At 69.7% G+C, this 54854-nt stretch carries 61 protein-coding genes and 1 riboswitch (1 of these 62 running past the window's edge); of the genes, 33 read left to right on the top strand and 28 right to left on the bottom strand.

The features are described 5' to 3' along the window. The 4 genes from ppdK to murB form a co-directional block, all read left to right on the top strand. On the top strand, positions 1-486 hold the 3' end of the coding sequence (gene ppdK / locus FFK22_RS17415) for a pyruvate, phosphate dikinase (protein ID WP_138892173.1). Its footprint begins 2190 nt before the window's first position; the window shows 486 of its 2676 coding nt (coding positions 2191-2676); the start codon falls outside the window, past its left edge; it ends in the stop codon at positions 484-486. Further along, positions 486-1403, top strand: a complete 918-nt coding sequence (locus tag FFK22_RS17410) for an alpha/beta hydrolase (RefSeq protein WP_138892174.1) — start codon at positions 486-488, stop codon at positions 1401-1403. The genes ppdK and FFK22_RS17410 overlap by 1 nt, the downstream gene beginning before the upstream one ends. After that, positions 1400-2116 carry a DUF1194 domain-containing protein gene (locus tag FFK22_RS17405; protein ID WP_138892175.1) on the top strand — a complete coding sequence of 239 codons (717 nt, stop codon included), beginning with the start codon at positions 1400-1402 and terminating at the stop codon, positions 2114-2116. The genes FFK22_RS17410 and FFK22_RS17405 overlap by 4 nt, the downstream gene beginning before the upstream one ends. A 143-nt stretch (positions 2117-2259) precedes the next feature. Further along, entirely contained in the window at positions 2260-3270 is a 1011-nt protein-coding gene (murB, locus tag FFK22_RS17400; protein ID WP_138892176.1) for a UDP-N-acetylmuramate dehydrogenase, read from the top strand. Between the two features lie 9 nt (positions 3271-3279). On the opposite strand, the gene otnK is transcribed toward murB, so the two are convergent. Genes otnK through FFK22_RS17380 form a run of 4 tightly spaced genes read right to left on the bottom strand, consistent with a single transcriptional unit; the run spans position 3280 to position 7598 of the window. Beyond that, positions 3280-4551, bottom strand: a complete 1272-nt coding sequence (otnK, locus tag FFK22_RS17395; RefSeq protein ID WP_138892177.1) for a 3-oxo-tetronate kinase — start codon at positions 4549-4551, stop codon at positions 3280-3282. Between the two features lie 10 nt (positions 4552-4561). Continuing rightward, a complete protein-coding gene (gene otnI / locus FFK22_RS17390) occupies positions 4562-5344 on the bottom strand; it encodes a 2-oxo-tetronate isomerase (RefSeq protein ID WP_138892178.1) in 783 nt (260 codons plus the stop codon). Positions 5345-5349: 5 nt separating this feature from the next. Next, complete coding sequence (gene ltnD, locus FFK22_RS17385) at positions 5350-6267, bottom strand: L-threonate dehydrogenase (protein WP_138892179.1); 918 nt, start codon at positions 6265-6267, stop codon at positions 5350-5352. Between the two features lie 23 nt (positions 6268-6290). Beyond that, complete coding sequence (locus FFK22_RS17380; RefSeq protein ID WP_138892180.1) at positions 6291-7598, bottom strand: MFS transporter; 1308 nt, start codon at positions 7596-7598, stop codon at positions 6291-6293. Positions 7599-7843: 245 nt separating this feature from the next. On the opposite strand from FFK22_RS17380, the gene FFK22_RS17375 reads away from it, so the two are divergent. The 4 genes from FFK22_RS17375 to FFK22_RS17360 all read left to right on the top strand — a co-directional run bounded on the left by FFK22_RS17375 (position 7844) and on the right by FFK22_RS17360 (position 11428). Next, positions 7844-8848, top strand: a complete 1005-nt coding sequence (locus FFK22_RS17375) for a LacI family DNA-binding transcriptional regulator (protein WP_138892181.1) — start codon at positions 7844-7846, stop codon at positions 8846-8848. Between the two features lie 22 nt (positions 8849-8870). Beyond that, a complete protein-coding gene (locus tag FFK22_RS17370; RefSeq protein ID WP_138892182.1) occupies positions 8871-9539 on the top strand; it encodes an aldolase in 669 nt (222 codons plus the stop codon). A gap of 199 nt (positions 9540-9738) precedes the next feature. Continuing rightward, positions 9739-10722 carry a hypothetical protein gene (locus FFK22_RS17365; RefSeq protein WP_138892183.1) on the top strand — a complete coding sequence of 328 codons (984 nt, stop codon included), beginning with the start codon at positions 9739-9741 and terminating at the stop codon, positions 10720-10722. Between the two features lie 64 nt (positions 10723-10786). Beyond that, entirely contained in the window at positions 10787-11428 is a 642-nt protein-coding gene (locus tag FFK22_RS17360; protein WP_138892184.1) for a DUF2272 domain-containing protein, read from the top strand. Positions 11429-11508: 80 nt separating this feature from the next. Here FFK22_RS17360 and FFK22_RS17355 read toward each other — a convergent pair whose 3' ends face one another. The 3 genes from FFK22_RS17355 to FFK22_RS17345 form a co-directional block, all read right to left on the bottom strand. Beyond that, positions 11509-12078 carry a flavin reductase family protein gene (locus tag FFK22_RS17355; protein WP_138892185.1) on the bottom strand — a complete coding sequence of 190 codons (570 nt, stop codon included), beginning with the start codon at positions 12076-12078 and terminating at the stop codon, positions 11509-11511. Positions 12079-12163: 85 nt separating this feature from the next. Then, positions 12164-12772 (bottom strand): superoxide dismutase, encoded by a 609-nt coding sequence (locus tag FFK22_RS17350; protein WP_138892186.1) that lies wholly within the window; start codon positions 12770-12772, stop codon positions 12164-12166. Beyond that, a complete protein-coding gene (locus tag FFK22_RS17345) occupies positions 12762-13556 on the bottom strand; it encodes a metalloregulator ArsR/SmtB family transcription factor (protein ID WP_221938659.1) in 795 nt (264 codons plus the stop codon). Before FFK22_RS17345 ends, FFK22_RS17350 begins: the two co-directional genes overlap by 11 nt. Positions 13557-13592: 36 nt before the next feature. Between FFK22_RS17345 and FFK22_RS17340 the strand changes: the two genes are divergently transcribed. Together FFK22_RS17340 and FFK22_RS17335 are read left to right on the top strand one after the other, a co-directional pair. Continuing rightward, on the top strand, positions 13593-14030 hold the full coding sequence (locus FFK22_RS17340) for an EamA family transporter (protein WP_138892187.1): 438 nt from the start codon (positions 13593-13595) through the stop codon (positions 14028-14030). Then, a complete protein-coding gene (locus tag FFK22_RS17335) occupies positions 14027-14857 on the top strand; it encodes a GNAT family N-acetyltransferase (RefSeq protein WP_138892188.1) in 831 nt (276 codons plus the stop codon). The genes FFK22_RS17340 and FFK22_RS17335 overlap by 4 nt, the downstream gene beginning before the upstream one ends. A 2-nt stretch (positions 14858-14859) precedes the next feature. On the opposite strand, the gene FFK22_RS17330 is transcribed toward FFK22_RS17335, so the two are convergent. The 3 genes from FFK22_RS17330 to FFK22_RS17320 form a co-directional block, all read right to left on the bottom strand. Then, a complete protein-coding gene (locus tag FFK22_RS17330; RefSeq protein ID WP_138892189.1) occupies positions 14860-16248 on the bottom strand; it encodes a dipeptidase in 1389 nt (462 codons plus the stop codon). A gap of 72 nt (positions 16249-16320) precedes the next feature. Continuing rightward, positions 16321-17139 carry a cytochrome c gene (locus FFK22_RS17325; RefSeq protein ID WP_138892190.1) on the bottom strand — a complete coding sequence of 273 codons (819 nt, stop codon included), beginning with the start codon at positions 17137-17139 and terminating at the stop codon, positions 16321-16323. A gap of 83 nt (positions 17140-17222) precedes the next feature. Then, the gene (locus FFK22_RS17320; RefSeq protein ID WP_138892191.1) at positions 17223-18104 is read right to left on the bottom strand and encodes a folate-binding protein YgfZ; all 882 of its coding nucleotides are present in this window, start codon (positions 18102-18104) and stop codon (positions 17223-17225) included. A 129-nt stretch (positions 18105-18233) separates the two neighbouring features. On the opposite strand from FFK22_RS17320, the gene FFK22_RS17315 reads away from it, so the two are divergent. From FFK22_RS17315 to FFK22_RS17300, 4 genes are read left to right on the top strand one after another with little or no spacing between them, the layout of a single operon-like run. Then, on the top strand, positions 18234-18677 hold the full coding sequence (locus FFK22_RS17315) for an EF-hand domain-containing protein (RefSeq protein WP_138892192.1): 444 nt from the start codon (positions 18234-18236) through the stop codon (positions 18675-18677). A gap of 3 nt (positions 18678-18680) precedes the next feature. Further along, a complete protein-coding gene (locus tag FFK22_RS17310) occupies positions 18681-19241 on the top strand; it encodes an RNA polymerase sigma factor (RefSeq protein ID WP_138892193.1) in 561 nt (186 codons plus the stop codon). Position 19242: 1 nt separating this feature from the next. Further along, the gene (locus FFK22_RS17305; protein WP_138892194.1) at positions 19243-19653 is read left to right on the top strand and encodes a hypothetical protein; all 411 of its coding nucleotides are present in this window, start codon (positions 19243-19245) and stop codon (positions 19651-19653) included. Then, positions 19650-20075, top strand: coding sequence for a periplasmic heavy metal sensor (locus FFK22_RS17300; protein ID WP_186002520.1), 426 nt, complete (start codon positions 19650-19652; stop codon positions 20073-20075). Before FFK22_RS17305 ends, FFK22_RS17300 begins: the two co-directional genes overlap by 4 nt. Before the next feature lie 7 nt (positions 20076-20082). Here FFK22_RS17300 and FFK22_RS17295 read toward each other — a convergent pair whose 3' ends face one another. Together FFK22_RS17295 and FFK22_RS43890 are read right to left on the bottom strand one after the other, a co-directional pair. After that, complete coding sequence (locus tag FFK22_RS17295) at positions 20083-21096, bottom strand: DUF4424 domain-containing protein (RefSeq protein WP_221938658.1); 1014 nt, start codon at positions 21094-21096, stop codon at positions 20083-20085. Next, positions 21093-21539: a hypothetical protein gene (locus FFK22_RS43890; RefSeq protein ID WP_221938657.1), complete on the bottom strand. Its 447-nt coding sequence runs from the start codon at positions 21537-21539 to the stop codon at positions 21093-21095. Before FFK22_RS43890 ends, FFK22_RS17295 begins: the two co-directional genes overlap by 4 nt. Before the next feature lie 505 nt (positions 21540-22044). Between FFK22_RS43890 and dksA the strand changes: the two genes are divergently transcribed. Both dksA and FFK22_RS43045 read left to right on the top strand, forming a co-directional pair. After that, the gene (gene dksA, locus FFK22_RS17290) at positions 22045-22455 is read left to right on the top strand and encodes an RNA polymerase-binding protein DksA (protein ID WP_306770123.1); all 411 of its coding nucleotides are present in this window, start codon (positions 22045-22047) and stop codon (positions 22453-22455) included. 168 nt (positions 22456-22623) lie between these two features. Continuing rightward, the gene (locus FFK22_RS43045; RefSeq protein WP_186002519.1) at positions 22624-23343 is read left to right on the top strand and encodes a hypothetical protein; all 720 of its coding nucleotides are present in this window, start codon (positions 22624-22626) and stop codon (positions 23341-23343) included. Positions 23344-23402: 59 nt separating this feature from the next. On the opposite strand, the gene FFK22_RS17275 is transcribed toward FFK22_RS43045, so the two are convergent. Next, on the bottom strand, positions 23403-24269 hold the full coding sequence (locus tag FFK22_RS17275; protein WP_138892200.1) for a GyrI-like domain-containing protein: 867 nt from the start codon (positions 24267-24269) through the stop codon (positions 23403-23405). A 476-nt stretch (positions 24270-24745) separates the two neighbouring features. Between FFK22_RS17275 and recA the strand changes: the two genes are divergently transcribed. From recA to FFK22_RS17245, 6 genes are all read left to right on the top strand, one after another. Next, positions 24746-25786, top strand: a complete 1041-nt coding sequence (gene recA / locus FFK22_RS17270) for a recombinase RecA (RefSeq protein WP_373683750.1) — start codon at positions 24746-24748, stop codon at positions 25784-25786. A 74-nt stretch (positions 25787-25860) separates the two neighbouring features. Continuing rightward, on the top strand, positions 25861-27207 hold the full coding sequence (gene gltX / locus FFK22_RS17265) for a glutamate--tRNA ligase (protein WP_138892025.1): 1347 nt from the start codon (positions 25861-25863) through the stop codon (positions 27205-27207). Positions 27208-27290: 83 nt separating this feature from the next. Beyond that, a complete protein-coding gene (locus FFK22_RS17260; protein ID WP_138892026.1) occupies positions 27291-28100 on the top strand; it encodes an NYN domain-containing protein in 810 nt (269 codons plus the stop codon). A 101-nt stretch (positions 28101-28201) separates the two neighbouring features. Next, positions 28202-29584, top strand: a complete 1383-nt coding sequence (gene cysS / locus FFK22_RS17255; protein WP_138892027.1) for a cysteine--tRNA ligase — start codon at positions 28202-28204, stop codon at positions 29582-29584. A 7-nt stretch (positions 29585-29591) separates the two neighbouring features. Further along, a complete protein-coding gene (cimA, locus tag FFK22_RS17250; protein ID WP_138892028.1) occupies positions 29592-31187 on the top strand; it encodes a citramalate synthase in 1596 nt (531 codons plus the stop codon). Beyond that, entirely contained in the window at positions 31187-31963 is a 777-nt protein-coding gene (locus tag FFK22_RS17245; RefSeq protein WP_138892029.1) for an RNA methyltransferase, read from the top strand. The genes cimA and FFK22_RS17245 overlap by 1 nt, the downstream gene beginning before the upstream one ends. Positions 31964-32129: 166 nt before the next feature. Here the strand turns inward: FFK22_RS17245 and FFK22_RS17240 are convergent, their stop codons facing one another. From FFK22_RS17240 to FFK22_RS43040, 6 genes are all read right to left on the bottom strand, one after another. Then, a complete protein-coding gene (locus tag FFK22_RS17240; RefSeq protein ID WP_138892030.1) occupies positions 32130-32777 on the bottom strand; it encodes an alpha/beta family hydrolase in 648 nt (215 codons plus the stop codon). 8 nt (positions 32778-32785) lie between these two features. Further along, on the bottom strand, positions 32786-33253 hold the full coding sequence (locus tag FFK22_RS17235; RefSeq protein WP_138892031.1) for an SRPBCC family protein: 468 nt from the start codon (positions 33251-33253) through the stop codon (positions 32786-32788). Between the two features lie 58 nt (positions 33254-33311). Further along, positions 33312-33683: a hypothetical protein gene (locus FFK22_RS17230; RefSeq protein ID WP_138892032.1), complete on the bottom strand. Its 372-nt coding sequence runs from the start codon at positions 33681-33683 to the stop codon at positions 33312-33314. Positions 33684-33719: 36 nt separating this feature from the next. Next, positions 33720-34202 (bottom strand): Fur family transcriptional regulator, encoded by a 483-nt coding sequence (locus FFK22_RS17225; RefSeq protein WP_186002518.1) that lies wholly within the window; start codon positions 34200-34202, stop codon positions 33720-33722. 10 nt (positions 34203-34212) lie between these two features. Beyond that, complete coding sequence (locus tag FFK22_RS17220; protein ID WP_138892034.1) at positions 34213-34899, bottom strand: PadR family transcriptional regulator; 687 nt, start codon at positions 34897-34899, stop codon at positions 34213-34215. A gap of 169 nt (positions 34900-35068) precedes the next feature. After that, the gene (locus FFK22_RS43040) at positions 35069-35311 is read right to left on the bottom strand and encodes a hypothetical protein (RefSeq protein WP_186002522.1); all 243 of its coding nucleotides are present in this window, start codon (positions 35309-35311) and stop codon (positions 35069-35071) included. Here FFK22_RS43040 and FFK22_RS17215 point away from each other — a divergent pair. Then, on the top strand, positions 35264-37252 hold the full coding sequence (locus FFK22_RS17215; protein WP_138892035.1) for a LodA/GoxA family CTQ-dependent oxidase: 1989 nt from the start codon (positions 35264-35266) through the stop codon (positions 37250-37252). The two genes, FFK22_RS43040 and FFK22_RS17215, sit on opposite strands and share 48 nt — an antisense overlap. Then, on the top strand, positions 37249-38337 hold the full coding sequence (locus FFK22_RS17210) for an NAD(P)/FAD-dependent oxidoreductase (protein ID WP_138892036.1): 1089 nt from the start codon (positions 37249-37251) through the stop codon (positions 38335-38337). Before FFK22_RS17215 ends, FFK22_RS17210 begins: the two co-directional genes overlap by 4 nt. A 65-nt stretch (positions 38338-38402) precedes the next feature. Here the strand turns inward: FFK22_RS17210 and FFK22_RS17205 are convergent, their stop codons facing one another. Beyond that, positions 38403-40268, bottom strand: coding sequence for a hypothetical protein (locus tag FFK22_RS17205; RefSeq protein WP_138892037.1), 1866 nt, complete (start codon positions 40266-40268; stop codon positions 38403-38405). Positions 40269-40430: 162 nt separating this feature from the next. On the opposite strand from FFK22_RS17205, the gene FFK22_RS17200 reads away from it, so the two are divergent. The 6 genes from FFK22_RS17200 to rpsD all read left to right on the top strand — a co-directional run bounded on the left by FFK22_RS17200 (position 40431) and on the right by rpsD (position 45397). Beyond that, positions 40431-40697: a restriction endonuclease gene (locus tag FFK22_RS17200; protein ID WP_138892038.1), complete on the top strand. Its 267-nt coding sequence runs from the start codon at positions 40431-40433 to the stop codon at positions 40695-40697. Between the two features lie 85 nt (positions 40698-40782). After that, complete coding sequence (locus tag FFK22_RS17195; RefSeq protein WP_138892039.1) at positions 40783-41505, top strand: hypothetical protein; 723 nt, start codon at positions 40783-40785, stop codon at positions 41503-41505. Between the two features lie 47 nt (positions 41506-41552). Continuing rightward, positions 41553-41772, top strand: a riboswitch (cobalamin riboswitch). Between the two features lie 33 nt (positions 41773-41805). Next, positions 41806-42843, top strand: coding sequence for an ABC transporter substrate-binding protein (locus FFK22_RS43885; RefSeq protein ID WP_221938656.1), 1038 nt, complete (start codon positions 41806-41808; stop codon positions 42841-42843). Then, positions 42840-43874: an iron ABC transporter permease gene (locus FFK22_RS17185; protein WP_306770122.1), complete on the top strand. Its 1035-nt coding sequence runs from the start codon at positions 42840-42842 to the stop codon at positions 43872-43874. Before FFK22_RS43885 ends, FFK22_RS17185 begins: the two co-directional genes overlap by 4 nt. Then, positions 43871-44635, top strand: a complete 765-nt coding sequence (locus FFK22_RS17180; RefSeq protein ID WP_138892040.1) for an ABC transporter ATP-binding protein — start codon at positions 43871-43873, stop codon at positions 44633-44635. The genes FFK22_RS17185 and FFK22_RS17180 overlap by 4 nt, the downstream gene beginning before the upstream one ends. Before the next feature lie 147 nt (positions 44636-44782). Further along, positions 44783-45397: a 30S ribosomal protein S4 gene (rpsD, locus tag FFK22_RS17175; protein ID WP_138892041.1), complete on the top strand. Its 615-nt coding sequence runs from the start codon at positions 44783-44785 to the stop codon at positions 45395-45397. A 70-nt stretch (positions 45398-45467) separates the two neighbouring features. Here rpsD and rarD read toward each other — a convergent pair whose 3' ends face one another. Together rarD and FFK22_RS17165 are read right to left on the bottom strand one after the other, a co-directional pair. Further along, positions 45468-46403, bottom strand: coding sequence for an EamA family transporter RarD (rarD, locus tag FFK22_RS17170; RefSeq protein ID WP_138892042.1), 936 nt, complete (start codon positions 46401-46403; stop codon positions 45468-45470). Between the two features lie 2 nt (positions 46404-46405). Continuing rightward, positions 46406-47692: an MFS transporter gene (locus tag FFK22_RS17165; RefSeq protein WP_221938655.1), complete on the bottom strand. Its 1287-nt coding sequence runs from the start codon at positions 47690-47692 to the stop codon at positions 46406-46408. A gap of 304 nt (positions 47693-47996) precedes the next feature. On the opposite strand from FFK22_RS17165, the gene FFK22_RS44785 reads away from it, so the two are divergent. Both FFK22_RS44785 and FFK22_RS17160 read left to right on the top strand, forming a co-directional pair. Next, complete coding sequence (locus FFK22_RS44785) at positions 47997-48227, top strand: hypothetical protein (RefSeq protein ID WP_186002516.1); 231 nt, start codon at positions 47997-47999, stop codon at positions 48225-48227. Further along, on the top strand, positions 48140-49519 hold the full coding sequence (locus tag FFK22_RS17160; RefSeq protein WP_186002515.1) for a calcium-binding protein: 1380 nt from the start codon (positions 48140-48142) through the stop codon (positions 49517-49519). Before FFK22_RS44785 ends, FFK22_RS17160 begins: the two co-directional genes overlap by 88 nt. Before the next feature lie 74 nt (positions 49520-49593). On the opposite strand, the gene grxD is transcribed toward FFK22_RS17160, so the two are convergent. From grxD to FFK22_RS17135, 5 genes are all read right to left on the bottom strand, one after another. After that, entirely contained in the window at positions 49594-49932 is a 339-nt protein-coding gene (gene grxD, locus FFK22_RS17155; protein WP_138892045.1) for a Grx4 family monothiol glutaredoxin, read from the bottom strand. A gap of 21 nt (positions 49933-49953) precedes the next feature. Further along, entirely contained in the window at positions 49954-50190 is a 237-nt protein-coding gene (locus FFK22_RS17150; protein ID WP_138892046.1) for a BolA family protein, read from the bottom strand. A gap of 1 nt (position 50191) precedes the next feature. Further along, positions 50192-52417 carry a phosphoribosylformylglycinamidine synthase subunit PurL gene (gene purL / locus FFK22_RS17145; protein WP_138892047.1) on the bottom strand — a complete coding sequence of 742 codons (2226 nt, stop codon included), beginning with the start codon at positions 52415-52417 and terminating at the stop codon, positions 50192-50194. After that, complete coding sequence (gene purQ, locus FFK22_RS17140) at positions 52414-53094, bottom strand: phosphoribosylformylglycinamidine synthase subunit PurQ (RefSeq protein ID WP_138892048.1); 681 nt, start codon at positions 53092-53094, stop codon at positions 52414-52416. Before purQ ends, purL begins: the two co-directional genes overlap by 4 nt. Positions 53095-53255: 161 nt before the next feature. Further along, complete coding sequence (locus FFK22_RS17135) at positions 53256-53474, bottom strand: hypothetical protein (RefSeq protein WP_138892049.1); 219 nt, start codon at positions 53472-53474, stop codon at positions 53256-53258. 132 nt (positions 53475-53606) lie between these two features. Here FFK22_RS17135 and FFK22_RS17130 point away from each other — a divergent pair, with 132 nt between their 5' ends. After that, positions 53607-54542 (top strand): transcriptional regulator GcvA, encoded by a 936-nt coding sequence (locus tag FFK22_RS17130; RefSeq protein WP_138892050.1) that lies wholly within the window; start codon positions 53607-53609, stop codon positions 54540-54542. A 21-nt stretch (positions 54543-54563) separates the two neighbouring features. On the opposite strand, the gene FFK22_RS17125 is transcribed toward FFK22_RS17130, so the two are convergent. Continuing rightward, the coding region (locus tag FFK22_RS17125; RefSeq protein WP_186002514.1) for a dienelactone hydrolase family protein at positions 54564-54854 on the bottom strand (291 nt) is incomplete at its 5' end.

Here is a 54854-nt window from a genome sequence, read left to right as displayed (position 1 = left end):
AAGGCCGCGATCGTGGCGGTGGCCGCGGCGGTGGAACAGGAGAAGGGGATCAAGCTCGACTTCCTGGTCGGCACCATGATCGAGCTGCCGCGCGCCGCGCTCAGGGCGCATGAGCTGGCGGAGACGGCGGAGTTCTTCTCCTTCGGCACCAACGACCTGACCCAGACGACCTTCGGCATCAGCCGCGACGATGCCGGAACCTTCCTGCCGGACTACACCCGCGCCGGCATCCTGGAGCAGGATCCCTTCGTCACCCTCGACCGCGACGGCGTGGGCGAGCTGGTGTCGCTGGCGGCGGAGCGCGGCCGCAAGACCCGCTCGGGCATCAAGCTCGGCATCTGCGGCGAGCATGGCGGCGACCCGGCCTCGATCCATTTCTGCGAATCGGTCGGGCTCGACTACGTCTCCTGCTCGCCCTACCGGGTGCCGATCGCCCGCCTGGCCGCGGCGCAGGCGGCGCTGAAGGCCGAGGTCAAGGCCGAGTAGTGGACCTGGCCGCCGCGCCCCGCACGGATGTCCTGACGACGCCGGACGGGGCGCGGCTGCGCTGGGGCGCGTGGCCGGAGCCGGAGGGGCGGGTGCGCGGCACCGTGCTGATCATGAACGGCCGCAGCGAGTTCATCGAGAAGTACCGTGAGACCGCGGGCGAGCTGATCGCCCGCGGTTTTCGCGTCTTCGGCTTCGACTGGCGCGGCCAGGGCCTGTCGTCCCGCACTCCCACGGGCGACGAGACCGGCCACTACGACAGCTTCGACCCGCTGGTGCGCGACGCCGCTCTCCTGATCGACCAGGTGGTGCGGTCGGCAGGGGAGGGGCCGCTGGTCCTGCTCGGCCATTCCATGGGCGGGCACCTGGCGCTGCGCCTGCTGGCAGACCGGCCGGACCTGGCGGCAGGCGCAATCCTGACCGCGCCGATGGTCGTGCCGATCGCCGTGCCCGCGATGCAGCGGGTCGCTCGCCTGCTGTCGCCGGTGGCGGCGTCGTTCGGCCGCGGCCGCCGCTACGCCCCGGGCGAGGGCGGCTATGACGCGCAGCGCCTGCTCGACCCGCGGCGGCTGTTGTCCAGCGACCCGGTGCGCAACCGCATCCAGGCCGACTGGTTCCGCGACCATCCGGATTACCGCGTCTCCGGCATCACCTGGGGCTGGCTCGCCGCCGCCTTCCGGTCCTCCGCCGCGATCCTGCGGCAGGCGCCGTCCATCCGGGCGCCGGTGCTGATGCTGCTGGCCGGGCAGGAACGGCTGGTCGACAACGCGGCGTCCCGGCGGGTCGCCCGATTGCTGCCGCAGTGCCGGGTCAGCGTCTATCCGGACGCCCGGCACGAGATCCTGATGGAACGCGACGACATCCGCAGCGCCTTCTGGCGCGACACCGACGATTTCCTGGCGACGCTGGCACCATGAGGCGGCGACGCTTCGCGGGCTGGCTCGCCGGCGTGCTGCTGGCCCGGCCGCTGCTGGCCGCGGCCCAGAGCCCGGCGCCCGAGCCGCAGCCCCCGGCGGCCCCTGCGCTGGAGCCGGTCGATCTCGAGCTCGTGCTGCTGGTCGACGCCTCGGCCAGCATCACCACCGGCGCGCTCGACTTCCAGCTGCGCGGCCACGCCGCCGCCTTCCGCGACGAGAAGGTCAAGGCGGCGATCGCCGCCGGCCCGCGCGGCGGCATCGCGGTGACGCTGGCGCGCTTCGACGGTCCGCGCAGCCTGAAGGTGTTGCTGCCCTGGCGCCGCCTGGCCGGCGCCGCCGATGCCGATTCCTTCGCCGAGGCGGTGCTGGCGGCGCCGGCCGGGCAGGAGGCCGGGTCGACCGCGATCGGCAGCGCCGTGCTCGACGCGCTCGAGTTGTTCAAGGCCAGCGGCTTCGACAGCCCGCGCCAGACCATCGACATCGTCTCGAACGGCTTCTCCAACGCCGGGATCGATCCGACGCTGGCTCGCGATGCGGCGGAGGCGGCCCATGTGACGGTCAACGCGCTGGTCATCCTCGACGAATACGACTGGCTCGAAGGCTATTACCGGCAGCAGGTGATCGGCGGCATCGGCGCCTTCGTCCGCACCGCCGAGGGGCGGGACAGCTTCATCCAGGCGCTGATCGCCAAGCTGATCGACGAGATCGTATAGACTCTTCCGAACGACTTTCTTCTTGTCATTGCCGGGCTTGACCCGGCAATCCAGAGGGTCTCGACATTGTCTGTCATGCCCGGGTCAAGCCCGGGCATGACAGACTGGAGAGGGCCTCCTTCCGAAGCCGCCACGCTTGCCTGATGTACCAGATCCTGACCGACCACCCGCTGCAATCCGCCAACAGCTTCGGCATCGCCGCGCGCAGCCGCTTCGCCGTGGAGATTCGCGACGAGGCCGAGCTGCCGGCGGTGCTGGCGGATCCGCGCTTCGCCGGCCTGCCGCGCCGGCTGCTGGGCGGCGGCAGCAATGTGGTGCTGACCGGCGATTTCGACGGGCTGACGCTGCTGATGCGCATCCCCGGCCGGCGGCTGGCGGGGGAGAGCGCGGAGGCCGTGCTGATCGAGGCGGGGGCCGGGGAGGTCTGGCACGACCTGGTGGCCTGGACCATCGCCCAGGGCCGGCCGGGGCTGGAGAACCTGGCGCTGATCCCGGGCACCGCCGGGGCGGCGCCGATCCAGAACATCGGCGCCTATGGCGTGGAGCTGGAGGAGCGGTTCGAGAGCTTGCGCGCCTTCGACACTACGACCGGCGGCTTCGTCACGCTCGACCGCGCCGCCTGCCGCTTCAGCTACCGCGACAGCCTGTTCAAGCGCGAGCCGGAGCGCTGGATCGTCACCGCCGTCACCCTGCGCCTGCCACGGCCCTGGACGCCGGTGACGGCCTATCCCGACCTGGCCCGGGTCTTCGCCGACCGGTCCGATGTCACGGCGGCGGAGATCTTCGACGCGGTCGTCGCGGTGCGGCGGCAGAAGCTGCCCGACCCGGCGGTGATCGGCAATGCCGGCAGCTTCTTCAAGAACCCGATCGTGCCGGGTGCCCAGTATGACGATCTGGCTGCGTCCTTCCCCGGCATCGTCGGCTATCCGCAGCCGGACGGCAGGGTGAAGCTGGCCGCCGGCTGGCTGATCGACCGCTGCGGCTGGAAGGGGCGGGCAGTCGGCCGCGCCGCGGTGCATGACCGGCAGGCCCTGGTCCTGGTCAATCGCGGCGGCGCCACGGGGGCGGAGATCCTCGACCTGGCCCGGCAGATCCAGAGCGACGTCCGCGCCACCTACGGCGTGGCGCTGGAGCCGGAGCCGGTGATTCTCTGAGCCGTCGCCCTACGGCATCGCCCTCAGCGCATCGGTGAAGAAGTCGGGGCCGCCGAAATTGCCGGATTTCAGGGCCAGCACCATCGGCGGCTCGCGGCCGACCGCATGGAGCACCGGCACGCCCGGGGCGATCTCGGCGCCGATGCGGAAGGCGGGCAGTGCCAGGGCATCGACCACGGCGCCGGAGGTCTCGCCGCCCGCCACCACCAGGCGGCGGATTCCGGCCTCGACCAGGCCGAGGGCGATCCGCGCCGTCGCCTGCTCGATCGCATGGCCGGCGGCGTCGCGGCCGAGCTTCCGCTGCACCGCCGCTACCTGCTCCGGCGGCGCGCTGCTGGCGATCAGCACCGGCCCCTCGGCGCGATGCCGCTCGGCCCAGGCGAGGGCTCGCCCGACCTCGCCGGGATCGCCGGCCAGCGCCTCCGGGTCGAGGCGCAGCACGGGCATGCTCCGCTCCGCCGCCGCGATCTGACCCAAAGTCGCCTGCGAGCAGCTGCCGGCCAGGATCGCGGCCGGTCCGCCGATCGGAGCCGGCGCGTGGTCCGCACCGGTGCCCGTGATCCGGCCGGCGGCGACCAATGCGCGGGCGATGCCGAGGCCAAGGCCGGAGGCCCCGGTCGACACCGGCTGGTCCAGCGCCACCACGCCCAGCGTCTCCAGATGCCGGTCCAGCACCGCGTCGGCGATGATCGCGCCGGCACCCTCTGCCGCGCGCTGCCCGACCGCATTGCGCACGGCCTGCGGCCCGGCCTCCACCACGGCCAGGGGCAGCAGGGCGACTGGCGCCTTGCTTTGCCGGCCCAGCACGCGGACCAGGTTCGAATCCCGCATCGGGTTCAGCGGATGGTCCTTCAGCGGGCTTTCATGCAGCGGCACGGTGCCGACGAAGAGATGGCCGAGATAGACCGTCCGGCCGGTCTCCGGGAAGGCGGGGGTGACCAGTGCCGGGCCGGCGCCGATTTCGGCTCGCAGCGCATCGGTCACCGGGCCGATGTTGCCGGCATCGGTCGAATCGAAGGTCGAGCAGATCTTGAACAGCACATGGCCGGCGCCGCGGCCGCGCAGCCAACGGTCGGCGGCCAGGCTGCGCTCGACCGCTTCGGCGGCCGGGATCGACCGGCTCTTCAGCGCCACCACCACGGCGTCGACCGCCGGCAGCTCCAGGTCGTCGCGCGGCACGCCGATGGTCTGGACCGTGCGCAGCCCGGCCTTGGACAGGGTGTTCGCCAGGTCGGAGGCGCCGGTGTAGTCGTCGGCCACGCAGCCGAGCACGAGGGTCATCGCTTCCTCCTCACACTTCGCGGCTGGCATAGGGCGCGAACCAGCCCAGCCCTTCGAGCGTGCCGGCGCGGGGCCGGTACTCGCAGCCGATGAAGCCGGCATAGCCCAGCCGTTCCAACTCCTGGAACAGGAACGGGTAGTTCAGCTCCTCGACATCCGGCTCGTGCCGGCCGGGGACGCTGGCGATCTGGACATGGGCGGTGATCGGCAGCAGCGAGCGCAGCGCCATGGTCACGTCGCCATGCAGGATCTGCCGGTGGTAGCAGTCGAATTGCAGCTTCAGGTTGGGCAGGCCCAGCTCGCCAATCAGCACCGCGGCGCGGTCGAAGCTGCCCAGGAAATAGCCCGGCATGTCACGGGTGTTCAGCGGCTCCAGCAGCACGTCTACGCCCTTGGCCGCGAAGGCCTCGGCGGCGAACCGGGTGGCGTCGCGCCAGGCTGCCTGCGCCCGCGGGTCGGCCGGGTCGGCATTGCCGCTCATCATATGGACGCGGCCGACGCCGGTGGCCTCGGCATAGACGAGGGCGGTGGCGACCGACGCGCGGAACTCGTCCGCCCGCTCGGGCAGGGCGGCCAGGCCGCGCTCGCCCCTGGCCCAGTCGCCGGGCGGCAGGTTGAACAGCGCCTGGGTCAGGCCGTTGCGCGACAGCCTTTCGGCGATCGCCTCGGGCGGATGCTCATAGGGGAACAGGTATTCGACCGCGGTGAAGCCCGCCCCGGCCGCCGCGTCGAAGCGGTCGAGGAAGTCCCACTCGGTGAACATCATGCTGAGATTGGCGGCGAAGCGCGGCATCGATCCTATCCCTCCTTCTTCGCGCCGGGCAGGTCGAGGCCGGCGATCTGGGCGTAGAGCCGGGCGACCGAGGCGTCGTCGTCCCGGCCCATGCCTGCGGCGGCGGTCATCAGGAACATCTGCAGGGCCGCGCCGGCCACCGGCACCGGGAACTTCCCGCTGCGCGCCATGTCCATGACGATACCGAGATCCTTGGTGAAGATGTCGACCGCGCTGCGCGGCGCATAGTCGCCGTCCAGCACATGCGGAATCCGGTTCTCGAACATCCAGGAATTGCCGGCCGAGGCGGTGATCACCTCATAGACCTTGCGGATGTCCAGCCCCTGGCGGGCGGCGAAGGCGATCGCCTCGCAGGCAGCGGCGATGTGCACCCCGGCCAGCAGCTGGTTCACCATCTTGAAGGCGGCACCGGTGCCCGGCGCGTCGCCGAGCTCGTACAGCTTCGCCGCCATGGCGTCGAGCGCCGGCCGGGCGGCGGCAAAGGCGGCGGCGCTGCCGGACGCAAGGATGGTCAGCGCTCCCTCCGCCGCGCGCTGGGCGCCGCCGCTGATCGGGGCGTCGAGATAGTGCCGGCCGGTCGCCTCCAGCCGCTCGGCCATGCTGCGCGCCGCCTCCGGCGCCATGGTGGCGGACGAGACGAACACGGCTCCCTCCGGCATCGCCGCGGCGCAGCCGGCCTCGCCGAACAGCACCGACTCGGTCTGGGCCGCGTTGACCACGACCGAGACCACGATATCGGCACCCACGGCGGCCTCGGCCGGGGTGGCAGCTCCGGTGCCGCCCACGTCGACCAGGCGCTCGACCGCGGCGGTGGAGAGATCGCAGCCGGCGACCTCGAAGCCGGCCCGGCGCAGCGACAGGGCCATGCCCAGCCCCATCGAGCCCAGCCCGATCACGGCGGCGCGGCCAATCGGTTTCGTCATTGTCGAGTCTCCCAGTCCGGATCCTAGCGGTTGACGAGCTTCGCGGGGGTGGTCAGGACGGCGGCGGCGCCCAGCACCAGCATCACCGCCAGCATATACATGCCGAATTCGGTGCTGCCGGTCAGGTCCTTCAACAGGCCGATGGCGTAGGGGCTGACGAAGCCGGCCAGGTTGCCGATCGAATTGATCATGGCGATGCCGGCCGCGGCGGCGGCGCCGTGTAGGAAGGCGGTGGGCAGCGACCAGAACAGCGGCGCGCAGGTCAGGACGCCGGCCGCGGCCAGCGACAGGAAAGCGATCGCGACCGCAGTGTCGGTGGCGGTCGCCGCGACGACGAAGCCGATCGCGCCCATGACCGCCGGGATCACCAGGTGCCAGCGGCGCTCGCGCCGCCGGTCGGCGCTCTGGCCGAACAGGATCATGGCGACGACGGCACAGAGGAAGGGGATGGCGCTGATCAGGCCGATGTTGAGGTTGCCGGTGACGCCGGTCGCCTTGACCAGGGTCGGCATCCAGAAGGTCAGCCCGTACTGGCCGCTGACGAAGGCGAAGTAGATGAAGCAGGACAGCCAGACCCGGCCGTCGCGGAACACGGCGCCGAGCGAGGCGGGGCTGTCCTTACCCTTGGCATCGGCTGCGATCTCGCGCTCGATCACCGCCTTCTCCTCCTCGGTCAGCCACTTGGCCTCGCGGACGCTGTTGTCGAGCACCAGCAGCACGGCGACGCCGATCAGCACCGCCGGGACCGCCTCGATCAGGAACATCCACTGCCAGCCGGCCAGTCCGTGCGTCTCGTGGAAGGCGTCCATGATCCAGCCCGACAGCGGGTTGCCGAAGATGCCGGAGACCGGGATCGCGGCCATGAACACGGCGATGATCCTGGCCCGGCGATGCGACGGGTACCAGGTGGTCAGATAGAGGATGATGCCGGGGTAGAAGCCGGCCTCGGCCAGGCCCAGCAGGAAGCGCAGGGCATAGAACCACGGCGCCGAGGGCACGAACATGAAGGCGGCGGAGACGATGCCCCAGGTGATCATGATCCGGGCGATCCAGACCCGGGCGCCGACCCGGTGCAGGATGATGTTGCTCGGCACCTCGAACAGGAAATAGCCGACGAAGAAAATGCCCGCGCCCAGGCCGAACACCGCCTCGCTGAAGCCGAGGTCCTGCGACATCTGCAGCTTGGCGAAGCCGACATTCACGCGGTCGAGATAGGCGACCACGTAGCACAGCATCAGGAACGGCACGATGCGCCAGAACACCTTGCGGTAGACCCGCTTCTCGATCGTACCCGCCGCCTCGCGCGGCAACGGCATGGCTTCGACGCTCATCCTTCCTCCCTCGGTTCGTCCGTGATGGACAATTGACACCGGTATCATTCATGTTTCGCAGCCTATCCAGCCAAAGGCTTGGATCTCGCGGCGTCAGAATGATATCGGTATCAATAGTCATGGGCGAAGCTAACGACGGCGTCAAGGGCGAGGCTGCGAGGTGGCCGGGGCCGGGCGGTGCGAGGGCTTCCGCTCGGCCCCGGGATGCGGGGATGATGGGGGCCGAGTCGACGCAGAGGGTCCTGATGGCGCGCACGAGAAGGCCCGATCCCAGGGGCATCACGCTGGCGGATGTCGCGCGCGCCGCCGGGGTCAGCAAGATCACCGCGTCGCGGGTGCTGCGCGGCGGACCGGTGGCCGGGGAGACGCGCGAGCGGGTGCTGGAGGTGGTGCGGCGCCTCGGCTATGTGCCCAACCGCCTGGCCGGCACCCTATCCTCCGCCGGCTCGAACCTGGTCGGGGTGATCATCCCGTCGCTCGCCAACATCGTCTTTCCCGACGTGCTGCGCGGGGCGGAGGACGTGCTCGACGCCGCGGGGTACCGGCCGGTCGTCGGCGTCACCGACTATGACCCGGAGCGGGAGGAGGGGCTGATCGAGGCGATGCTGGCCTGGCGCCCGGCCGGGCTGATCGTCACCGGGCTGGAGCACACCGACCGCGGCCGGGCCATGCTCGCCAATGCCGGGATCCGGGTGGCCGAGCTGATGGATCTCGACGGCACCGGCCTCGACATCGTCGTCGGCCTGTCGAACCGCGCCGTCGGCCGGGCCAGCGCCCGGCACCTGATCGAGCGCGGCTACCGGCGCCTGGCCTATGTCGGCCACGATCTCGGCCATGACCGGCGCGCGGCCAAGCGGTTCGAGGGCTTCCGCGAGGCGCTGTCGGAAAGCGCCGCGGCCCTGGTCGCGACCGAGATCCTGCCCGGCCGGTCCTCCGCCGCCTCGGGGCGGGAGGGGCTGGCCCGCATCCTCGACGGTGGCGACCGGGTCGACGCGGTCTATTTCTCCAACGACGACATGGCGATGGGCGGCTGCTTCCTGTGCCTCGCCCGCGGCATCGCCGTGCCGGATCGGGTGGCGCTGTTCGGCTTCAACGGGCTCGACCTGGCCCAGGCGCTGCCGCAGCCGCTCTCGACCATCCGCTCACCGCGGGTGGAGATGGGGGAGGTCGGGGCAAAGCTGGTCTGCGGCCGCGAGCCGCCGACCGTCGTCGATCTCGGCTTCGAGCTCATCACCGGCGCCACCGCCTGACCGCTTTCGGAAGGACCGACCCATGGACGAGACCAGGCTGCGCGGGGACATCTGCCGCTTCGGCCGCTCGCTGTTCGAGCGCGGGCTGACCCCCGGCTCCTCCGGCAATATCAGCCTGCGGCTGGAGGATGGCGGCTGGCTGGTGACGCCGACCAACGCCTCGCTCGGCTTCCTCGACCCGGCGCGGCTGTCCCGCCTCGACGCCGAGGGTCGGCTCTTGTCCGGCGACAAGCCGACCAAGGAGATCCCGCTGCACGGCGCGCTGTACGAGACGCGCGGCTCGGCCCGCGCCATCGTGCATCTGCATTCGACCCATTCCGTCGCGGTGTCGATGCTGCCGGGCATCGACCCGAAGGCGGTGCTGCCGCCGCTGACCGCCTATTACCTGATGCGGGTCGGGGCGACGGCTCTGGTGCCCTATTACCGCCCGGGCGACCCGGCGGTGGCCGACGCCATCCGCGGCCTGGCCGGCCGATATTCATCCGTGCTGTTGGCCAATCATGGCCCGGTGGTGGCGGGGGAGAGCCTGGAGGCCGCGGTCTACGCGACGGAGGAGCTGGAGGAGACGGCGAAGCTGCACCTGCTGCTGCGCGGCGTGAACCCGCGCCTGCTGTCGCCGGGCCAGATCTCGGAGCTGAAGGACGCGTTCAAGCTCGACCTGCCCGGGGATGACCACGGGCACGAGCATTGATGACGGGATGGGTCCGCGGCCGGCACGGAAGATCAGGGCATGGCTCGGCGCTTCTCTGTGTGTTATCATTGTTAAATTGTGATCGTATTCTCTTTCGAACGCTTAGATCTATAATTGTTGATAATACATATGCCGTTCAGGAATGAATTCGGAGGTGTATGCCGTTGTCGCTAAATGATTATTCTGTGGAGGACTATAGATGGGCGCTGAGATTTCAATGGGCAATTGGTCTGAAGCGGTGTTTTCCCAGTTTCTTGAGCAAGGGGGATGGAGCGGGGCAGCCGACGACAATATCACCAAAGAGGTGTTGTCGGCAGATCTGGTGAAAGCCATCATCACCAACTATCGCGATAAGCCCACGGAACTCTGGGCACGGACCGATCTGGGCCTGTTCGCCCTCGCCATGGGGGTCGCCGAATGGGGCATCGCCGACCCGTCTGGCTTGCCGCCTGACCCGGCTGACAAAGGCTGGGCCAGCGATGCGGGGGAAGATTCAGGCAAGCACTTGATGAGCTACGCGATCGGCGGGGTTGGGATCTCCCATGCCGATGTGGGGGATCTCCAGAAGTTCATGCGCTATGTCGCCGATTCTGGTTTGGTGCCGCAGGAGCACCGCGCTGATCTGCTGCGCTTGGCCGACGACGTCCAGTATCGGAAGCCGGGTGTCGTCTACGACGAGCTTCGCGCTGCAGGTGTCTGCGCTGCCGAAAAATTCCAGACTGACCTGAGCGGAGAGCCATTCGACCACTTCGATGTTCCTCCTAAAAAGTCTTACTGCACGAAGTATGCCAATTCGGCCCTGCAGGCGCGGGATTGGCGCATCTTTCGCACCTGGATGCGCGCTGCGCTTCGGACCAGGACAGCGCAGGAATGGCTCGTCGGGCTCTGGATGCGGGACTACTGGTACAAGTCGCTCGACCGCGTTCCAGAGGGCGACGGCTGGATCGAGGAGGCGCTGGTCAACGTCCGCGTCCGAAACTCGGCGCGAGCGGTAGCCAATAAGGCCGTCACGCGGCCGGCGTCGACGCCGACGGAAAGGGTGCAGCGCGAGCTCGATGCCTACGGCGAGTGGAAGCCCAGCACACTCCTTCGCCGCTGCCGGATCATGTTGCGGCCTGTCGTTCTGTATCGACACTTTGCCGGCGAACAGCCGCTGAAAGGCGTCCTCTGCCCGAAGGCATAGCGTCCGGGGGCGCTGGACGATCCTGCGGTCACTCCTGAATTTAGCCTGCTATTGGAGGGTGACGATGGCCGATTTTCAGGCCGAGTTGGTCAAAGCCGCGGAAACCGAGTTGGTTCGATTCGGCGGACGGCACGAGACCGATGACGATGTACACGACATTCTGAAACAGTATTGGACCGAGGGTGCGGAATTCGAGCCGAAGGAAGCCGAGAAGGCCATAGCCAAACGGACCGCCTGGTCGGCCGCCTTCATTTCATTCGTGGTGAAGAAGGCGCTCAGCGCCTCCGGCTCAGCGGCGTCCTTCCCGTTTAGCGCCTCGCATTCGGTCTACGTCGGAGCCGCCATCAGAAACATGCTGGCGAAGAAGCCGCCGGCAGTTTTCTATGGCTTGCCACCGGACGGGGACGGCGCCGAGAAGCCCGTATTCGGGAATATTTTTGGCTCGACACGCGTGCTTCACATCGACGACTTTGCAGATGCCCTGGATGCCGCTCGCAAGCAGCATACTTACTTCAGCCATTTCGATGTCGTGACCAGCGTAGCGAACGGCACGCTTACCTGCATCGGCGGCAATGTGAGCCAGAGTGTCACCCGGAAGACCGTGACATTGAAGGATGGATTCCTTCCGAAGAGGCCATTCAAATTTGACGATGCCGGCAATGTCATATCCGGCCCCTATATTTGCATCATAAAGTTCCGGGAATAGCTGCGACCGATTCCCGAGCTCGGTTTGGTATTCGCCAGCCGGCCCGATGGCGCGAATCGGGCCGGTGATCCCTAAAGCGGTCAGTCCTCGTCCGCCCCCGGCGTCGCGGCTCGGCGCGCGGCGACGCCGGCGTAGCGGCGCAGGCTCCACAGCAGGGGGGATGCGTCGCGGGTCTCGACCTCGGTGACCAGGCCGACGAACAGGATGTGGGTCGACACCTCGGTCAGGCCAATCAGGTGGCAGTCGATCACAGCGACCGCACCCTCGAGCTTCGGCCGGCCTGACGGCCAGGCGGACCAGATGCCGCGGGTGAAGCGCTCGGAGCGGGCGATCGGCAGCTTGCCGGCGAAGGCGTCGGCGACCTCATCCTGATGCTCGGCCAGCATGGCGACGGAGAAGCCTTCGGTGGCCTCGATCACGCTGGCGATGGCGCTGCTGCGGTCGATCGAGACCAGCATGGTCGGCGGCTCGGCCGCCAGCGACATCACCGCCGTGGCCGTGCGGCCGTGCCGGGTGCCGTCGGGCTCCGTCGCCGCCACCACGCAGATGGTCGCCGTCAGGCGCGTCAGCGCCTCGACGAAACGATCGCGGGGCACCGCCGGCGGGTGTCGCGGGTCCGGGTTGTAACGAAGCGAGGTACGCGCGACCAAGATCTGTCCCTGAGGGCCGTCGGAAAAGGGGCGCCCGCCAGCCCGATTCCCTTGAAGGAAACCTGACTGGCGGGCGGGGTCGGCGTCAGGCGGCCTTGAGCTGGGCCTCGGCGAACTCGTAATTGGCGAGCTTGTCGAGGAAGTTCTGGGCGTAGTCCGGACGACGGTTGCGGAAGTCCAGATAGTAGCTGTGCTCCCACACGTCGAGGCCGAGCAGCACCTTGCCCTCGCCGGTGGCGAGCGGGTTGGAGCCGTTCGGGGTCTTGGTGATCTTCAGCTTGCCGTCCTTGCCGACCACGAGCCAGGCCCAGCCGGAGCCGAACTGGCCGATCGCGGCCGCCTTGAAGGCGTCCTTGAAGGCCTGCACGCCGCCGAGATCCTCGGTGATCTTCTTTTCCAGCGCGCCCGGGATGGCGCCGCCCTTCGGCGACAGGTTCTGCCAGAACAGGATGTGATTCCAATGCTGGCCGGCATTGTTGAACACCGGGGCCAGGTTGTCCTTGCCATAGGCGAAGGCGACGATCTCCTCGAGCGACTTGCCCTTCAGCGAGTCATCCTTCTCGACGAAACCGTTCAGCGCCGTGACATAGGCCTGGTGGTGCTTGCCGTGATGCAGCTCCAGCGTCTCCTGGCACATGCCGCGCTCGGCGAGGGCGTTCTGCGAGTAGGGCAGCTGGGGAAGTTCAAACGCCATGGTGGTGCTCACTTTCTGATCGGCTTGGGTGTGGAAGGATGCGGTAGGCGCAACGGCGCGCCCCCGCCTGGATGTGCTCCGTGCGCTCCACCCGGGCCTCCGGCCCGAGCACGCGGCGGAACAAGTCGAGCTCGGAGCGGCAGAAGCCCTGGCAGGCGGCCGCCGCGGCGCAGATCGGACAATGATTCTCGACCAGAAGGAAGCCGTTTTCGTCTTCCTCCCACCCAGCCATGTAGCCCTCGCGGGTGCGAAGGCCAGCCAGGGCCGCGATCCGGTCGCGCAGCGTCGCCGTGCCCGCCACCGCGTCGGTATAGCGGGAAAAGGTCTCGGCCTCGCGCGCGGCGATCAGCTGGTCGAGGGCCGCCTCGCCCAGCTCGCGCCGGACGCCGGCAATCAGCCCGGCCACCATCTCGGCATGGCCGTCGGGGAACCGGGCATGGCCGGCAGCGGTGAGGGACCAGAGCTGGAGCGGCCGGCCGACCCCGGCGCGCTGCGGCGCCGACTCCACCAGCCCGGCTTCGGCCAGCTTGACCAGCTGCTGCCGCGCCGCCTCCCCGGTGGTGCCGAGCGCGGCGCCGAGCGCCGCGGCGCTCTGGCCGCCGCGCGTCTTCAGCAGCAGGAGCAGCCGCTCCGCCGCCGTCGCCGGCTCCCGGGAAGAACTGTTATCAAAGTCCATACTTTGAAAATAGCGACCCCACACCATGGCTGCAAGCATCACGCGCCCATCGCCGCATGGCAGGCGCATCGCCGCGGCCCCTTCCGTTGCGCTCGGGATCGGAGCCAAGGTGGCGCGGTGCTCCTGAAAGCCGAGTCGACCCGCATGAAATCCGACCTCCTTTCCTCCTGGCAGCTCTGGGCGCTGCTCTCCGCCATCTTCGCCGCCCTGACCGCGATCTTCGCCAAGATCGGCATCGAGGCGATCAATTCCGATCTCGCCACCTTCATCCGCACCGTCGTCATCCTGCTGGCGATCGGTGGCATCGTCGCCGCCACCGGGCAGTTCCAGCCGGCCTCCTCGATCTCCGGCCGGACCTGGATCTTCCTGGTGCTGTCCGGCTTGGCGACCGGGGCCTCGTGGCTCTGCTACTTCCGGGCGCTCAAGCTCGGCCAGGCGGGGCAGGTGGCGCCGATCGACAAGCTCAGCGTCGTGCTGGTGGCGGTGTTCGGCGCGATCGTGCTGGGCGAGACGCTGTCGGGCGTCGCCTGGCTCGGCGTGGCGCTGATCGGCGGCGGCGCCGTGCTGGTGGCGATCGGATGACGCCGATCTGCCGAAGGATGCGGCCGGAGGAGGCCGAGGCGCTGGTGGTGCTGATGGCCGCGGCTTTCGGCAATCCGCGCTTCGGGCCGACCATCGCCCGGCTGTCGCGCATGCCCAACGCCGCGATCCATGTCCTGGAGGCCGACGGCGCGTTGCGCGCCGGGGCGGCGATGGTCGATTATGGCCGGGTCGCCTATCTCGGGGTCGTCGGCACCGACCCGGCGATGCAGGGGCGCGGCTTCGGCCGCCGCATCGTCGAGACGGCGCTGGCGCCGGTGCCGGCCGACCGCATCATCCTGCTCGATGCTTCGCCCTCCGGCGCGCCGCTGTATGAGACGCTCGGCTTCGTCGATGTCGACGCCTCGGTGGTGCTGGAGGCGAAAGGGCCGGTGGAGGCGCCGCCGGTGCCCGGCCTGGCGCCGATGGCGGAAGCCGACCTGCCGGCGGTCGCGGCCTATGATGCGGCGGTATTTGGTGCCGACCGCACCACCGGGCTCACGGCGCTGTTCCGCGAGCACCCCGCCGGCATGGTTTGCCGCCACGACGGGCGGGTGGCCGGCTACGGGCTGCGCCACCCCGACCGGATCGGCCCGGTCCTGGCCGAGGACCAGGACACCGCTGCGGCCCTGGTCGCGGCGCTATCCGTCCTCGGGCCGGCGGGACCGATGACGATCACCGTGCCCTCCAGCCATGCCGCCATGCTCGACCATCTGCACCGAAGCGGGGTGCCTGAGCTGCGACGGCTGCGCCACATGCGCCGCGGCGGCGACCGCCACCCGAGCGACCGGGGACGCATCGCCGCCATGGCCAGCTTTCACCTCGGGTAGGCTTACTTCTCCGCCAGCGCCGCCAGGATCCGCGCCCAGGAGCGGATACCCTTGTGGAAGCTGGTCAGGTCGTATTTCTCGTTCGGGCTGTGCACCCGGTCGTCCTCCAGCGCGAAGCCGACCAGCAGCGAATCCATGTCGAGCAGGCGCTTGAACGACCCGACCACCGGGATCGAGCCGCCGCAGCCGGCCAGCGCCGCCGGGCGGCCCCATTCCTGCTGCAGCGCGGCCCGGGCGCGGGTGAGGGCCGGGCTGTCGATCGCCAGCGCCAGCGCCGGGCTGCCCTTCTCGGAATGGAACTCCGCCGTGCAATCCGCCGGCAGGCGGGCGCGGACGAAGGCGTAGAAGGCGTCGCGGATCTTGACCGGATCCTGGTCGCCGACCAGCCGGAACGACACCTTGGCCGAAGCCTTGGAGGCGATCACGGTCTTGCTGCCCTCGCCGGTGTAGCCGCCCCAGATGCCGTTGACGTCGCAGGTCGGCCGCGCCCACAGCCGCTCCAGCGCCGTGCGGTCGCGCTCCCCGGCCGGCACCGACAGGCCGATCTGGCTGAGGAAGGCGGCTTCGTCGAAGCCCATCGACTGCCACTGCGCCTTCAGCTGGGTCGGGGTCTCGGGCACGCCGTCATAGAAGCCGGGAACGGCGATGCGGCCGTCCTCGTCATGCAGGGCCGCGAGGATCCGGGTCAGGACATGGATCGGGTTGCGGGCCGAGCCGCCATACATGCCGGAATGCAGGTCGCGGTTTGCCGCGGTGATCGTCACCTGCTCATACACCATGCCGCGCAGGCTGGTGGTGATCGCCGGGGTCTTCGGGTCCCACATGCCGGTGTCGCAGACCAGCGCGATGTCCTTCGACAGCTCCTGGCGGTTGGCCTCCAGGAACGGGTTCAGGCTGGGGCTGCCGGATTCTTCCTCGCCCTCGCAGAACACGGTGATCGGCAGGGGCAGGGAGCCGGTGACCGCCTTCCAGGCGCGGCAGGCCTCGAGGAAGGTCAGCAGCTGGCCCTTGTCGTCCGAGGCGCCGCGGGCGTGGATGCGCTTGACCCCGTCGGCGCCGGTCTCGATCCGCGGCTCGAAGGGCGGGTGGTCCCACAGGTCCAGCGGATCGACCGGCTGCACGTCGTAATGGCCGTAGAACAGCACCGACGGGCCGGCCCCGGCGCCGGGGGCGTGGCCGACCACCATCGGATGGCCCGGGGTCGGCCGGACCTCGGCGGCGAAGCCGATCTCGCCCAGGCTGGCGGCCAGCCACTCGGCGGCGGCGCGGCACTCCTCCTTGTAGGCGGGGTCGGTCGAGATGCTGGGCTGGCGCAGGAACGCCATCAGCCGGTCGAGGCTGGAATCGAGGCCGGCGTCGATCGCCGACAGGACCTGGTCGAGCGTGCTCACGGGGAGAATCCTCTGGAATCGTTGCTCCGACCCTAAAGCAGATCCGGCCCGGCGGAAACGGGGAGGGGCTCTCTACTTCTTCCGCCCGGCCATGTGGTGAAGATAGGCGATGACCTGCTCGATCTCGCGGTCGCTCATCTGCTCCGGCGTGAAGCCCTGCATCTTGCGATCCGGCCAGTCACGCACCGAGGCCGGGTCGCGGATCAGCGCGTGCAGCGCCGCCGGCGCCAGATATTCGGTCGGGTTCATCGGCCGGTTCAGGTCGGGCCCGACATCGGCCGATCCGGCGCCGTTCAGCTTGTGGCAGACCAGGCACTGGGTGACGAACAGCGTCTGGCCGCTGCGGATCGGGTCGGCCGCCGTCAGGGCCGAATCGACCGCCAGCTCCGGCCAGCGCGCGGCGGGGGAGGGCTGGGTCGCCAGCTTGGCCATCTGGTAAGGCCATTGCTCGCTGCGCACCGTCGCCGCCTGGTCGCCGGTCCACACCAGGTAGAAAGTGCCGGCGCTGACCGTCTTCTCCGGCAGGGTCGGCCAGGGGGCGTCCGCCGGCTCGATCGCCACCCAGGCGATCACCAGCTTCGGGTCGGTGCTGAGGATCTGGTCGGCCGGCAGCTGCGCCGCGTAACCGTCCGTCGCGATCGCCTCGATCACGGTGTCGGGTGGCGGCGTCAGGCCGGCGATCAGACCTGCCACCGGCACGGCGCGATAGGTCATGGCGCGGCCATAGATGGCGTCCTTCGTCACCTCGATGGTGGCGACGTCGGGCCGGGCCAGAAGCTGGTCGCGGGTGAAATGGCGGGTCTCGCCGCCGATGGTCAGGTCGAGCGCCGGCTCGGCAGCACCGGCGGCGGCGGCCCACAGCAGCAGGCCGATGACAGCAAGGATGCGCATGATGGACTCTCCCTCGCGGCGATAATGCGCCGCGTTCGGGATAGGAAACCATGCGGCCGGGGTGAGTCGCCAGCGCGTAGAGGTCAGGCGGCCTTTCCGGCAGGTGCCGTCGGCCGGACCGGCGTCTCGCCGGCCAGCAGCGGCCCGGCATCGCCTTCCAGCGCCTCCAGCCGCAGCAGCGCCAGGCCGATGCCGTCGCGGCTCGACCGCATCTCACCGGCTTCGCGGCCGTCGCGCAGGATCAAGGTGCCGGGCTCGGGCGCCGGGCCGTCCAGCAGCACCGGCGCCAGCCGCTTCTTCAGCAGGCCGCGGTAGCGGGTGCGGGCGGTCAGCTCCTGGCCCATGTAGCAGCCCTTGTCCCAGGCGATGGCGTTCAGCGAATCGTAATTCGCCTCCAGCAGCACGGTCTTCTCCGGCACCAGGTCGCGGCTGCCGTCGGGCACGCCCAGGGTCAGGCGCAGCCGGTCCCAGGCCTCCGGGCCGGTCTCGGTGAGGCCAAGGCCCTCCAGCGTGGCTTTCGCCGTCGCCTTCGGCAGCAGCGCCCGGGCGCCGAGCGCCGCCGTGCGGGCGTCGACATGGGCGATGCCGTCGGCCAGGGGCCGTGCGGCGCCGGGTTCGCCCGCCAGGCCCAGGGCGGCGTTGCCGGGCTCGCCGAGGATCGCCGCCACCGCCCAGTCGGCGCTGACGTCGGCCAGCTCGACCTTGGAGCGCAGCTTGTACATCCGCAGCCGCCGGAACAGGTCGGCGCCGCGCCCGGCCTCGCAGTCGATCAGCCAGGCATCACCCAGCGCGACCACATGGAAATCGTGCAGATACTTGCCCTGCGGCGTCAAAAACGCGGCGAAGACGGCGCGGTCCGGCGCCACCTTCCGCATGTCGTTGGAGACCAAGCCCTGCAGGAAGGCGGCCCTGTCCTCGCCGGTCAGGCGCAGGACGTCGCGGTCCAGGAAGGTGAAGTCGGCCATGGCATCGCCCGGTTGCGGAACGGCATCTACCCCAAGAGGTGGGCCAAGTTCCGGGGTCGCGCAAGCGCCTGCGAGTCTGGGTTGCGACGGAAGCGGCGGGCTGCGTCGTGAAGGGAACACAAGGCACCGATGGCGGTGCGCAATGTCGAGAGCATCATGAAGACGAAGTGGATTGTCGGTTCGGTTTTGCTCGCCCTCGTCGCCGGCACGGCCATGGCGGTCGCGCAGGATGGTGCGCCGGGCGGCGGTTGGCGCGGCGGCTTCTTCCGCCAGCTCGACACCAACAAGGACGGCAAGATCGAGCGGACGGAAGTCCTGGCCTGGGCCGAGGCGCGGTTCAAGGCGCTCGACACGGCGGGTGACGGGGCGCTGACCAAGGAGCAGTATGTCGACGCCATGATCGCGAAAATCCGTCCCCGCCTGGAACAGCGCTTCGACAAGCTCGATGCCGATAAGGATGGGAAGGTGACTGCGGCCGAGTTCGAGGCGCCGGCTCTGGCCCGCTTCGACCGCCGCGACACCGGCAAGACGGGTGTTCTTTCGATCGATGACCTCAAGAACCACAGCAACTGAAGCGTGGCCGAGAGCGACGATGCCTTGGTGGCGGCTGTGGCGGCGGGAGACGCCGCCGCCTGCCGCCGCCTGGTCGACCGGCATCTCGGACGCCTGCTGGCCTTCGCCCAGCGCATGCTGGGCAGCCGCGCCGATGCCGAGGACGTGGCCCAGGACGCGTTCCTGGCGCTGTGGAAGGAGGCCGGGCGCTGGCGGCCGGACGGCAGCGCCACGGTTTCTACCTGGCTCACCCGCGTCACCTACAACCGGTCGATCGACCGGCTGCGGCGGCAGCCTTCGGTCGCACTCGACGCGGTGCCCGAGCCGCCGGACCCCGCTGCCGGCGCCGAGACCGGGCTGCAGCGCGCCCGGGTCTCGCGCCGGGTCGCCGAGGCTCTGGCCCAGCTGCCAGAGCGGCAACGCGCGGCGATCCTGCTCAGCCATTACGAGGGCCAGGGCAATCGCGAGATCGGCGAGGCCCTCGGGGTCGGGGTCGAGGCGGTGGAATCGCTCCTGGCGCGCGGCCGGCGCGCCCTCCGCCAGGCCCTGGCGGCGGAACGGGCCGATCTGATGGGAGAGGTGTGACATGGCCGAGATGACGCTCGATCGGTTCCTCGATCTGCTTGACCGGCACGGTCCGGTGATCGACCGATGGCCCGCCTCCGATCAGGACGGTGCGGAGGCGCTGCTGGCAACCTCGGCCGAGGCGCGATCCGCCATGGCCGATGCCCGGGCGGTGGCGACCATTCTCAACGATCTGCGGGTGGCTCCGCCTTCGGCGGCGATGCTCGGCCGCATCCTCGACACGGCTCCACGGCCGCGCCGCTGGATTTCGGAGATCCTGTCCTGGCGGCCGGCGGTCGCCTTCGCCGCGGCTCTGGTGGTTGGGATCTATCTCGGCGCCATGGTGCCGACGGTGCAGGCCAATGACGACGACTGGTCGACCCTCGGCTACGCCCTGACCGACGACGCGTCGCCCTTCGGAGGAACGCCGTGACTGCACGCTCCTGGCGCTGGGCCCTCGTCGCCTCGCTGGCGCTCAACCTCCTGCTGCTCGGCGTGCTCGGCACCTGGCTGTGGCGCTCGGATTCGCGATCCGGCCCGTCGGCACTGTCCGAGGCCGTCGCGACCCTGCCGGAGCCCGACCGCACCACGTTGGCGCAACTGCTCGAGCAGCGCCGGGCCCAGAGCAAGGCGATCGGGGACGAGCTTCGCCAGCAGCGCGCGGCGGTGAACGAAGCGTTGTCGGCCGAGCCCTATGATCCCGACAAGGTGGCGGCGGCGCTGGCGGCGATGAGCGACGAATTCAAGGAACTGCGCGGCGTGGTGCAGGGCACGATTCTGGAGATCATGCCCAAGCTGTCGGCCGAGCAGCGGCGGAAGATGCTGGAACGGCGCGACGCGCTCTGGCGGCTGTAGGCGACCTCTATTGGGGCGGGATCGGCCGCAGGATCAGCACGGCGAGCTCCGCGCTGGGGGTAAAGTCGGTTTTCCGCACCTCGAATTGGGTCGGCGAGATCTTCTTCACCCCCTCGGCGCAGAAGCTGACCAGGTTCCGGGCGTCGCCCTTGTCGACCACCAGCCGGAAGTCCTTGATTGGCGCCGCCCAGTTGGCTCCGGTCGTCAGGATGTAGGAGACCCGCTGCTCGCTGAACGGCATGCCGTCCTGGCCGGCCTTGGCCTTCGCCCGGTCGACCGCTGCAAGGAAGCTCCGGTCGATGCAGTAGGTCCGCAGGTCGTCCGCGTATTCCGGCGTGCCGGGGGCATAGGGCGATCCGATCACCGAGCCGACGCTCGATCCGGTCCCGGGCGTGTAGCGGTGCTCGATCACCACCTCGCGCCCGGCCGGGAAGGTCTGCTGGAAGTGGTAGGTGGTCTTCAGCGTCCACATCGGGACGACATGCTGCTCCCACCCTTTGCCGGAATCGTACTCGTTGACGGCGGCGAGGCCGAGCCCGATCAGCTCCTCTCGCTGCCCCTTCGGCAGCGTGGTCAGGTCGTCGTAATCGGCATCGGGATATAGCGGCACGCCCAGCTTGCGCAGCAGCGCCGTCTGGTCGACGCCGTTGCCGAAGGCCTTGTTCTCGACCTCGGTCGCCACCGGCTTGCCGTCGGCCTTGGTCGAGAAATCGAGGAAGTTCTCGTTGCCGGGATGCGGCACGGCGGTCATCCCGTCGATGAAGTCGAGCGTGACGTCCGGCATCGGGAAGGCGACGGTCACCGTCCGGTCCTGTGCCGCGCGGTTGAAGAATCGGTAGGTGACCCGGATCTCGTTCGCCGAGACATACAGGTCCTCGGACCGCATCTCGATGTCCGCCGTCTTGGTCAGCACCAGGCCACCGGCGGCGAGCTGCGCGGTCGTGTCATTGGCCTGCGTCGCCGCGAGCGGTACGAGAAGGGCGGCCAGGCCGATCGAAAGGGCGGTGAAGGCGGTGGTCACGATCGGCTCCGGAGTCGAGTTTCGCCGTACTGTCGCGCGCCGGATCTGGCTTTTCCAGGGCACATTCCTGTGGGAGCAGGGGCGGGGCCGTCGGACCGGACCGTCGCTGGCTCCACCATCGGTGCCACGGCGCACCCCGCTCCGGACCGGAACCTCCGATCCAGTCTCTGCGCCAGCACCGCCAGCGAGGACACCGCCCGGCGATCGATGGTCATCACCGCGATCATGCCGGTCCAACGGTCCATGGTCTGGCCGGCAGGAACGTATTCGGACAGGATCATTTCCGGCGTCGCACCGCGATTGGCCAGGATCCATCCCGGAGGGATGGGAGCCTGAAGCATCTCGGCCATCCGGTCCTCCTGGGCCATGCCCGACGGCGGGGGCGGCTCCGTCTTCGGGACCCAGCCGGCCGCAGCGCCGGCCGGCAGGATCGGCAGCAGCATCCTGCGGCGCCGACCCGCTGGGCAACGCGTCGTAGGCCGCCTGCGACCGTCCGGTTCCAGCTTCATTGCCTCTCCCCGCCTGAGGGTGTCATTCGGCACAGAAGACGGTGGGATTGGGGCTGAATTGCACTGATGGAGGGATCAATGGGAGGCGCTTGGGCGCAGTCCTTTCGCCATGCGCATGGCCGGTCGGATCTCCGCCACACTCTGATCCCCTTGCGTTCCCGCCCCGTTCGGCGCTATCAGGGCGCCGCATGCCGCAATGTGCCGACCGGTCCGTATCCGGTGGGCCGCTGCGGCACCCCGATGCTGCGAAGCGAAGCGGCGTCCGGGGGCGACGGTTCTTGTGCAGTCGTTAAAAGTCCAACAAAATCAGCAGGTTGCAAATTACGGCCTGCGCATCGTTTCGATTGTTTCCGGTCCAGCCTCTCCCTATACTCCGCGCCGCCCAGGCTCGGACGAAGGCCGGCACGTCAGACAGTGAGTGGTTGTTGCGATGACAGCGATGCTTCTGCCCCCGGATTATCGGCCGTCGGATGATGAAGACTTCATGAATCCGATGATGCTGGAGTATTTCCGGCGCAAGCTTCTGAAGTGGCGGGCCGACCTTCTCGCCGAATCCAACGCGACCCTGAGCAGCCTGCAGGATGGCGGTATCCAGGAGCCGGATCTGACCGATCGGGCCTCCGCGGAGACCGATCGTTCGCTCGAGCTCAGGATCCGCGACCGCGAGCGCAAGCTCCTGTCCAAGATCGACTCCGCAATGCGGCGGATCGAGGACGGCTCCTACGGCTTCTGCGAGGAGACGGGCGAGCCGATCGGCGTCAAGCGGCTGGAGGCACGGCCGACCGTGACCCTCAGCCTCGAGGCGCAGGAGCGCCACGAGCGGCTGGAACGCACCCACCGCGACGATTGACCGAATACGGCGCCGAGAGGCGCCGTTCTGGTCTATGGTCTCGGCCGAAAGGCGTGTTCTCGTCAGCCGCCCGGTCCCATCTTCGATGGAAGGCGTTGTTCGCATCTCCGCCTCGCTGCGTGTCCGTGCTAGGGTGACGCCGAGGGGCTTTCAGATCGAGGGTATTCGATGCTTCGTGGCGCTGCGCTTTTCGCCGCCGTTCTCGCCATCTCGGGCTGCGGGATCGATCCGGTGACGCCGAAGGAGACCCGCGTCGACTACGCGGGTTTCATCAACAGTGCGGATCAGGCCGCCATCTACGCCAACTCGCAATGCGCCCAGATCAACCGCCTGGCCGTGTTCAAGGTCGAGGATGTGGTCGACGGCCGCAAGGGGGCGACCTTCCAGTGCCTGCCGGTGCCGAACTGCTATCCGGCCGAAGCAGCAGCGCCGGGGCAGCCGGTCGCGCTGGCTCCCGCGGTTCCGGTCGCGATGATGCCAACCACCTCGGCCGCGCCGGGGCAGCCTTACACCGTTCCGCCCGCAGCGGCGGCGCGGCTGCCGGGCCCGATCGTGGCGATGGCCCCGGTATCCTCGGCGCGCGATCGCCGGGCCGCGCGCCGTGCGAAGGGGGCGTCGATCGAGGATCAGTCGGACGACACCTACATCCCGTTCGCCGCGGTCCCGGTGGCCGCCGGACCGCAGCCGCAGCGCGTGCCGTCGTTTGAGACGATCAACGTGCCGACCGGCCCGAACCCGGTCTCGGCCGAAGCTCCGGGCCCGATGGCTGCAGGGTCCTACGCCGTTGCGGCGGCGCCGAGCTGGCGGCGGGCGGTGACCTGCAAGCCCAACGCCACGCTGCCGCTGGCGGTGGACCGGCTGCCGACCGGCGACTACTATCCGTTCTGAAGTCTGATCGGACCAGCGTGGAAGGCCGGATCATCCCCCGATCCGGCCTTCGGCGTTCGTCAGCCGCGTCCCTCCGGAACCGCCCGGATCGGCAGGTGGATGTCGGTGATCAGATCCGCGGCGGGCGTGCTGCGCGGGTCGTTGATGTACTCCTCGAAGATCGGCGCTTCCGCCGGCTCGGCGCCGCTGGTCGGCAGCCAGGTCCGGTACAGCCAGGCATAGGACCGCTCCAGCTCGGCATAGGGGCCGGTGTGGCGCAGCACGGCATGCGGCCCGCCGGCGACGGTGCGGAGGACGACCTCGCCCTCGCCGGCGACGCCCTCCGGCACCTCCAGGCAGGCGTCGGACCGGAGCTCGGCGGGCGGCACCGCGGCCGGATCGTCGTAATAGAGGCCCAGGCTGCGGACGCCGGGGCGCAGCAGCTGGCGGGCGCGGGCCCAGGACATCAGGATGTCGAAGCTGCGGCCGACCTCCATATAGGGGCCGATATGGCGGACGGCGGCGACTCGGATCGGCGCCAGCGTGCGATAGGTCACGTCGGGCATGGCTGTCTTTCCTTCGGGTGAGTCGACGGGGAACGATCGACGCGTGTCGCGATAGGCGCCCGGCGGACGGCCGTAGCGCCCGGCGAAGGCCCGGCTGAAGGCGGCGGTGCTGCCATAGCCGGCCTTGCGGGCGATGCGGGCCACCGCTGTCTCGCTCTCCAGCAGGGTGCCGGCGGCGCGGTGCAGGCGCAACCGGCGCACCGTGTCCGCCACCGTCTCGCCCAGCAGGTACCGGTAGGCCCGGTGGAAGTGGTAGGGCGAGAAGCAGGCCACCTCGGCCAGCCGGTCCAGGTCGATCGGATCGTCGAGATGGGCGGCGATGTGGTCGATCACCCGCTGGATGCGGGCGAGGTGGCGGTCGAGCGTGGCGTCCTTGGGCATCGGTTCGTTCTCCCGGGCTAAGCCCGCATTTCTCAAACCCCTTGTGCCCTGCGCCAACGTCCCAGGCCGGCAGGGCAGGAGAGCGGCGCAGCGCGATGTGGGCACATCGGGCAAGCCGCTCGACGCACCCTGCCGGCCTGGGACGTTGGCCCGGAGGGTCGCCTTGCGGCGGCCGCCTGCGGGCGCGGGCCGCTCGACCGTAGTGCCGCTACGCTTTTCGCGTCCCGCCCCCGCATCCGTCTCGCCGCAAGGCGACGCAGGGCGCAAGGGGTTTGAGAAATGCGGGCTATTGTTAGCCCGAAGCGGATTGATCCTGCTTGCGAAGCAGCGGCCGCGGAAGGGGCCACGTGCCTGGGCTCTTGCCTGGTGTGAACAAAACGTGTACAAGAGCTGCATTGACGCGGCGTATGGCGCCATGCAACTGGAAGGGACTGGTGATGTCGACCCCGACTCTCCGCGTTGTGGAAAGAGCCCCGATGGACAAGACCAAGGCGCTGGAAGCCGCCCTGACCCAGATCGAACGTGCCTTCGGCAAGGGGTCGGTGATGAAGCTCGGGGCGCGGCCCCAGGTCGAGGCGGAGGTGGTTTCGACCGGGTCGCTCGGCCTCGACATCGCGCTCGGCATCGGCGGCCTGCCGAAGGGCCGGATCATCGAGATCTACGGGCCGGAAAGCTCCGGCAAGACCACGCTGGCGCTGCATGCCGTGGCCGAGGCGCAGAAGGCCGGCGGCACCTGCGCCTATATCGACGCCGAGCATGCGCTCGACCCGACCTATGCCCGCAAGCTCGGCGTCAACATCGACGATCTGCTGATCTCGCAGCCGGATGCCGGCGAACAGGCGCTGGAGATCACCGACACGCTGGTCCGCTCCGGCGCGATCGACGTGATCATCATCGATTCGGTGGCGGCGCTGGTGCCGCGGGCCGAGCTCGAGGGCGAGATGGGCGACAACCAGCCCGGCCTGCAGGCCCGGCTGATGAGCCAGGCGATGCGCAAGCTCACCGGCTCGATCTCAAAGTCCAACAGCCTGGTCGTATTCATCAACCAGATCCGGCTGAAGATCGGCGTGATGTTCGGCAATCCGGAGACGACGACGGGCGGCAACGCGCTGAAGTTCTACTCCTCGATCAGGCTCGACATCCGCCGCATCGGCGCGATCAAGGACCGCGAGACCGTCACCGGCAACCAGACCCGGGTCAAGGTGGTGAAGAACAAGATGGCGCCGCCGTTCCGCGCCGTCGAATTCGACATCATGTATGGCGAGGGCATCTCGAAGACCGGCGAGCTGCTCGACCTCGGCGTCCAGGCCGGGGTGGTGGAGAAGTCGGGCGCCTGGTTCTCCTATGACGGCCAGCGCATCGGCCAGGGCCGCGAGAACGCCAAGGTCTTCCTGCGCGACAACCCCGAAGTGGCGAAATCGGTCGAGGGCAAGATCCGGGCCAATGCCGGGCTGGTCTCCGACCGCATGATGACCGCCGGCGGCGGGCCGGAGAGTGGCGGCGACGGCGAGGAGTGATCGCCGCCCGCAAGGGAAAGGCCCGGGTTTCCGGGCCTTTTCCGTTGCCGGCCGGATCGTGCTATGTCCCGCCCATGACCGCCCCGACCATCACCCGCTTCGCCCCCAGCCCGACCGGCCTGTTGCATGTCGGCAATGTCCGCACCGCACTGGTCTGCTGGCTCGCAGCCCGCGCCACGGGCGGGCGCTTCCTGCTGCGGCTCGACGACACCGACACCGAGCGCGGCAGCGCCGAATTCGCTGCGGCGATCGAGCAGGACCTGCGATGGCTCGGCCTCGGCTGGGACGGCTTCGCCCGCCAGTCCGACCGCACCGACCGCTACCAGGCGGCGCAGGACCGGCTGAAGGCGGCCGGCCGGCTCTATCCCTGCTACGAGTCGGCGGAGGAACTGGAGCTCAAGCGCAAGAGCCTGCTGGCCCGCGGCCTGCCGCCGCTCTACGACCGCGCCGCGCTGGCCCTGACCGACGCCGACCGCGCCCGGCTCGAGGTGGAAGGGCACCGGCCGCATTGGCGCTTCAGGATGACGGATGCGCCGGTCGAATGGGACGACAAGGTCCGCGGCCGGGTGCATTTCAACGGCCGCGACATCTCCGACCCGGTGCTGGTGCGCGAGGACGGGCGGGCGCTCTATCACATCGGCTCGGTGGTCGACGACATCGACATGGACATCACCCTGGTGGTGCGCGGCGAGGACCATGTCGCCAACACCGCCATGCACATCCAGTTGGCCGAGGCGCTGGGCGCCGCGCCGCCGGCCTATGCCCATCTGTCGCTGATCGCCGATGCCGAGGGCCACGGCCTGTCCAAGCGCCTGGGCAGCCTGTCGCTGCGCAGCCTGCGCGAACAGGGGATCGAGCCGCTGGCGGTGACGAGCCTGCTGGCCAAGCTCGGCACCTCCGACCCGATCGAGCCGCGGCTCTCGCTTGACGATCTCGTCGCCGAGTTCGAGTTCGCCAAGTTCTCCCGCACCATCCCGCGCTTCGACTCGGCCGAGCTGGAGCGGCTCAACAGCCGCATCCTGCATGAGACGCCCTTTGCGGCGGTGCGCGACCGGCTGGCGGCGCTCGGCCTCGGCGCCGTCGACGAGGCCGCCTGGGCGGTGCTGCGCCCGAACCTGCAGCGGCTCGAGGACGCGGCCGAATGGTGGCGGGTGATCACCGGGCCGGTGACTCCGGTGGCCGCCGATGACGCCCTGCTGGCCGCCGCGGCCGGGCTGCTGCCGCCCGAACCCTGGAACGACGCCACCTGGGGCGCATGGACGGCGGCGGTGCGCGACAGCACCGGCATCAAGGGCAAGCCGCTGTTCCTGACCCTGCGCCTGGCCTTGACCGGCCTGGACCACGGCCCGGAGCTGCGCGGCCTTCTGCCGCGGATCGGGCGGGAGCGGGCGCTGGCCCGCCTGTCCGGCCGTGTGGCCTGAACGCCCCATCATCCTAAAACTTGCTTAAAACTTGACCCTCCCCCTCTTGGCGCCGACCCGCAGTCGGGAGTAAGAAGCCCGATATGACCGACGATACTCTGCCTGCCCAGGACACCCCGGCGCTGCCGGTGGCCGCGGTCTTCCTCGACGTCGCGTCGCTCCCCCGCGACGAGCCGGAGGACCTTGCCCGCATCCTCGCTGCGCTCGGGACTGTCTGCCGCCCGGCCCGCCGCATCGCCTATGCCGACTGGGCCGCGCTGTCCGACCTGCGCAGTGTCGCCCACCGCCATGGTTTCGACCAGGTGCAGACCACCGAGGCCGAGCCCGGCCGCGACGCGGCGTCGCTGCGCCTGGTGGTCGACGCCATGGAGCTGGGGCTGCTGGAGCGCAGCATCGACGCCGTGGTGCTGGTGACGGGCAGCGCCGCCTTGCTGCCGCTGGTGCGCAGCCTGCGCCGCCACGGCAAGCGGGTGATCGCCATCGGCCCCGCGCGACGCATGGACCCGGTGTTCCAGTCGGAATGCGACCGTTTCGTCGACTGCGCCACGCTCGGCCGCGCGGCTGCTCCCGCTCGGGCCGAGGTTCGCCCGGCTGCATCGGCGCCGGTCGCCCGTCCGGCCGCCCCGGCGCTTCGCTCCGAGCCGGCACCGGCTCCGCGGCCGGCGGAACCGGCACCGCGCCTGCGTGTCAGGCCGCCGGCCGAACCCGCCCGCGCGGCCCGGCTGGGGCCTGCGGTGGCGGAACCGCCGCGCCCGTCGGCCGCCGCTCGCGCCCATCGCCCATCCCTGACCGCGCAGTTCGACGAGCCGGAGACCGCCCCCGCCGGTCCGCCGCTGATGGCCGGCACCCCGGTGGTGCCGCAGCGCAAGGGCTGGTTCGGCAAGCGTCGCTGATCGGGCTGCCCTGCGGCCTGCGCCCTTGGACGCCGGGCGCCTGATCTGGTAATCGTCGCGGTCCCGACCGAACCGGCGGGCCCGACCCAGGATTGCGACTCGTGGCGCTCACTCTGCACAACACGCTCACCCGGACGAAGGAAACCTTCGTCCCGATCGACCCGAGCCATGTGCGGATGTATGTCTGCGGCCCGACGGTCTATGACTACGCCCATATCGGCAACGCCCGCCCGATCGTCGTCTTCGACGTGCTGTACCGGCTGCTGCGGACGCTGTATCCGCGGGTGACCTATGCCCGCAACATCACCGACATCGAAGACAAGATCATCGAGCGGGCGAAGGCCAATGGGGAGTCGATCGGCGACCTGACCCGGCGCACCGGCGAGGTCTTCGCCGCGGACATGGCGGCGCTGGGCGCCCTGCTGCCCGACGTCCAGCCGCGCGCCACCGAGCACATCCCGCAGATGGTCGAGATGATCGGCACGCTGGTCGGCAAGGGCAACGCCTATGCCGCCGAGGGGCATGTGCTGTTCAACGTGCCGTCGATGCCGGATTACGGCCAACTGTCGCGCCGCAACCGCGACGAGCAGATCGACGGCGCCCGGGTCGACGTCGCGCCCTATAAGCGCGATCCGGCGGATTTCGTGCTGTGGAAGCCGTCGACCGACGACCAGCCGGGCTGGGACAGCCCCTGGGGCCGCGGCCGGCCGGGCTGGCACATCGAATGCTCGGCTATGGCCGCCGCCCATCTCGGCACCGTCTTCGACATCCATGCCGGCGGCATCGACCTCGTCTTCCCGCATCACGAGAACGAGATCGCGCAGAGCCGCTGTGCCCATGGGACGCCGGTGATGGCGAACACCTGGCTGCACAACGGCTTCCTGCAGGTCGAAGGCCAGAAGATGTCGAAGTCGCTCGGCAACTTCTATACGCCGCATGAGCTGCTGGAGGAGTTCCCGGGCGAGGCGCTGCGCTATGCCCTGCTGTCGGGCCATTACCGCCAGCCCTTCGACTTCACAAAGGAAGGGGTGCGCCAGGCGCGGGCGGCGCTCGATCGGTTCTATGGCGCGCTGCGCGCCGTCGGCGCCGTCGCGGCCGAGCCGGGGGAAGCGCCGCAGGCGGTCCTGGCGGCGCTGGAGGACGACCTCAACACGCCGCAGGCCCTGGCGGCGCTGCACGAGATCGTGAGCGAGCTGAACAAGGCCACCGACCCCGCCGAGCAGGCCCGGCACAAGGCCGGGTTGCTGGCGGGTGGAGCGCTGCTGGGCCTCCTGGGCCAGGCGCCCGAAGACTGGTTCCGCTGGCACCCGAAGGCGGCCTCGGGGCTGACCGACGCCGAGATCGAGGCGCTGGTGGCCGCCCGTCGCGCGGCACGGGCGGCGAAGAACTTCGCCGAGGCCGACCGCCTCCGCGACCAGCTGGTGGCCGCCGGCATTGCGCTCGAGGACAAGCCGGACCGCACCCTGTGGCGCCGCGAGTGGTAGGACGACGATGAGCGAGCGGATCTGGCTGTTCGACACCACCCTGCGCGACGGGGCGCAGACCCAGGGCGTGGACTTCTCGGTGGCCGACAAGATCGCCATCGCCAGGAAGCTCGACGCGCTCGGCATCGACTATGTCGAGGGCGGCTGGCCGGGCGCCAACCCGACTGACGACGCGCTGTTCCGCGACCCGCCGAAGCTGGCCAGGGCCCGCTTCACCGCCTTCGGCATGACCCGCCGGCCGGGCCGCAGCGCCGCCAACGACCCCGGCCTGGCGGCGCTGCTGAACAGCGACGTCCAGGCGATCTCCCTCGTCGGCAAGACCTGGGACTTCCATGTCGACATCGCCCTCGGCATCCCGCGCGAGGAGAATCTCGAGCTGATCCGCGACAGCGTCGCCGAGGTGGTCGGCCGCGGCCGCGAGGTCGGCTTCGATTGCGAGCATTTCTTCGACGGCTGGAAGGCCAATCCGGACTATGCCCTGGCCTGCGCCAAGGCGGCCTATGAGGCCGGGGCGCGCTGGGTGGTGCTGTGCGACACCAATGGCGGTGCCCTGCCGCATGAGGTGACGGAGATCGTCACCGCCGTCGCCCGGCACATCCCGGGCGACCGGCTGGGCATCCACGCTCATGACGACACCGGCAACGCCGTCGCCAACAGCCTGGCGGCGGTACGGGCCGGGGCGCGCCAGATCCAGGGCACGCTGAACGGCCTGGGCGAGCGCTGCGGCAACGCCAACCTCGTCACCCTGATCCCGACCCTGGTGCTGAAGATGGGCTACGAGACCGGGGTGACCGAGGCCGGCCTGGCCTCGCTGACCGATCTCAGCCACTGGTTCGACGAGCGGCTGGACCGCGTGCCGCAATCCGGCGCGCCCTATGTCGGCGGCCGCGCCTTCGCCCATAAGGGCGGGCTGCATGTCTCCGCCATCGCCAAGGACCCGCGCTCCTACGAGCATGTGGCGCCGGAGCGGGTGGGCAACCGCCGGCACCTCGTCGTCTCCGACCAGGCCGGCCGGGCGAACATCCTGGCGCGCTTCGCCGAGATCGGCGTCGCCATCGACCCGAAGGACCGCAATGTCGACCGGCTGGTCGACCTGGTGAAGCAGCGCGAGTTCGAGGGCTATTCCTACGACACCGCCGCCGCCAGCTTCGAGCTCTTGGCCCGGCGCATGCTGGGGCAGGTGCCGGCCTATTTCGCCATGGACCGGTTCACCGTGGTTGATGAGCGGCGCTTCAATGCCCGCGGCGAGGTGGTGCAGGAATCCGAGGCCACGGTGCTGGTGCGGGTCGGCGGGACGTCCCTGCACGAAGTCTCCTTCGGCAACGGCCCGGTCAACGCGCTCGACAACGCCATGCGCAAGGCGCTGGAGCCGATCTATCCCGGCCTCAAGCCGCTGCGCCTGGTCGACTTCAAGGTCCGCATCCTGCGCTCGAACGAAGGCACGGGCGCCATGCCGCGCGTGATGATCGAGACCGAGGATGCCGACGGCACGCGCTGGTCGACGATCGGCGTCTCGACCAATGTCATCGACGCCTCCTTCGAGGCGCTGGGCGACAGCTTTACCTATGCGCTGCTGCGGGCCGGCGCCGCGGCCCCCGTCTGATGGCCGGCACCGACCAGACCCGCGACTCGCTGCTGGGCGGCCCGGCGATCATCCTGATCGAGCCGCAGATGGGCGAGAACATCGGCACCGCCGCCCGGGCGATGCTGAATTGCGGCCTGGCTGACCTGCGCCTGGTGCGGCCGCGCGACGGCTGGCCCAACCCGAAGGCGGTGCCGACCGCCTCCGGCGCCGACGCCGTGATCGACCATGTCCGGGTGTTCGAGCGGACCGAGGACGCGATCGCCGGTCTCGGCGCCGTCTACGCCACCACGGCGCGGCTGCGCGACCAGCTGAAGCCGGTGGTGACGCCGCGCCGGGCGGCCGCCGAGATGCGGGCATACCATGCCGCGGGCACCGGCTGCGGCATCCTGTTCGGGCCGGAGCGCACCGGCATGACCAATGACGACGTCGCCCTGGCCGATGCCGTGATCAACGTGCCGCTGAACCCGGCCTTCTCCTCGCTGAACCTGGCCCAGGCGGTGCTGCTGGTGTCCTATGAATGGTTCACCGCCGGCGACGCGACGCCGGAGCGGCGGCTGGACTATGAGGAGGACGCGCCGCCGGCGACCAAGGACCAGCTGGTCAACATGTTCGAGCATCTCGAGGAGGCGCTGGACGCCGGCAACTTCTTCCGGGTGCCGGAGAAGCGGCCGAGCATGCAGCGCAACATCCGCGCCTTCCTGCAGCGCGCCCAGCTGTCGGAGCAGGAGGTGCGGACCCTGCACGGCATGATCGTCGCCCTGTCCGGCCGGCGGAAGGGATCGGGCGACGAATAACGCCGCTTCAAACAATAAGTGAATCAACAATAGTGTCATCCTCGGGCTTGACCCGAGGATCCAGGGGCTTTCATGAGCCGCCCTCGGTGGCCCCTGGATTGCCGGGTCAAACCCGGCAATGACAAATATGGGGTTCGCCTTTATTTGGACCGAGCATTTTCCAAGCTCATCCCACTGACCTGATGATCCGATCCGCCCAGTCCGACACGGCAGCAGCCACCGTCTTCAGATGGTCGGCGGCGGTGAAACCGGAGACGCTCTTGCGCGGCTTCAGGTCGTGGTCGCCATCCTCCAGCCACAGCAGCTCGATCCGGTCGGACAGGGCGTAGCCGGCGACCTCGTCGCGGGTGCCGAACGCGTCGCGCGTGCCCTGGCAGATCAGGGTCGGCGTCGCCAGCCCGGCGAGATGCGCGGTGCGCAGCTGCGCCGGCTTGCCCGGCGAGTGGAACGGATAGCCGAGGCACAGCAGCCCGGTGATACGGCCGGCCGCGTGCAGCTCGTCCGCGGCCATCGAGGCCACGCGGCCGCCCATCGACTTGCCGCCGATGATCAGCGGCCTGGTGGCGCCGAGGGCGTCGACCGCCGCCCGGTACTCCGGGATCACGGTCTCGGCCCGCGGCGGCGGCTTGCGCTGCCCCTGGCGCCGCGCCGCCATGTAGCCGAACTCGAACCGCGCCACCCGGAACCCGGCCCCTGCCAGCGCCACAGCCGCCGCGGTCATCGCGGCCGAATCCATCGGCGCGCCGGCGCCATGCGCCAGCAGGATGGTGGTGCGGGCCTCCGCCGGCCCGTCGATGAGGAAGTCGACCGCCATCGGCCCTTTCACTCCGTGAAGGCGGCCAGATTGGCCAGGGTCGACCCCATGCCCTCCTGGTGATCCTCGGGCCGGATCCCGTCGGGGACGTTCTCGCAGCGGATGGACACCTCGGTGCCGCCCGGGACGGCGGCCAGGGCGGTGGTGATCGTCATGGCGCCGGCGAAGGCGGGATCGTCGGAGTCGAACTCGACCACCTCCACCACCCGCCGGTCCAGGACCAACTCCAGGAACCGTCCCTCGACCACATCGGCGTGCTCGGAGGTCTTGCCGCGCAGCTCAGGCCCGGTGTCGATATAGGTCAGGGACATGCGGTAGCGGCCGCCTTCGCGGCCGTCGAAGGCCAGCATCTCGCCTTTCATGCCCTCGGGCGGACGCCACGCCACGAGCGCCTCCGGGTCCATCAGCGCCCGATAGATGGCGTGCGGCGACGCCATGATGATCCTCGATGCGGAATCGACCCGACCGGCTGCCATGGCATCCTCCTCTTCGCGACGCCACCGTACATCGCCCGGCGGAGCAACGCGAAGCGGCTCAGGCCAACAGGGACGCGAGGGCCGTCAGCCCGATCCCGGTCAGGAACGGCCAGCCGATATGGCGGCCGCGGCTGGAGAGGGCAGTGAACGCGCCGATGGCGGTGAAGATCGCGCCGGTCCCGACCGCTGCCCACCAGCGCACCGCAGTCGGATCCAGGACCAGCACGGCCAGGATCAGGGCGATGACTATCCAGGCCACGCTGGTGATGTGCCAGGCGAAGCGGAGCACGAAGCGGGCGAGGGGGCTCTTCAGGATGCCGTCATGGCGGGCCAGAACCGGGCTGATCAGCCGTCGCTCTCCCACCACGGAATGAACGACGGCGGTGACCACCAGCAGCAGCGCCGCCGCGAGAAGCAGAGCATCCGACATCAGGCTTCCTCCGTCGAGGCCGGGCCAGGCGCGGCGTCAGGAACCGATCCGGAGCCGGGCGGGCGCCGGCCAGGCCGGGCCGGCCGGCGCCGCGTCGGCCAGCGGCGCATCGGGATGCAGCTTCTCGACCTCGAGCTCGAACCGGGCGCGGACCAGGCGGTAGCCGAACTGGCGCAGAATGTCGGCCAGGGCGGCGCGCAGCTGGATGTCGCCCAGCGTCAGCGTCTCCACCCGCGGCGCCGGTTGGGCGGTCGGGCCGATGGCCAGGCGCTGCGGGGCCTCGTCGCGCCAGCCGGCGATGCCGGTCCGGCGCAGCGCCGCCAGGAAGCGGTAGACGGTGGCCAGGCTGATCCGCGGGTCCAGCCGGCGCGCCCGACCCAGGATCTCCTGGGCGTCGAGCGCGCGATCGGCCTCGGCCAGCACCGCCAGCAGGATGCGGCGCGGCCGGGTCGGCCGCAGCCCGGCGTCGCGCAACCGGGCCAGGGCCGGGGCGGGGCAGGGAAGGAGGGCGGGGCTCATGCCGCCGCCCTCAGCCGCGCCGGATCTCGGCCGCCGCCCGGGCCAGGATCTCGACGATCCGGGTCTCGGCATCCGGGTCGGCGCCAGCCTCGAGCTTCTGCGTCGCCGCCTCGCGCAGATTGTCCAACGCCGCGATCACCAGCGACGGCAGCCGGCTGGACCGATCGCGCTCGCGGTCCCGCTCGCCGCCCATCATCTTGTTGATCCAGGCGATCTTCTCGCCGGCCGCAGCCAGCCGGCCCAGCACGGCGTCGACGATGCCGCGGTTGGCGTCGAGATAGGCGCGGCCCTCATCGGTGATGGTGTAGAGCTTCTTGCTGCCCTCGGCCACGACCGTGACGTAGCCGGCTTCCTCGAGATAGGTCAGGGTCGGGTAGACCGTGCCCGGGCTCGGGCTGTACCAGCCGCCGGTCTTCTCCTCGATCAGCTTGATGATCTCGTAGCCGTGGCGCGGCTGCTGCTCGATCAGCGCCAGGGCCAGCAGGCGCAGGTCGCCCTGGGCCAGCATCCGGCCGGCGCGCATCAGGTCGCCCCCGCCGCCGAAGCCTCCCCCGAAGCCGCGGCCGCCGAAGCCGCCGCCATGGCCCCACATCCGGCCGCCGCGGCCCCGGCCGCCGGCCCACATCTCGTCGCCGCCGCCACAATCGCCGCGGTGGCCGTGTTCGTCGCGATGACCGCGATGATGTCTTCCGAACATCGAACTCACTCCATGATTTTCGATATATCGTAAGATATGGCGAATTTGGATCGGTTTCAAGATATATCTTAAGATGCGTCTTGGCTGACCGGACGCAGGCATGGAACTGCCGTCATTGCCGGGCAGGAGGACGGCTTCGAGGTGGCGTGCCGATGCGAAGGCTCGAGGATCACGGCACGCCTTTGGTCGGGGCGAAGGGGGCGACGCCATAGGTCTCAGATGTAAGTTGCAAGGCAAGAGCGCCGTGATAGCATCGCCATGTCTTGCCGCATTGAAATGGCAATTGAATAAAATGCCGGATTAATCCGGCGATCAAGCTCAATTGTAGTATTGCGCCATACTCGAATTCTGAGAGGAGAGGAATATGAGCCCCTCTGATCGCGACGACGCGATTGTGCGTGCGGCCATCCATCCCGGGATCGGCATTTCCCGGATCGGCGACAGCAAGTCGGATTTCTTTATCGGGCCGGAGGTGGTCGATCCGCCGCCATCGAAAGCGCCGCCGCCATCTTTCTATCGCGACGCGACCGGGGCGATCAAACGCCAGGCCGCCCGTTTTCGGCTCTACGGCTACAATGCCGCGGGGCAGGTGGTGCGCGAGCTGACGTCGGACAGCGCCGATATCACCTGGACGGTTCACCTCGTGAACCGTAAGGCGCAGTGGTTTCAATTCCAGTATGCGCTCGACATCCCCGAGGCCGTGAACGCGCCCGACAACGCCTTCCCGCTGCGGAACCCCAAGGTCCAGGACCGCACGAAGCTCGCGATCGATCCCGGTCCCCGCAGCATTTCCGGGCGCTCGGTCTCAGGCGGGCCCGACCATGCGTTCGATACCGGAACCTTCCAGGCCGCCGGCCCGCAGCCCGTCACGGTCCCGCTCGGGGAGATCCGGACCGACGAGCACGGGCGTCTCCTCGTGCTCGGCGGCACCGGCAATTCCGGCTCTCCGACGGGGGCGCCGGTCTATGACCCGGCCGTACCGACCAGCTTCAACAACGCCGACGACTGGTACGACGACACGTCCGACGGCCCGGTCACGGCCAAGGTGTCGGTCGACGGCGTGGAGCTTCCGGTCGAGCCCGCCTGGGTGGTCGTGGCGCCGCCGAACTACGCGCCGGACGTGGTGAGCTGGCGGACCATGTACGACCTCCTGGCCGATGTTTTCGTCCAGGCCGGCCAGCTGAATGCACCGGAGACGCCGTCGTTCAGCCGCGACATCCTGCCGATCCTGAACCGGCTGTCGCGGCTGGGATGGGTCAACAAGGGCTTCGCCGCCTATTTCGGCAAGGGCGGGCCGATGGATTTCGACAATCCGGAGTTCGTCGCCAAGCTGGTGCGCAAGCCGAGATTGCCGCACGAGGCGGATCCCTATGCGGAGCTCCGCCGCGCGATCTACCATTGTTTCCGTCCCCCGCAGCCGAGCGTCTCCGAGCCGGTGGACTGGCCGCATGTCTGGCCATGGATCTACGGGGATGCCTTCGGCAGCTTTCCCGACAACGGCCCGGGCAACATGCTGCCCATGACCGGGCTGCAGGACGCCCTGCTCCGGTCCTGGGTGGAAGGCCGGTTCGTCGCCGACTGGCCCGCGGCCGTACCGCCGTTTGCCTCGCTCGAGGAGGTGCCGTTGGCGGAGCAGCCGCAGATGCTGGACCAGGCGGCGCTGCACTACTGCCTCGCCGACACCTTCCATCCGGGCTGCGAGATGACCTGGCCGATGCGCCACGCCACGCTCTACGCGAAACCCTTCCGCATCCGCCATCGTGCGGCCGGTGCGCCGGAGCCGCACGACGGCACGACCCTGACGCCGATCAAGGCCCAACGCGTCGACGGGCCCCTCTACGCCCAGAGCCCCGGCGACATCACGCGCTGGATGGCGCTTCCCTGGCAGGGCGACACGGCGTTCTGCCGGTCGGGATACGACCCGGACTTCGACCCCTATGTGCCGACATTCTGGGCGGCGCGCGTGCCCAACCAGGTGCTGACGGAGGAAGACTACCGCAAGGTCGTCGATCCGTCGCTGGAGCGGGAGGAGCGGATCGCCGCCTATAGTCAGCGGCGGGCCTGGCTTCGGGCGATCCAGGTGCCCGATCCGGTGACCACGATGATGCAGATGATCAAGCATTTCGGTGAGCTCGGCATCGTCGAGGTCAGGCCGGGCGTGAAGAACGATCCCGACATTCCGGAATATCTCTATGTCGAGACGCTCGCCGCCGGGCGCATCCGGGAGGCGGCGCAGCAGGCGACCGCACTGCTGGCAACAGCCGGGCGGCCGCTCACGAACGTCGAGAAGGCCGGTTGGGCGAGCCGCGAACAGCTCGATGCGTTCCGGGCGGTCCGCGTTCGCCGGCGATGACGCCGCGGGGGGCCGGGCGCTGGGACGTTCTCGTCGCCGGCGCCGGCCCGGCCGGTGCGACCGCCGCGCGCGTCCTGGCGCGCAGCGGTCTCTCCGTGCTGATGGTGGATCGCCTGGTGAAGGCGACGCCCAAGATCGGCGAGACCCTGCCCGGGGCGGCCCTCCGGCTGCTGGGCCGTCTCGGCCTTGATGGCATCGTGGCGGCGCTCCAAGGATCTCGAGCGCCTCATTGGCCGGTCGGCGGATCGCTCGTCGCGTGGGGCTCGGACGTCCTGGTGCCGACCGACGCGCTGAGAGACCCAGCGGGGCGCGGGCTGCGCCTCGACCGGCGGAGGTTCGACGCGGATCTCAGGGCCGCGGGCATTGCCGCCGGCGCCGTGCATCGGCTGGCCGACGTCGTCGCGGTCGCCCGAGCCGGCGAGGAATGGATCGTCGAACTCGACGACGGGGGTATGGCCCGAGCGGCGTGGATCATCGACGCGACCGGGCGGCGCGCCCGCATCGCCCGGCTGCTCGGCTGCGCCCGGCGGCGTGCCGCCCCATTGGTCGCTCTCTATAAGACCGGGTTGCCCAAGCGGAACGCCGATCTCGATCGGACCGTCATCGAAGCACGGCCGGACGGCTGGATCTATGCGGGACGGCTCGGCACGGGCCGCTGGGCGTTCGGTTTTCACACGGAGCCTCGGGAGGCGGCCCGCCTGAGGTCGAGCTCCGGCGAGCAGATCCTCGCGGACGCTCCCGGGCTCGAGGCGTTGCTTGGCTCCGTGCGTTTCGACGCCGACGTGGTGGCGCTCGATGCCAGGGGCGGCATGCTCGACACGCCATGCGGCGCGGGTTGGATCTCGTGCGGCGACGCGGCGCTCTCCTTCGACCCGATTGCCGGCCAGGGCCTGTTCAACGCACTTCGCTCCGGGATGGCCGCCGCCGAAGTGGTCGCCGGGGCGATGGCAGGTCGTGCGGAGCCGGGCCGCTATATCGATGAGATGGCGCAGGCCGCCCGGATCTATGCCACCCGCCGCCGCGAACTCTATCGAGCCGAGCGGCGATGGGCCGCTCGGCGCTTCTGGCAGGGGCAGGCGGCCTGACTCTTGGCCGCCGCGCCATGAGTGAACGCAATGTTCGACTGTTCCTCGCCGGTTTTCGCGAGTGCCTATGCGATCCGGTTGTAGCGCAGATAGACCTCGTACCGGCTGTCCTCGTCGTCGGCGACATACTCCCGGAACTCGCGATAGGTCAGCGCGGTCTTGTCCAGCGGCGTCACCACCACTTCGAGATCCTGCGGCGATTGGTGCGTGGTGATCCCGCCCGTGGGCACATCGACATTGGTCAGTTCCGCCAGCTCGATCACCGAGAAGCCAATGGCGTCGTCCATGATCAGGTCCGCCGGTGCCCAGCGCGCAATGACCGCGATGATGGCAATGCCGATCACCGCGGCGATGGCGATCGCGATCGCGCCCTTGATGAAGCCGAGGGCCTTGATCGCTGCGCCCGCCCCGGCCGTCAGCGCCTCTTTCAGCTTGTCCCAGGCCCGGCTCAGATAGTCGACGAAGGCGTCCTGGAAGTCGTTCAGCTGCTCGCGGAACGCCCGCTCGCTGTCGACCTCGAAGCCGACCACGCTCATCGCCATCCCGAGTGCGGGCAGGGCCTGGATGAAGACGGGTTGGTCGATCGTCCGGTTCTCGCCCGAATCGACATCGCCGAAGCGCTTGGTCAGCTTCTGCAGCGAGCCGGTCGACCCGTCCGCCAGCAGCTCCGCTGCCAGGAAGGTGAGCGCCACCTCGTCCGAACCGAAGGATTGCGGCGACGTCTCCTCCCGGGCGCGCATCCGCTCGGCGACGATCTGGAACCGCGCCGTTGCCGGCGGCACGATGTTGATGAACTCGCTGTTGGACAGCACCGTCGGCCCGAAGATCGGGAACCCGGTGGTGTTCGGCATCGCCAGCTGCAGCTCATAGATCCCCGGCGGCAGGTCGTCCGGCACGACGAAGCTCGCCTGGTCCTTCACGCGGCAGTCGCGGATGAGCACGGTCTGCCCGCCGACGACCTCGTTCAGCGGCGTGGTCAGGTCGCCGAAGACATGCGCATCCACCTCCGCAGCGCCGGCCCCGACCCGTGCCTTCAGCCGCACCTTCATGTCGATATTCATGAAGTTGACGCCGCTCAGCATCACGCTGTCGCCATTGGCGATGTCGGGCACCCGGGCGCAGACCTCGTCGGGCAATTGGTTGCCGGGGCAGTTGCCGGTCTGGACGCTGCAATTCTGCCGGATGACTCCGTCGGAGCCGAGGATGAGCGTGCAACTCTGCTGGATTTCCCCCGGCAGCCGGTCGCCCAGCGGAATCGGCGGCCGGTGCGATGAGGTGCGCAGGTCATTGACCCGGCAGATCTGAAGCTGCGCCTCGAAAAATTCGCCTCCTGGATCGAAGAACCGATTTCGGCCCGGTCGCTCCTCCAGCGCGGTGACGTCCCCGAACGCGGCTTCGGCGGCCCGCAGCGTGATCTCCCGGACCACCGCCGCGGTCAGCGTGGCCGTATCCACCGGCTTGGCGGGATCGGCGAGGATCGAGGGATCGAGCCCGGCGTCGCGCAGATCCGCAGGCGTCGTCTCATAGCTGTCGACGGCGCAGGCCAGAACGCCCCGGACCGACGGCGACATGGCAGCGAAGACCGGAAACACCGCGGCTTCGAAATCGTTGGCCGCGCTCGCCCCCGCCAGGTGCCGCCGTGCCGTCTGGAAGAACGACGCGGCCAACGCGCTGGGGACGGAGCTGCGGGAGCGCAGCCGCTCGAGCTTGGTGGCGCGGCTCTGCTTCGGCTTGCAGCCGAGCCCGAGCGGGATGCAGGCACCCTCGGTCCGCGGTGGCGGGCAGTCACGCGGGCATTCGGGCTCCGTCGGCGTCTTGTCCTCCGCGCAGCACGCGTGGATATGGACGTCACCCTTGCTCTCGATATGAATATCGACCCGACAATGCGCGGTGCCGTCAGGATCCTTCGATCCGCGCGTATCTTGCGTCATTTCAGCCTCCTAGGCAGTCATCGAACGTGCGACGGACTTGTCGGAGGACTGACTCCCGAGACTTGCGTCTGCTTGCTCCGGCGCCGGCACGGGCCGGCGCGAGATCGATTTTTTCTAAAACTAGCAAGAAATTGTAATTAATAATCTAACAGGCGAATGAAAATGTCAACATGCTGGGACAGCCGGCCCGACGTCCAGGCCTTCGTCGGCAGCCTCGTCGGTCGTGGCGCGACCAAGGGCGTCTTCGTCACGACCTCCGGCTTCAGCCAGCAGGCGAAGGACTTCGTCCAGCATCTGGCGCAGCGCGTGATCCTGATCGACGGCCAGCGTCTCGCCGACCTGATGATCGAGCACAATGTCGGAGTCCGCATCAGCCGGGCGGTCGAGTTCAAGCGGTTGGACGAGGATTTCTTCACCGAGGACGAGTGACGCCGGCCAGGCAGCACCCCCCCGGATACGAGCGAACGCAGAGTCCATATTGCTTTAGCTTGCGACTATGTTCATGATATGTTCTATGGACAAGACGCAAACCGATCAGGATGCGGGCGAGACCCAGCCCTCCGATGCCGACCTGAACTGGACGGGATGGGTGCTGGAGAAGCTGCGCGAGGTGGTCGACATGGACATCCGAGCCAAGCGGATGGCCCTGCAGCAGCAAACGGTGACGCCCGCAGGGCGGGAGGAGGCGCCGGATTTCGCGCTGATGCAGTCGCGCCTGTCCCGTTCGATACGCCTGTCGATCGCCATGGCCGAGCGGGTCCGCGGCGAACATCTGCATCGCAGAGGCAAGGCCAAGGAGTCGGGGGCGCAAGAGCGCCGCCGCCGGCGGCGGGAGCAGGCGGTGCGGGCGGTGGTCGAGGCGGTCACCGCCGCCGAAACGGCGGACCTCGCCGGGGCCGGCCAGACCGCCGATCCCGAAGCGACCGAACGCCTGCGGGCCGAGGTGTGGGAGAGGCTGGCCGAGGACGAGGTGCTGGACGTCCGCATCGATACGCTGACGCCCGACGAATTCGTGCGGGAGATCTGCCGCTGGCTGGGCCGGCGGCTGGACCCGAGCCGGCTGCCGCAGGGCTGGGACGACGTCCTCGAGGCCGATGACAATGCCGGCTCGTCCGGCGCGGAACCGGAAGGCATCGTCGCGACCGAGGCCGAGGCCGGGGACGATTGGCCTGAACAGCCGGACACGCTCGAAGACGGAGGCCCGCCGCCCAAGGCCCCGCAGCCGGACAGCAGCTGAGCTTGTCCGGGATCTCCGCCCCCGATTGACCGGCTCTCGGCGTCGCTGATACACATCGCGGCGACGGTTCCCATCCGGGATCAAAAGGGAACACGGTGGCGCTCCTCCAGGGGCGGAATCCGTGGCTGCCCCCGCAACTGTCAGCGGATCGCCGAGCGTCCTCGCGGCCCCTCCAGGGCCATGCCACTGCCCGCGGCGCGGGTGGGAAGGCAGGCGCGAAGCCATGATCCGCGAGCCAGGAGACCTGCCGTCGCAGCGCAATCCGTTTTCCGGGCGGGGTGGCCCGGGCAGGAGGCTTCCGTGGCGGCAATCCGATCCTTCCCTTCGCGTGTCCTGGCCCTGGCCGGGCTGGCGGCGCTTCTCGCCCTGTCGCCGGCGGCTTCGGCCGAGCCGACGCAGTATCCGCTGACGATCCGCAACTGCGGCGTCGACGTCACCTTCGCCAAAGCGCCGCAGCGCGCCGTGTCGATCGGGCAGAGCAGCACCGAGATCCTGCTGTCGCTCGGCCTGGCCGACCGCATCACCGGCACCGCCGTCTGGTTCGGCCCGGTGCTGAAGGCGTACGAGGCGGCGAACGCCAGGATCCCGCGCCTGGCCGACAACGACCCCAGCTTCGAATCGGTGGTCGGGCAGGAGCCGGAGCTGGTGACGGCCCAGTTCGAGTGGCATGTCGGGCCGCAGGGGTCGGTCGGCACCCGCGAGCAGTTCGCCGCCCTCGGCATCCCGACCTACATCTCGCCGGCCGACTGCGTCGCCAAGGACAATTCCGGCGGCGGCGACGGCGTGCGCAAGCAGCTGTTCAGCATGGATCTCGTCTATCAGGAGATCCGGGACCTGGCGCGGATCTTCGACGTCGCCGACCGCGGCGAGGCGCTGGTCGCCGGCCTGCAGCAGCGCGAGGCCGCCGCCATCGCCTCTGTGGCGGAACTCCAGGCCGGCAACGTGCCGGTGGTGTTCTGGTTCTCCAGCAAGGAGGTCGACGGCGAAGCCTTCGTCGCCGGGAAGAACGGCGTGCCGGCCTACATCCTGCAGCAGCTCGGCGCCCGCAACGTCATCACCACGGAGGAGGAGTGGCCACTGGTGAGCTGGGAGCGCATCGCCGCCGCCGATCCCGCGATCATCGTCATGGCCGAGATGAGCCGCCGCCGCTACCCGGCCGACGACACCGCGGTGAAGCAGAACTTCCTCGCCACCGACCCGGTGACCAGCCGGCTGGAGGCGGTGCGGGACAAGCGCATCGTGGTGATGGACGTGCAGGCGATGCAGCCCTCGATCCGCGCCGTCGACGGCATCGAGGCGCTGGCCCACGGCATCAAGAGCTTCGGGCTCGGGGGGTGAGGCCGCTCCTCGGCGATGGCTGGGGCGGCCGCGCGCTGCTGGCCGTGCTGTCCCTGGCGGCGCTGGTCGCGGCCATCGCCCTGGCCGCCTCGATCGGCGAGATGGCGATCCCGCTGGCCACCACGGGGCAGGCGCTGGCCAACCGGCTGTTCGGCGCCGGCTTCGCGCTCAGCCCGATCCAGGAAGGCGTCGTCTGGGACTACCGGCTCAGCCGCGCTTTGGTCGCGGCCTGCTGCGGCGCGGCGCTGGCCCTGTCCGGCGCGATCCTGCAGGCGCTGCTGCGCAACCCGCTGGCCGAGCCCTATGTCCTCGGCATCTCCGCCGGGGCCTCGACCGGCGCCGTGGCGGTGATGATCGCCGGCTTCGGCGGCGGCGCGGTCTCGCTGTCCGGCGGCGCCTTCATCGGCGCCGTCCTCGCCTTCGCCCTGGTGTCGCTGCTGGCGGCGGGGGGCGGCGGCGGCACCGACCGCATCATTCTGGCCGGCATCGCCGGGTCGCAGCTGTTCAACGCGGTGACCTCGACCATCGTCACCACCTCGGCCAACGCCGAACAGGCGCGCGGCGTGATGTTCTGGCTGCTCGGCAGCCTCGGCGGGGTGCGCTGGCCGGACGTGCAGGTCGCGGCGCCGGTCGCGGCGATCGGCTTCGTCCTCTGCCTCCTGCACGCCCGCGCGCTCGACGCCTTCACCTTCGGGGCGGACGCCGCCGCCTCGCTCGGCATCGCCGTGACCCGGGTGCGCGTGGTGCTGTTCGCGGCGACCGCGGCGATGACGGCGGCCATGGTCAGCATCGTCGGGTCGGTCGGCTTCGTCGGCCTGGTCATTCCCCACGCGGCGCGCTTCCTGGTCGGGCCCGGCCATGCCCGGCTGCTGCCGGCCACGGCGATGATCGGGGCGATCTTCATGGTGCTGGCCGATATCGTCTCGCGCGTCATCATCCCGCAGCAGATCCTGCCGATCGGCGTGGTCACGGCGCTGTTCGGCGCCCCGGCCTTCGCCGTGCTGCTGTATCGGGCGAGGCGGGCGGCATGACCATCGCCACACACGATGTGCGCTGGGCCGCCGGCGGCCGGATGATCGTCGACGGCGTCACGCTGCAGGCGGCGCCCGGCCGGATGCTGGGCCTGCTGGGCCCGAACGGCGCCGGCAAGTCCACCCTGCTGCGCCTGATCTGCCGCCTGCGGCGGGTGGAGAGCGGCGTGATCACGCTGGGCGGGGCTGACATTGCGGATCTGCCCCGCGCGGCCATCGCCCGCCGCGTCGCCCTGGTCGAGCAGCAGGCGGCGACCGATGCCCAGGTGACGGTGCTCGACGTGGTGCGGCTCGGCCGCACGCCGCATCGCGGCCCGCTGTCGCCCTGGACCGACCGCGACGACGCGGCGGTGCAGGACGCGCTGAGCCGGGTCGGGCTGGAGGGCCGGCGCGCCCAGCCCTGGCACACGCTCTCCGGCGGCGAGCGGCAGCGGGTGCAGATCGCGCGCGCCCTGGCCCAGACGCCGACCGAGCTCTTGCTGGACGAGCCGACCAATCATCTCGACGTGCAGCACCAGCTCGAGATCCTGGCGCTGGTCGGCAGGCTGCCGGCGACCAGCATCGTCGCCCTGCACGACCTCAACCTGGCCGCCATGTTCTGCGACGCCGTGGCTTTGCTGCGGGACGGGCGGGTGGTCTGCGCCGGCGCGCCGGAGGAGATCCTGACCCAGGCGCGGATCCGCGAGGTGTTCGGCGTCCGCGCCCATGTCGAGCGGTCGCCGCATCATGGCCGGCCCCATATCCACTATCTTCCGGGCTGAACATGGCTTCAGGCTTGACATCCGGGCCGGAATGGCGTTCTTCACCGCTTCCATTCCTGGGAACGTGGGTCCGGCGCATGAGCCGGCGCCCCGCCTTGCCTTTGGCAGGGCCTACCGGGACAACATGAGAGAAAAGGGATCGCGCGCGTGAGCAAGCGCCTGAATTCGAAGCACAAGATCGACCGCCGTCTCGGCGTCAACCTCTGGGGCCGTCCGAAGAGCCCGCTGAACAACCGCGAATACGGCCCGGGCCAGCATGGCCAGCGGCGCAAGAAGCCGACCGATTTCGGCACGCAGCTGATGTCCAAGCAGAAGCTGAAGGGCTACTACGGCAACATCGGCGAGAAGCAGTTCCGCCGCCTGTTCGAAGAGGCCGTGCGCCGCAAGGGCGATACCGGCGAGAACCTGATCGGCCTGCTGGAGCGCCGCCTGGACACCGTCGTGTACCGGATGAAGTTCGTGCCGACCGTGTTCGCCGCCCGCCAGATCGTCAACCACGGCCATGTCCTGGTCAACGGCAAGCGCCTCAACATCGCGTCGTACCAGGTCAAGGACGGCGACGTGATCGAGATCAAGCAGAAGTCGCGTGAGCTGCCGGTGATCCTCGGCGCCATCTCGTCGTCCGAGCGCGACGTGCCGGACTACATCGAGGTCGACCACGGCAGCTTCAAGGGCAAGGTGATCCGCAGCCCGGCCCTGGCCGACGTGCCGTACCCGGTCCAGATGGAACCGAACCTGGTGGTCGAGTTCTACAGCCGCTGATCTGAGCCGGCTGTCCAGCGACGAGAAGGGGCGCCCTCGGGGCGCCCCTTTTGATTCGGAGGCGAGCCTCTCAGCCGACGCCGTGGCGCGGCGCCACCGGCAGCCGCGCGCGCCGGGTGGCGTCGAAGGTGAACAGGGCCAGCCCGGCCCAGATGAAGGCGAAGGTCACCAGGGTCGCCGGCCGCAGCGGCTCCTCGAACACCAGCGTGGCCAGCACCAGGTTGATGCTCGGCGCCAGGTATTGCAGCAGCCCGACGGTCGACAGCGGCAGATGCCGCGCCCCGATCATGTACAGCACGATCGGCAGGCCGGTGATCAGGCCGGACGCCATGATCGCCAGCGACATCACCCAGCCCTCGCCGCCGGCCGCCACCGGGCCGAAGGCGCCGCCGCCCCGGCTCCACAGCCACAGCAGATAGGCCAGGCAGGCCGGCAACAGGAAGCCGGTCTCGACCATCAGCCCGACGAAGGGGTCGATCTTCTCGCGCTTGCGGATCAGGCCGTAGAAGCCCCAGGTCGAGGCCAGGACCAGCGCGATCCACGGGATCTCGCCGGCACCGATCACCGAGACCACGACGCCCGCCGCCGCCAGCACGACGGCCGCGACCTGCAGCCGGCCCAGCCGCTCGCCCAGGAAGGCGACGCCGAGCAGGACGTTGAGCAGCGGGCTGAGGTAGTAGCCGAGCGCCGACTGCACCAGATAGCCGTTCAGCACCGCCCAGATGAACACGCTCCAGTTGACGGTCATCAGCGTGGTGGTGGCGCAATAGGTCAGGAAGCGGCGGCGGCTGCGCAGCACGTCGCCGATCTCGCGCAGCCGTCCCAGGGCCAGCAGCAGCAGGCCCAGCATGACGACGCTCCACAGGATGCGGTGCGCCACGATCTGCCAGGGGCCGATATGCTCGACCGCCTTGAAGTACAGCGGCGCGAAGCCCCAGATCACGAAGGCGCTGAGCGCCGCGCCGGCCCCGAAGCTGATGCGGCTGGAATGCACGTCGGCGGCCATGGTCAGCGTCGAACGGCTTGGGCCGAAACCAGCCGGTCGCGGCCGGCGCCGAGGCCGGCCAGGGCCGCGACGGCGCTGATCGCCAGCACCAGCAGGCCGGCCGCGGTCCAGCCGCCGGTCCAGTCGTGCAGCAGCCCGATCAGCAGCGGCCCGCCGGAGGCCAGGGTGTAGCCCACGCCCTGCGACATCGAGGAGAGATGGGCCGCGACATGGGCATCCGGCGTGCGCAGCACCACCAGGGTCAGCGCCACGGCGAAGGCGGCGCCCTGGCCGATGCCGAGCAGCACGATCCACAGCCAGACCGTGCCCAGCGGCGCGAAGATGCAGCCCAGGAACCCGGCGAGCGAGAACGCCATGCACAGCGCCGCGGCCAGCTTCTGGTCGCGGCCGCGGGTGGCCAGCGACGGCGCCACCAGCGCGGCGGCGACTTGGACCATGATCGAGACCGAGACCATGATCCCGGCGGCGACGCCGTCGACGCCGCGGTCGCGCAGGATCGGGGCCAGCCAGCCGAAGACGCTGTAGGCCAGTGACGACTGCAGCCCCATGAACAGCGTGACCTGCCAGGCCAGCGGGTCGGTCCACAGGCCGCGGACGGTGAAGCCGGCATGGGCGGCCGGGCCGTGGCGAGGCGGGATCTGGGTCAGCCAGACCACGGCGGCGATGATCGCCGGGATGGCCCAGAAGGCCAGGGCGGTGGCCCAGGACCCGTCGGCGGTCCTGGCGAGCGGCAGGGTGCTGCCGGCGGCGATCGCGGCGCCGGCGCACAGCGCCATGGTGTAGACGCCGGTCATCAGCGCGGCCTTGTCCGGGAAGTCGCGCTTGACGATCCCCGGCAGCAGCACGTTGGTGACGCCGATGCCGGCGCCGGCCAGGACGGCGCCCAGCAGCAGGGCAGGGGTGGTGCCCAGGCCGCGCAGCGCGGTGCCCAGGGCCAGCACCAGCAGCAGCGCCAGGATCGCGCGCTCGGTGCCGAGCCGCCGGCTGATCCGCGGCGCCAGCACCCCGAACAGGCCGAGGCAGACCACCGGCGCCGTGGTCAGCAGGCTGGCGGTGCCGGCGGAGATGCCGGTATCGGCGATGATCTCCTTCAGCACCGGGCCCAGGCTCGACAGGGCCGGGCGGAGGTTGAGCGCGATCAGCACCAGGCTGACGACCAGCACCCACCCGGCCTTCAGCGGCGTCGCCGGCGCCGGGACGTCATCGACCTCGGCGTCGATCAGCAACTCGTCAGCGAGGGCAGGGGGCACGACCCGAGCCTTCCGATCCTGCTCGGCTGTCGACACCACGGGCGTCCTCCTGGCCTCGAAACGATATCCGCCCCGGCGGATCGCGGGGCGGTTGGCCGCCATTCTTGACCGAAGAGGGCTGCCGGCGCCCGTCCCACCTCGTCATGCCTGGGTCCAGGGCTCGGCATGGCCAGCGCCGACTCGAAAACCGTCCACCATACACTTCGAGTCGAGATCGCGCACCCTCTGTTCGGCTGATGCCGAACGGAGGGTTTCCAAGCAGGTTGAGTGTTCCTCTCCAGGCCGTCCGCCGCACCGGAACCGGCCGGGAGATCCTGCGGTTTGAACGGAAGGCATAGTCACGATGGCGATCATTCCAGGAACTGCCGGCAACGATTCCCTGAACGGGACTGCCTTTGCCGACACCATCGACGGGCTGGCGGGGAACGACACGCTGCGCGGATATGGCGGCAACGATATCCTCCGCGGGGCATCGGCACGGACTACATGTATGGCGATGTCGGTGACGACCGGATCGAGACCGGCGGGGGCGGCGGCGACTACGGCTATGGCGGCGACGGCGCCGACACCCTGATCGGGTCGGCCGATGCCGAGACCCTCTACGGCGACGCCGGCAACGATGCCATCTACGGCCAGGCGGGCAACGACACGATCTATGGCGGTGCCGACAACGACACGCTCAGCGGCGGCGACGGCGACGACTACATCGCCACCGGCGCCGGAATCGACAAGGTCGATGGTGGTGCCGGCATCGACACGCTCTATGTCGACCGCAGCGGCACCGCCACCGGGGTGACCTTCACCCTGAACGGCGCCACCGGCAGCGACGGCAGCTGGGCGGTCAACATGGAGTTGATGACCTACTATGCCGGGACGGGCAACGACACCATCACCGGGGCCGGCGGCAACGACACGGTCTATGGCGGCGACGGCACCGACGTCCTGAACGGGGCTGGCGGCAACGACAACCTCAATGGCGGAGTCGGCAGCGACACGCTCGGCGGCGGCGACGGCAATGACAACCTCTCGGGGAATGACGGCAACGACACCCTCCGTGGCGGCGCCGGCACCGACTACATGTACGGCCAGGCCGGCGATGACCGGATCGAGACCGGCGGGGGCGGCAACGACTACGGCTATGGCGGCGACGGCACCGACACCCTGGTCGGGTCGGCCGATTCCGAAAGCCTCAGCGGCGATGCCGGCAACGACACCCTCGCCGGGGCGGCCGGCAACGACTGGCTCTATGGCGGGGCCGACACCGACGTCCTCCGGGGCGATGCGGGGGCCGACCACCTCGATGGCGGTACTGGCATCGACACCGCCAGCTACTACACCGGCATGGTCGGGGTGGCGGTCAGCCTCGTCACCGGCACCGGCAGCGGCGGCGACGCCCAGGGCGACGTTTTGAGCGGAATCGAGAACATCTCCGGCAGCCAGGGCAGCGACAGCCTGGTCGGGAATGCCGGCGCCAACACCCTGCAGGGCTGGAACGGCAACGACGTGCTCACCGGGGGCGACGGCAAGGACACGCTGACCGGTGGCGCCGGGGCTGACCGCTTCGTCTACGCCGGCATCGGCCAGAGTCCGGTGGGCGCCAATGCCGATCGGATCACCGATTTCAGCCACGCCCAGGGCGATCGCATCGATCTTTCGGCGATCGACGCCAGCACCGCCGTTGCCGGCAACCAGGCCTTCAGCTTCATCGGCTCCAGCCTGTATACCGGCGTCGCCGGCCAGCTGCGCTACACCCAAGGGGCGGGAGTCGTCATCATCGCCGGCGACGTCAACGGCGACGGTGCGTCCGACTTCCACATCCAGCTGACGGGCACCGTCGCCCTGGTATCGGCCGACTTCGTGCTGTAACGGCCGGCCCGGGCCGACATGACAATGCCCGCCCCGGAGGGGGCGGGCATCTGTCCGGATCGAAGCGGAGGACCTCAGCCCTGGGCGGCGACGGCGATGCCCTTGCCTTCCAGCAGCTCCTGCAGCTCGCCGGTCTGGAACATCTCGCGGACGATGTCGCAGCCGCCGACGAACTCGCCCTTGACGTAGACCTGCGGGATGGTCGGCCAGTTCGAGAATTCCTTGATGCCCTGGCGCAGGCTGGGGTCGGTCAGGATGTCGATGCCCTTGAACGGCACGCCGAGATGGGTCAGCACCTGCACCACCGCAGCGGAGAAGCCGCATTGCGGGAACACCGGGGTGCCCTTCATGTAGACGACGACGTCGGTGCCGCTGATGTCGCTGCGGATGCGCTCGAAGACGGGATTGTCCATGGGGTACTCGCTGGCTGAGGGTCAGGCTTCGGCGGCGGTGGTGTGCAGCATCAGCGCGTGCAACTCATTGCCCATCCGGCCGCCGAGGGCCTGATAGACCATCTGGTGCTGCTGCACGCGGCTCTTGCCGGTGAAGGCGTGGCTGGTGACATAGGCGGCATAGTGGTCGCCGTCGCCGCGCAGATCCTCGATCCGCACCTCGGCGCCGGGCAGGCCGTCCTTGATCAGGCGGACGATCTCCGCCGGGTCCATCGCCATCTCACGCCTCTCCAGCCTGGACGATATCGGTCATGTATCCGGGCAGCCACGCCTCGTTGACGCGGCGCAACTCAGCCACGGATATGGCACTGCCGTCGCCGCGCTTCAACACGTCGCCACCGGTGCGGCCGATGATTTGGGCGGGGACGCCCGCGGCGTGGGCCCGCGCCATCAGCGCCTCGCCGTCGGCAGCGGTCACCAGGTAGCGACCCTGGTCCTCGCCGAACAGCGGCCCGGCCTCGGCCGGCAGATCCACGGCGGCGCCGATCCGCCCGGCCATCGCCATCTCCGCCAGGGCGACGTAGACGCCGCCATCAGACAGATCGTGGCAGGCCGTGACAGTGCCGTCCTGGATCAGAGCGCGAACGAAATCGCCGTTGCGGCGCTCGGCCGCCAGGTCGACCGGCGGCGGCGCGCCATCTTCGCGGCCATGGATCTCGCGGGCGTAGAGCGAGGCACCGAGATGACCCTTGCTTTCGCCAATCAGAACAATGGCTTCGCCGGCGGCCTTGAAGCCGAGGCGGACGTGCCGCCCGCCATCCGCGATCAGGCCGACGCCGCCGATCGCCGGGGTCGGCATGATGCCTTCGCCCGAGGTCTCGTTGTAGAGCGAGACATTGCCGGAAACGACAGGGAAATCAAGCGCCAGGCAGGCGGCCTTCATGCCCTGGATGCAGCCGACGAACTGGCCCATGATCCGCGGCTTCTCGGGGTTGCCGAAGTTCATGTTGTCGGTGATCGCCAGCGGCAAGGCGCCGGTGGCCGTGAGATTCCGCCACGCCTCGGCCACCGCCTGGGCGCCGCCGGCCTCGGGGTTGGCCAGGCAATAGCGCGGCGTGCAATCGGTGGTGATGGCCAGGATCTTGCCGGTGCCGTGCACCCGCACCAGCGCCGCATCGGCTTGGCCGGACAGGGCGACGGTGTCGGCGCCGACCTGGCTGTCATACTGCTCCCAGATCCAGCGCTTGGACGCGAGGTCGGGGCAGGCCAGAAGGCGGGTCAGCACCGCCTCCGCCGTGTCCGGCAGGGGCAGGGACGCGGCCGCGATCTCCGGCTGCTTCGGCGTCGGCTCCCACGGCCGGGCGTAGTTCGGCGAGGCATCGACCAGCTCCGCCACCGGCATGTCGGCCCAGGTGCGGCCGTGCATCTTCAGCACCATGCGGCCGGTGTCGGTGACCCGGCCGATGACGGCGAAGTCCAGCTCCCATTTGCGGAAGATCGCCTCGGCCTCGGCCTCGCGGCCGGGTTTCAGCACCATCAGCATCCGCTCCTGGCTCTCCGACAGCATGATCTCGTAGGGGACCATGCCGGTCTCGCGCTGCGGCACATGGTCGAGATCCAGCTCGATGCCGCAGCCGCCCTTGCTCGCCATCTCGACCGAGGACGAGGTCAGGCCGGCCGCGCCCATGTCCTGGATGGCGACGATGGCGTCGGTCGCCATCAGCTCCAGGCAGGCCTCGATCAGCAGCTTCTCGGTGAAGGGGTCGCCGACCTGCACGGTCGGGCGCTTCTCTTCCGACGCCTCGTCGAACTCGGCCGAGGCCATGGTGGCGCCGTGGATGCCGTCGCGCCCGGTCTTGGAGCCGACATACACCACCGGGTTGCCGATGCCGCCGGCGGCCGAATAGAAGATCTTGTCGGTCGAGGCCACGCCCACGGTCATGGCGTTGACCAGGATGTTGCCGTTGTAGGAGGCGTGGAAGTTGGTCTCGCCGCCCACGGTCGGCACGCCGACGCAATTGCCGTAGCCGCCGATGCCGGCGACGACGCCCGCCACCAGGTGCCGGGTCTTGGCGTGGTCCGGGCTGCCGAAGCGCAGAGCGTTCATGTTCGCCACCGGTCGCGCGCCCATGGTGAACACGTCGCGCAGGATGCCGCCGACGCCGGTCGCCGCGCCCTGATACGGCTCGATGAAGCTCGGGTGGTTGTGGCTCTCCATCTTGAAGATGGCGGCCTGGCCGTCGCCGATATCGATCACGCCGGCGTTCTCGCCGGGGCCGCAGATCACCCAGGGCGCGGTTGTCGGCAACTGCTTCAGCCAGCGGCGGGACGACTTATACGAGCAGTGTTCCGACCACATCACCGAGAAGATGCCGAGCTCGGTCAGCGTCGGCATCCGGCCCATGATCGTCTGGGTCAGGGCGAACTCGTCGGCGGTCAGGCCGAATTCGGCCGCCAGAGCCTGGGTGACTTCCGGTTCCTGGGGGGCGTTGGACGGATGAGTCATGAAAGGATCTGCGCCAGGCCTTCGAACATGGCACGGCCGTCGGTGTTGCCGTGTTCCGGCTCCGCGGCGCGCTCGGGGTGGGGCATCATGCCGAGCACCCGCCGGTTCTCGGACAGGATGCCGGCGATGTCGTTCAGGCTGCCGTTCGGGTTGCCGCGGCCGTCCTGGTCGGCGATGTAGCGGAAGGCGACGCGGTCTTCGTCCTCCAGCCGCTTCAGCGTGTCCGGGTCGGCGAAGTAGCAGCCGTCATGGTGCTGGATCGGGATGCGCACCGTCTGCCCGGCATTGTAGCCGCGGGTGAACGGGCTGTTCGAGGTCTCGACCCGCATCGCCACGGGGCGGGAGACGAATTTCAGCCCGGCGTTGCGCAGCAGGGCGCCGGGCAGCAGCCCCGCCTCGGTCAGGATCTGGAAGCCGTTGCAGATGCCGACGGTCGGCACGCCGCGGGCCACCGCCTCGCGGATCGCACCCATGATCGGCGACTGCGCCGCCATGGCGCCGGAGCGGAGATAGTCGCCGTAGGAGAAGCCCCCGGGGATGGCGATCAGGTCGGTCGGCGGCAGCTCGGTGTCGCGATGCCAGACCATGTGGGTCGGCCGTCCGGTCGCGTGGGAGAGTGCCACGGCGAGGTCTCGGTCGGCGTTCGATCCCGGGAAGACGATGACGGCGGCTTGCATGGCCGGGATTTACCGGTCCTGCCGGGCCTTGGCAAGGGTGCAGCGGGCTGTGCTGGCATGCATGGCATTGCGGCCTCGGCACTGCGATGCGCGGACAAGAAAATGGCCGACTCCGCAGGGTGACGGGGCCGGCCGGCAAGGTCAGTCGCAGGGGGATGAGGCTACAGGCGGAGAAGCAGGTCGCGCGGGTCGCTGGCGGGGGTAGGGCCATCGACGCCGATGTCGCGCAACATGTGGTCGTCCAGCGCCTCGACCGGCAGCCGGGTGAGGCGCCGGACACCCAGCGTGGCCGCGGCGGCGCCGATCAGGGCACGCAGTCCGAAGCGGCTGGTCGGCAGGGTGGCGCGATGCTGGACGTGGTCGGTGCAGGCGGTCGTCATGGCATGTCCCTTTCCGGCAGGCGTTCGATCGGTCATCGGGAATGCCTTGAAGATCGCGCTCTGGAGAACAAACCGCAAACAGGATATTCTCGTGGACGGGATAAGAGAATCTTTCGACCCGGTGAGGGAACCATGCGCCGTCGCCTGCCGCCGTTGAACGGTATCCGCGCCTTCGAGGCCTCGGCCCGCCACGAGAGCTTCACCCGCGCGGCCGAGGAGCTGTCGGTGACCCAGGCCGCGGTCAGCCAGCAGGTGCGCCGGCTGGAGGATTGGCTCGGCGCCAAGCTGTTCGACCGCACCGAGGGCGGGCTGGAACTGACCGACACCGGCCGGACCTATCTGCCGGTGCTGCGCGACGCCTTCGACGCCATCGCCGAGGCGACGGCCAGGATCCGGCCGCCGCCGCATTCCGGCATCCTCACCGTGTCGGCGATCCCGTCCTTCATCCGCAAATGGCTGGTGTCGCGGATGCCGTCCTTCAACGAGCAGCAGCCGGAGATCGACGTCAATCTCGACGCCGAGTCCCGGCTGGTCGATTTCAGCCGGGACCGTGTCGACTGCGCCATCCGCTTCGGCAGCGGCGCCTGGGATGGGGTGGTGGCGGAGAAGCTGTTCTCCGAGGACACCTTCCCGGTGTGCAGCCCGGCGCTGGTCGAGGCCGGGCTGTGCCGGCTGGAGGACCTGCGCCGCTTCCGCCTGCTGCACGACGAGACGCTGGTGCAGTGGAAGCACTGGCTGCGGGCGGCGGGGATGGAGGAGCTCGGCTGGGTCCGCGGGCCGCGGACGCAGGATTCGGCGCTCCTGATCCAGATGGCGATCGAGGGCCAGGGCGTGGCGCTGGCGCAGCGGGTGCTGGTGATGGACGACCTGCGCGCCGGCCGGCTGGTGCGGCCCTTCGAGCTGTCGCTCAAGAGCGACCATCTGAAGAGCGACTACGCCTATTATTTCGTGGCGCCGCCGACCGCCCTCAGCAGGCCGCTGGTGCGGGCGTTCCGCGACTGGCTGTTCGCCGTGGCGGCGGAGGCCGAAGCGTCGCCGGAGGAGCCGATGGCGCTGCCGGCGGCATAGCGCCGCCGGCTTTGTCCGGAACTATGCCAGCGCCTCGTCGAACACGGTCAGCAGCCGCTTCCAATGCCGCTCGGCGCCGGTCTCATTGTAGACGCTGTGGTCGGGCACCGCCCAGCCATGCGCCATGCCGACATAGTTCTCGATGATGTGGTCGACGCCGCCCCGCCGCAGCGCCTCGGCCAGCCGGGCCGACTGCTCCGGCGGGAAGCTGTTGTCGACCTCGGCGACGCCGACATAGACGCGGGCCTTGATCCTGTCGGCGAGCAGATGCGGGCTGTCGGCCGCCTCGCCGGCGAGATTACCGCCATGAAA

It is taken from the genome of Mycobacterium sp. KBS0706, assembly GCF_005938675.2.
Taxonomy (GTDB): domain Bacteria; phylum Pseudomonadota; class Alphaproteobacteria; order DSM-16000; family Inquilinaceae; genus Inquilinus.
Note: the sequence above shows the minus strand (reverse complement) of the source record. Positions and strands in the feature narration are given on the sequence as shown.

Bases quoted from the DNA above. Each gene is read 5' to 3' on its own strand.
- FFK22_RS17405 (WP_138892175.1), top strand. From the start codon at position 1,400: ATGAGGCGGCGACGCTTCGCGGGCTGGCTCGCCGGCGTGCTGCTGGCC.
- murB (WP_138892176.1), top strand. From the start codon at position 2,260: ATGTACCAGATCCTGACCGACCACCCGCTGCAATCCGCCAACAGCTTC.
- otnK (WP_138892177.1), bottom strand. From the start codon at position 4,551: ATGACCCTCGTGCTCGGCTGCGTGGCCGACGACTACACCGGCGCCTCC.
- otnI (WP_138892178.1), bottom strand. From the start codon at position 5,344: ATGCCGCGCTTCGCCGCCAATCTCAGCATGATGTTCACCGAGTGGGAC.
- ltnD (WP_138892179.1), bottom strand. From the start codon at position 6,267: ATGACGAAACCGATTGGCCGCGCCGCCGTGATCGGGCTGGGCTCGATG.
- FFK22_RS17380 (WP_138892180.1), bottom strand. From the start codon at position 7,598: ATGAGCGTCGAAGCCATGCCGTTGCCGCGCGAGGCGGCGGGTACGATC.
- FFK22_RS17375 (WP_138892181.1), top strand. From the start codon at position 7,844: ATGGCGCGCACGAGAAGGCCCGATCCCAGGGGCATCACGCTGGCGGAT.
- FFK22_RS17370 (WP_138892182.1), top strand. From the start codon at position 8,871: ATGGACGAGACCAGGCTGCGCGGGGACATCTGCCGCTTCGGCCGCTCG.
- FFK22_RS17365 (WP_138892183.1), top strand. From the start codon at position 9,739: ATGGGCGCTGAGATTTCAATGGGCAATTGGTCTGAAGCGGTGTTTTCC.
- FFK22_RS17360 (WP_138892184.1), top strand. From the start codon at position 10,787: ATGGCCGATTTTCAGGCCGAGTTGGTCAAAGCCGCGGAAACCGAGTTG.
- FFK22_RS17350 (WP_138892186.1), bottom strand. From the start codon at position 12,772: ATGGCGTTTGAACTTCCCCAGCTGCCCTACTCGCAGAACGCCCTCGCC.
- FFK22_RS17340 (WP_138892187.1), top strand. From the start codon at position 13,593: ATGAAATCCGACCTCCTTTCCTCCTGGCAGCTCTGGGCGCTGCTCTCC.
- FFK22_RS17335 (WP_138892188.1), top strand. From the start codon at position 14,027: ATGACGCCGATCTGCCGAAGGATGCGGCCGGAGGAGGCCGAGGCGCTG.
- FFK22_RS17325 (WP_138892190.1), bottom strand. From the start codon at position 17,139: ATGCGCATCCTTGCTGTCATCGGCCTGCTGCTGTGGGCCGCCGCCGCC.
- FFK22_RS17320 (WP_138892191.1), bottom strand. From the start codon at position 18,104: ATGGCCGACTTCACCTTCCTGGACCGCGACGTCCTGCGCCTGACCGGC.
- FFK22_RS17315 (WP_138892192.1), top strand. From the start codon at position 18,234: ATGGCGGTGCGCAATGTCGAGAGCATCATGAAGACGAAGTGGATTGTC.
- FFK22_RS17305 (WP_138892194.1), top strand. From the start codon at position 19,243: ATGGCCGAGATGACGCTCGATCGGTTCCTCGATCTGCTTGACCGGCAC.
- FFK22_RS43890 (WP_221938657.1), bottom strand. From the start codon at position 21,539: ATGCTGCTGCCGATCCTGCCGGCCGGCGCTGCGGCCGGCTGGGTCCCG.
- dksA (WP_306770123.1), top strand. From the start codon at position 22,045: ATGCTTCTGCCCCCGGATTATCGGCCGTCGGATGATGAAGACTTCATG.
- FFK22_RS43045 (WP_186002519.1), top strand. From the start codon at position 22,624: ATGCTTCGTGGCGCTGCGCTTTTCGCCGCCGTTCTCGCCATCTCGGGC.
- FFK22_RS17275 (WP_138892200.1), bottom strand. From the start codon at position 24,269: ATGCCCAAGGACGCCACGCTCGACCGCCACCTCGCCCGCATCCAGCGG.
- recA (WP_373683750.1), top strand. From the start codon at position 24,746: ATGGACAAGACCAAGGCGCTGGAAGCCGCCCTGACCCAGATCGAACGT.
- gltX (WP_138892025.1), top strand. From the start codon at position 25,861: ATGACCGCCCCGACCATCACCCGCTTCGCCCCCAGCCCGACCGGCCTG.
- FFK22_RS17260 (WP_138892026.1), top strand. From the start codon at position 27,291: ATGACCGACGATACTCTGCCTGCCCAGGACACCCCGGCGCTGCCGGTG.
- cimA (WP_138892028.1), top strand. From the start codon at position 29,592: ATGAGCGAGCGGATCTGGCTGTTCGACACCACCCTGCGCGACGGGGCG.
- FFK22_RS17245 (WP_138892029.1), top strand. From the start codon at position 31,187: ATGGCCGGCACCGACCAGACCCGCGACTCGCTGCTGGGCGGCCCGGCG.
- FFK22_RS17240 (WP_138892030.1), bottom strand. From the start codon at position 32,777: ATGGCGGTCGACTTCCTCATCGACGGGCCGGCGGAGGCCCGCACCACC.
- FFK22_RS17235 (WP_138892031.1), bottom strand. From the start codon at position 33,253: ATGGCAGCCGGTCGGGTCGATTCCGCATCGAGGATCATCATGGCGTCG.
- FFK22_RS17230 (WP_138892032.1), bottom strand. From the start codon at position 33,683: ATGTCGGATGCTCTGCTTCTCGCGGCGGCGCTGCTGCTGGTGGTCACC.
- FFK22_RS17225 (WP_186002518.1), bottom strand. From the start codon at position 34,202: ATGAGCCCCGCCCTCCTTCCCTGCCCCGCCCCGGCCCTGGCCCGGTTG.
- FFK22_RS17220 (WP_138892034.1), bottom strand. From the start codon at position 34,899: ATGTTCGGAAGACATCATCGCGGTCATCGCGACGAACACGGCCACCGC.
- FFK22_RS17215 (WP_138892035.1), top strand. From the start codon at position 35,264: ATGAGCCCCTCTGATCGCGACGACGCGATTGTGCGTGCGGCCATCCAT.
- FFK22_RS43040 (WP_186002522.1), bottom strand. From the start codon at position 35,311: ATGGATGGCCGCACGCACAATCGCGTCGTCGCGATCAGAGGGGCTCAT.
- FFK22_RS17210 (WP_138892036.1), top strand. From the start codon at position 37,249: ATGACGCCGCGGGGGGCCGGGCGCTGGGACGTTCTCGTCGCCGGCGCC.
- FFK22_RS17205 (WP_138892037.1), bottom strand. From the start codon at position 40,268: ATGACGCAAGATACGCGCGGATCGAAGGATCCTGACGGCACCGCGCAT.
- FFK22_RS17200 (WP_138892038.1), top strand. From the start codon at position 40,431: ATGTCAACATGCTGGGACAGCCGGCCCGACGTCCAGGCCTTCGTCGGC.
- FFK22_RS17195 (WP_138892039.1), top strand. From the start codon at position 40,783: ATGGACAAGACGCAAACCGATCAGGATGCGGGCGAGACCCAGCCCTCC.
- FFK22_RS17180 (WP_138892040.1), top strand. From the start codon at position 43,871: ATGACCATCGCCACACACGATGTGCGCTGGGCCGCCGGCGGCCGGATG.
- rarD (WP_138892042.1), bottom strand. From the start codon at position 46,403: ATGGCCGCCGACGTGCATTCCAGCCGCATCAGCTTCGGGGCCGGCGCG.
- FFK22_RS44785 (WP_186002516.1), top strand. From the start codon at position 47,997: ATGGCGATCATTCCAGGAACTGCCGGCAACGATTCCCTGAACGGGACT.
- FFK22_RS17160 (WP_186002515.1), top strand. From the start codon at position 48,140: ATGTATGGCGATGTCGGTGACGACCGGATCGAGACCGGCGGGGGCGGC.
- grxD (WP_138892045.1), bottom strand. From the start codon at position 49,932: ATGGACAATCCCGTCTTCGAGCGCATCCGCAGCGACATCAGCGGCACC.
- FFK22_RS17150 (WP_138892046.1), bottom strand. From the start codon at position 50,190: ATGGCGATGGACCCGGCGGAGATCGTCCGCCTGATCAAGGACGGCCTG.
- purL (WP_138892047.1), bottom strand. From the start codon at position 52,417: ATGACTCATCCGTCCAACGCCCCCCAGGAACCGGAAGTCACCCAGGCT.
- purQ (WP_138892048.1), bottom strand. From the start codon at position 53,094: ATGCAAGCCGCCGTCATCGTCTTCCCGGGATCGAACGCCGACCGAGAC.
- FFK22_RS17135 (WP_138892049.1), bottom strand. From the start codon at position 53,474: ATGACGACCGCCTGCACCGACCACGTCCAGCATCGCGCCACCCTGCCG.
- FFK22_RS17130 (WP_138892050.1), top strand. From the start codon at position 53,607: ATGCGCCGTCGCCTGCCGCCGTTGAACGGTATCCGCGCCTTCGAGGCC.